This window comes from Ruminococcus sp. J1101004sp1_RTP21198st1_B9_RTP21198_201120, assembly GCF_040924245.1.
Classification (GTDB): Bacteria; Bacillota; Clostridia; order Lachnospirales; family Lachnospiraceae; genus Blautia_A; species Blautia_A faecis.
The window spans coordinates 115,344-173,014 of the sequence record NZ_JBCOMI010000002.1 but is presented as its reverse complement, the minus strand read 5'-3'; the positions used below and the strand labels follow the sequence as shown (position 1 = coordinate 173,014).

Sequence of the window (57,671 nt, the reverse complement as noted above, 5' to 3'; positions counted from 1 at the left end):
GAGGAGTATAATGTAAGTACGTGTTATGTATTGGAAAAACTTGAATTTAGCAGAAAGAAGGATTGTTATGAAATTTATCAATACTAGAAAATTCACATGGATAATTTGTATAATAGGATTTTTGCTTGCTCTTGTAAGTATATTTTTCTTACCGAGTATTATTCCAGTACATTTTGCAAATGGGATTGCGGATGATTATGGAAGAAAAATACAAATATTTTTATTTCCTATATTACAAGTGCTTATCACTTTTTTGACTGGACGAGAAAAAGTAAAATATTGCCTGACACATTCAAAAACTTTCTTAACGGACATTCAGTTTAATTGGATGATAGATGGTGTACTTTTATTGGTAATGTTTGCAGAAATATGGGTTATCTATGCTTCATTTGCATAGAAATACTTGCATAACAATTTACATTTGATTGAGCAGATAAAAATGATTTGAGGTGGTAGCAATGAAAAAGCGATTGGGAATCATAGCCGGAATTTTAGGAATTGTATTGGCAGTCATTGGCATTGTACTGAAGCAGAAAGAAAACACAGCCGTTTCTGTTATTGGTGGTGCGGATGGCCCGACTTCTATTTTCATAGCAGGGAAGTTAAATGGTGATAATTTTATTTTTATGATTGTAGTTGGAATTATTTTATTGATTTTGGCAGGAGTTATTTTTTACAAACGTAAGCATTAAGTTACAGTTTTTTAGACTGTGTATGGCGGAAGAACCGGGAAAGTGTAGATATATCATGGGGATTTTGGAAAAAAATAAAAAAAGTAAGGGTACAGCGTTTGTCTATGATGAGAATAATGATTACTATAAGATGGAAATAAACGGGATTGAATTTGTCTGTGACAGTATACATTCCGATTATGAGAAGCATGCAGTTGAACTGGCACAGGCGTATGAGAAAAGGCTGCCGGATATCGTGGATTATCTTATGCCGGATATAAAGGAGATGTTTGGAATTACAAATCCAGATGTAATAGCAAACTCACTAGGAAAGCCGAGTATAGATTTGGATAGAGGAACACTGACTTATCTGGAGCACACAATGGACAGCCTACATATTATTGAAATGGAATTTGACGGTATCTTCACGGCATTCTATAACTCCTGTATTGATGGATAGGACTTTAGTAACATAGAGCTGCAGTTGTCTACAGCTTTTATCCAGACTTCGGATGTTACAGAGAAGCAATCAGAAATGGATTGATCGATTTCTGAAGCAGTATCCGGTGAAATCCTTGAACATATGAAGGAAAAGTATGTATGTTAATTTTATTTTTATTGTAGACAAAAGATAGGACTGATATGATAAAAGAACAGGTTATTACAAATAGAGGTGGAGTATTTGATGCAGAAAATATTATTACTGGAGGATGACTTGAATCTAAATCGGGGAATTGCCCTGTTACTTTCACGGGAAGGGTATGAGGTTCGTCAGGTTTATACAATAAAGGAAGCAAAAGAAGCATTTCAAAAAGGAGATTATGCTCTTGTTATCAGCGATATTACATTGCCGGATGGTACAGGACTGGATTTTGGAAGGATGGTACGTGCAGGTGGAGATACATATCTTATCTATCTTACGGCTTTGGATCAGGAAATAGATATTGTAAATGGTTATGATACAGGGGCAGATGATTATATTACCAAACCATTTTCACTGATGGCTTTGGTGTCGAAGGTGAACGCATTGATGAGACGGCTTTCTAAGGTACAGGCACAGATTATGTCTTCCGGAGAGATTACGGTGCATATGAAAACGATGCAGGTGTATAAAGGGGATGAACCAGTTACTTTAAGTAAGAAAGAATTCTCTCTGTTGCTGTATCTCTGGGAGAATGCAGGACAGATTGTTTCAAAAGAAAGTATCCTGGAGCATGTATGGGATATAGACGGTCAATTTGTCGATGATAATACGGTTACTGTCAATATAAGCAGACTGAAGAATAAACTTGGAACAGAAGAGATAGCGAATGTGAGAGGACTGGGATATATATGGACCGGAAAGGTAAACAAAAATTAAAACGGTATTTTATCGTATATGTAATCTTTGCAGTATTTTTTACAGTAGGAATGTATCTGATAACAAAGTATGAGGAAAATGCGAAAGCAACGCAGATAGCACTGCTCCTTGCAGAACATCCTGAACTGGAAGGGGAAATAGTTGCAATCTGGGAAAAGTCAGGAACAGTAGATTTTATAAGAGACCGGGACGATCAGAAGATAGAAAGAGTCGTACAGATGCTGGAAGAAACTTATGGTTATCACTCAGGGAGTGGATCTTCAGATGTGGTTATAAGGATTATCTGGGGAATTGGATTACTAGTGGGAGTCATAGTATGTAGCCTGTTCTTGTACCTGGACCGAAGAAAAAACTGGAGCAGATACGGTGATGAGGAACAATTACAGCAATTATATGAATGTCTGCAGGAATTCAGAAAAGGAAAATTCCAAACATATCCTGAAGAAACATCAGAATCGGAACAATGGTTAAAGGTGTGGGAATCTGTAAAGGAGCTGGGGCAATATTTCGAAGATTTGAAGGAACGTCTGGAGCAGGAAGAAAATGGTACGAAGAGTCTGATTACAGATATTTCCCATCAGTTGAAGACTCCGCTTGCATCACTCCGGATGAGTCATGAGCTGGTGGCAGAAAATCGGGTTACAGGAGAAGAACAGAGGGAGTTTCTGGAGCAGGAATCACAGGAACTTACCAAACTGGAACAGCTCTTGAATGAACTGGTAAATCTTTCAAGGCTGGAAACACATATGATCCAGATACATTCGCTTCATGAAAGCCTGAAGAAAACGCTAACAGAGGCTGTCAGTCAGATTTATATGAAGGCAAGAGGAAAAGATATTTCCATTCAGGTGGAGATGGATGATGATATAGTTGTGAACCATGATTCAAAATGGACGGTAGAAGCATTAACGAATATCCTTGAGAATGCAGTCAAATATTCACCGGAACATACAACGATTACAGTGAGGACGCAGGAGCTAGCAAGCAATGTGCTTATTGAAGTAGAAGATGAAGGAATGGGCATTCCTGCGGAGGAACTGCATAAGATCTATCAGAGATTTTACCGGGGAAGGAAAGCAAAGGAACAGGTAAAAGACGGAGCGGGTGTCGGTCTGTATCTTGCCAGAAAGATCATAGAAGAACAGGGGGGGACAATAGCAGCCAAAAGAAAGGCTGAGAAAGGTATGATATTTAAAGTGACACTGCCGCTCATAATAGGAGAATAGTCGGAACCCTTACAAAACTGTTATGGTTGTTGTAAGGGTTTTGTAATGCAGGAATGTTATAGTAGGGGTATGAAATGGAAAGGGGACTTGAAGATATGAGTAGTATTTTAAAAGTAGAAGATCTAGTAAAGTATTATGGAGAAGGCGAGAATCAGGTGAGAGCCGTGGATCATACAAGTTTACAGATAGAGAGAGGCAAGTTTACAGCTATCGTAGGACGTTCCGGCTCCGGAAAATCTACACTTCTGCATCTGATTGGAGGGCTTGACAGACCGGATTCCGGCAAAGTATGGATTGATGGAACCGATATCTATTCTCGAAAAGATGATAAACTGGCACAGTTTCGAAGAAAGAAGATAGGATTTATCTTTCAGGATTTTAATCTGATTCCATCGCTGAATGTGTGGGAGAATATCGTTCTTCCGCTGGGACTTGATAATCGCAAGGTAAAGCCGCGGGAAGTGGAAGATATTCTCAAAAAAATCGGACTGCAGGATAAGAAAGATGCGATGCCGTCTGCTTTGTCTTGTGGACAGAAACAGAGAACTGCGATAGCCAGGGCATTGGTGACAAGACCGGCGATAATTTTGGCGGATGAGCCGACGGGAAACCTTGATTCCCAGACTGAGCTAGAGGTTATGAGCCTATTGAAAAGCTGCGTGTCGGATTTCGGGCAGACGCTTATCATGATTACCCATGATGAAACGATTGCCCAGATGGCGGATGAAATGATTATCATTGAAGATGGCAAGGCGGTGAGAAGATAATGAAGATGACGACCAGAGTTGCATATTGCAATATGCGGCATTATAAGAGCAAAAACATACTGATTGGAATTGCCATTATCCTGACAACATTACTGCTGTTCGTAATCCCATCAATCGGAAAAGATATGGTGGAAGTGAACTTTGCGGTAATCAATAAGATTTATCCAACATGGCATGCCCTTTATCGGAACGTGGACGAGAGTACAGTTATGAAACTGGCGGCACATCATGATGTGAAAACTTACGGACTCCGCAGTGATGCGGGGTACATGAATCTGGAAGATGCGACGGTTTCCATGATGTATATGGACAGAACAGGGATGGAACTTTATAAAGTGAAGCTGAAAGAGGGGCAACTTCCGCAGAAAGAAAATGATATTGTGGTTTCAAAAGGAATACTGGAAGCATTAGGACAGAATGGGAAAATCGGTGACACTATCACAGTACCTTATCAGATTCTGAAAGATGACGGACTGGATTATACGAAGGAGAAAGACTTTCGAATCTGTGGTTTTTTAGCAGATAATGAGAGCAGCAAAGAACAAAAACAATATACATCATTGGTTTCAGAGGCCTTTCTGAAAGCGGAGATACCGGTAGAACAGGTGAAATATCGGTTTTTACTTCAGGTGAATGGACAGAAAGGAAATACGACTGCAGATTATACAGAGACGATACAGAATATTGCCAGACAGTTCGGGATTTCCGAGGATGACATGAATATTAATAAAGAGTATCTTGCAGCAAATTATGTGGATCCGGCTACAATTCCGGTGATTGTAGGAATCATGCTTATTGTTGTATTGGCGGGCATTATCACAATTTATAGTGTTTATTATGTATCTATGAACCAGAGGGTTCGGGAATTTGGAAAGTTAAAGGCAATCGGGGCTACGAAACGGCAGCTTAGACAAATCGTACTAAGAGAGGGAATGGGAGTGGCGTTGTTTGCCATTCCGATAGGACTTTTGATCGGAACAGTTGCTGTGAAAGTTGTACTTCTCCAGTTTGTAGAACATGCAAAGGATTCAAACGTACTTATAACAGAGGCATACAAGGTTGTAGCTAAAGGAGAAGTCCAACTTTATTATTGGTGGATTTATCTGTTGGCAATTGCAGTGACTCTGTGTACAGTGTATCTGTCACTGATGAAGCCTATGCGTATGGCGGCGAAGGTATCAGAAATAGAAGCTATGCGTTACCAGGGAGGCAGTAAGCGACAGAAAAGCAGCAGGAAGGGATATCAATTTCTGAATATCGGACGACTGACCAAGAGAAATCTTGCAGAGAATAAAAAGAAGAGTACTATCACGATTGTATCTATGGCCGTTACCGGAATATTTGTCATGATGGTAGCAACGGTGCTGTCTTGTGCAAATCCGATGGAAAGTGCAAAGAGTTCGATTGTGGGGCAATATGAGATTTCTCCAATTGTGGAATCCGGGAATAAAGAGCATCCTGAATATGAATGGGCGGAGGTTCAAAAGAATAATCCATTAAATGAAGGACTAAAGCAGCAGATAGAGGAGCTTGACGGTGTTGAGCGGGTAGATGTGTTTACCGCGTTGAAGGTATCAGGAGGACCTTTTGAAGAAAAAATTGGAACCGAATTTATCAATGGAGTGCCGGAAGAATACGCAGAAGAGCTGAAAAAAGGAATCACTGAAGGCAATGTCACATACGAGGAATTGAAATCCGGGGATAAAGTGATTCTGGACCGCGCGCTACTTCACTGGTATCCAGATATTAAAGTGGGAGATAAGCTGAAACTCAATATTCATGATGGAGATAATACCTTTCAAAAAGAGATTGAAGTGGCAGCAATTGGTGAATATGGAACAGGTCTGACAAACTATAACTGTCTTATCATGGCAAAAGAAGGGGCAGAGAAACTTACCATAAATAATTCTTCCAGCTATTTTCAGGTGATTGCAGATAAGGATTATGATGAGGCACTGGAAGCATCTCTACAGGCTATTGTGGATGGATCAGGCAGACTGCAGATGCGTACCTGGAAGAATGAGTACGATACATGGGAAAATGCCATACAGATGACTAGAGGTGCATGTTATGCATTTATCATCATTCTGGCAGCAATCAGCATTATGAACTTGATTAACACAATGATCAATAGTGTCCATGTGCGAAAAAAGGAGCTTGGCATGATGCAGGCAATCGGAATGTCGGACCGTCAGTTGATGAAGATGCTCCAGTTGGAAGGTATATTCTATACAGTAGGCACTCTTATTATCAGTATCGGAGTGGGAAGTCTTGCAGGATATCCGTTGTTTTTATATGCAAAGCGTACAGGAATGTTTGATATCAGCACATACCATTATCCGGTAACAGCAGCTATTATTATAATTTTAACATTGTTTGTGATACAGATGTTATTGGCAATATTCATTGCAAAGTCAGTAAGGAAAGATTCATTGATAGAGAGAATTCGTTTCAGTGAGTAAGAATATAAATTTCTGATGTTTAATGCAGATACTAATCAATGTCATAATAAAAAGGGGGACTTGATTTCTCAAATCCCCCAGTGTATAATGAACTCAAGAAAGGTATTCAGATGCAAAATCTGATGCCCTCAGTTAAATTTTATATTCTATGTATAAGTCATAGCATCCAAAACTTTCCTAGGGTCGTGGATGCTATTTCTTATTATGTCGATCTATATAAGTCAAAGCCGCAAAAATTACCAATAGTAAAGTCAATACTTCCATTGTATTCATGGGCATCACCCTCCTTGGATACTAGAGGGCAAAATCGAAATGCATCCGTCTTTCCGGTTCAGTAATACCGAATCAGTATAACACGTTACCGTTTTCAGTACAATAAGGTAATGGTCTGAAAAATACTTTATTCTGTCACCTTATGTAGCTGTATCGTGAGTATTTGCTGGACTAATTGGTGCTGTATATGAAAAAAAGCTATTTAAAAATAAGGTGGAAGCCTTATATGGTCTGCTTGATGATGCGGGTGATGATGCCGAGGGCAACATTACGCTCTTCATCAATATGCGTCACCACAAAGGATACCTGATCCTTTTTCCCGACTGTCCGGCTGTCATAGCAGGAGTGGGCAATGGCATTGACACCGATGGAGAGCCGGACAAAGACGGTGCCTTTATGGATGTCTTCCACAGTTCCGGCGTATTTTCCCTGAATCTTACATTTTTTCATGTTTTCCTTGCTGGTGTTGCCTTCCACACTTTTGACATCTGCGTGGACAATGACCTGCTCCGGTGAGTCTGCCCGCACATCCAGGATGCGTACCAGGATGTGATCGCCTACCTGGAAGCGTTCTCTGGCATCACCCATCCAGTCGAAGGACAGGTCTCTGGCAAGAATGGAGGTTTCCACACCGAAAATTTCTGCCCGGACTACCTTTTCCGCAACAGCAATGACTCTTGCCTGCACGATACGGTCTTCATAAACTTTCGGCATTCCGGAAGCATCTTTATCCAGATAGAAGATCTGGCGTTTCTTCAGCATCGCTTCTTTCCGGCTGGCGACAATGCTGCGTGTCTTCGGATCTAATCCCTTAATCAGAAAATCAATCTCACATCCAAGCATATTGTTGAGGATTTTGTTCTGCCGCAGAGCAAGCTCCCCATAATCGTGTGCTTCATCCTGCATGAGATGGATCATCATCTCAGTTACTGGGATGACAGTACGGAAATCCTTGTAGTAAACCACGGCAATGAGGCTGCCGTTTTCTGTTTTCTCGATACCGCCAAGCATTCCGGTTAAGATCCGGCGGGTACGGTAGGCATTCTGGATCTCATGCCAGGTAAGGTCTGAAATGGACTGGGCTGTTTCCAGCTTCGCATCGGAATCCAGAGTTAAAATAGGTGTGTTGGTTGTTTCGTTTGGCATCATAGTGTCTCCTTTCAAATTATGACATGATAGAATCTTTATCTAAAGGAACCATGTCTGTGTGATCCGAATAGTTATCTGCTGAGAAGTCATCCGGGAAATCGTGATAGCCAGGTTCCTGATAAACGCTTTGCTGGTCAAAGTGCGGTTCAGCTTTTTTCTTTTTCTGCTTTCCATAAGAAGCGGTTTTTTTCGGGTGGGAAGCAGGAATAGTTGGAGTGTACGTATATTCTTCACTACATGCTCCTTTTCTCCATTCCGGAATATGTTCGGAAGCCTTCCGGGGAATGAGTTTTTGGGCATCCGGGTGCAGGGTGTAATCGTATTTTTCTACCTGCAGTACCTTCTGACCACGCAGGATAATCAGTGCAGTATCCAGCGGGAGCCGCAGGATCTCATCCGGAGTTAAGAGCTTTCGTTTCCCGATGGATCTGGTCTGGCGGTATTCCGGTGTATAATCGGATACCCTCCAGCTATTTAATTGTTTGGCTTCGCTGCTGACACCAACGGTCACATCACCGGAGCGGTTAGAGATAAATGTAGCAGTTACCTCATCCGTACAGCCTAAAAATAGCTGAGTGTCGCAGTTCCCGATGATTTCCTGCCATTGGTTTAAGGGATACCGGTTCTGCATCTGAGGCAGGTTTTGGAAAATGCAGGAAATACTGAGGTTTCGACTTCGGATCACGGAAATCTTTTTGTTGAGCGATAGGATTGCTCCCGTATTCGCCAGCTCATCAGCCAGGATATGTACCGGAACCGGCAGTTTTCCATCTTCCCCATAGGTGTCTGCATAACGGACCAGTTTGATAAATACGAAGGTCATAAACAGGGAAGAAAGAAAATCAAAAGTGCTGTCTTGATCCGAAGTGATGCAGAAGTATGCACATTTTTCTTTTCCCGGCAGCGTCAGGTTGATCTCATCATAGGAAGTGATCTGGCGGATCAGCTTGTTCTGGAATACCTGAAGTCTGGAACCGAGTCCGATGATGACGCCGGAACGTACCGTGTCACTTGCCTGCTTATAGATGCAGTAGGGGACTTTTGCCGGATGGGAGACCGGAAGCAGGTCAAAGAGGCTGTTCAGTTCTTTTTCCGAACTCATGGTCAGGAGTTTGTATACCTGTCCGATATTCTTTGCCTCCGGTGGGAATCCCTGATCCACATAGAGAATCAGAGCTTTTAATAAGTTCATCTCGGCATTGTCCCAGAAGTGATCGCCTTTGGCAGAACCGGTATTCTGGATGATGACATCAGCAAATACCTGTGCCATGGTTTCCTGTCCGCCAATTTCACCCAGACAATTCCAACTATCCGAGTTTTCCGGGTTTACAAGATTAAAGGATTTCACGATATATCCGGCATTCTCAAGGTAAGTGGCTGTACTTTCGTACAATTCCGATTTTGGATCGGTGATGATGAGGCTTTCCCCGCGGGCAACACACTGGAAGATCATGTTGCGTGCAAAGACCCGGCTTTTCATGGAACCGCTGGCACCGTAAACGGCAATATTCCGGTTCATGCGGGTATCCTTCGGGAGACAAACGGCTTTTCCGTTCAGTTTTCCAAGAATGGTTCCCTTGTGTTTCTTGACATCATTCGTAAGCTCCAGTACCTGATGCATTTCCTCCAAAGTCATAAAACCGGAAGTCCCATAGGTTCCCTTTGTGGAATAATTCAGGTTCCGGCCCCGGTCTGTTATTTCCCCGTTTCGGTCAAATCCCATACGCATGAGAAGGAAGGTCAGGAGTCCAAAAGCTGCCAGACATAGAAAAATCCCATACAGATTGTACGGGAAAGCAGTCAGGGCATCCAGACAGGCGAGCGGGTGCGGGGAGGGGATCTGCGGGGCAGTTCCGTTTCCGGCAAAATTGCCGGCAGATTCCCAGGTCTGATAGTTGCGGATAAATTGAGCAACATAGCCTCCTGCATAGAGGGTGCAGAAGGTGATCGGAAGCATATAAATGAGCTTCCACCATTTACGGTTCATGTAAAAACCCCCTTTTGAATTTGCAAAGGTCAATACTGGAGAAATGGATTGTGGCAGTTAAGTATTTTTTCAGGACCGGAATCTGAAAATCGAAACAGATCAGGTTCCCGGATCTGCCGTATACATTTAAGCCGGTATTGAACCGGTTGATTCGCTGCATGTCAAAATCATAAGCAAGAAGGATGGGGTTCCCGGAAGCATCCGTGGCATCATGTTCCAGTGGAATTGAATCGCTGCGGCAGCCCAGATCGGACAGCAGGAGGTTGTCCAGCTTTTCCATGATCTCAGGGTGAACCAGCAGTTTTAAAAGCACTTCCCCTTCCGGAGTATTGGGAAGGTAATGGAAATGCTCGAAGGAGGTGTCCAGCATAAACAGGCTCTTTTTGTAGCCTCCGGTACTGGTAAACAGCCGGAAAGCCATTTCCATGTCGGTTCCGGTCATGATTGCCCGGATCTGTGGATGTCCGTTGTAAGGGTAGCCTTGCAGGTAATGCTGCAGGAAGGCGTTTAAGCGGACTTCCGTTCGATATTCCCATTTCAGGACTCCGTTTCCCGTGTTATAAAGGACATAGACACATTGCGGTGCCATCAGGATGCCCATGCTGCGGGAGTTCCTAATCTTCGTGGTCTCCGGGCCCAATTCCTTAATTTCTCTGGAAGCGTAAAAAAGAGGAAGGCTTCGCATACCGATGGAACCAGCTTCGCGGTGATTACAGAAGATGTCAGGTTTTACATCCGGATAAAAGGGAATCCCGGCATGAAGGAGTGTCAGATACGTTTCGGCTTTCTGATGTAAGCGGATACGTCGGGATACTTCACTTCGGATGAGGTTCGTCTCGGTATTGCCGGTCAGATAGCACTGGAAGCGTAGCGGCGAGACAGATAACAGCATCTCTTTCGCAGCTTTTGTAAGACGGTAGCCTCTGAGAGCATCCCGGTAGTGGGTACGGATGAGGTGTTCCGCCTTCAAATCCGTAATGAGTTTTTCCGCATAGGAGGCACTTGGGATGAGTCTGTTTAGCTGGTCTGCGGGAAATTCCCCGCACATCCCTATCATTTCCAGTAAGCGGTATTTCGTAGTGTCAGGTCTTATCAAATAAGCATCACCTCAATTCAGTTCTTACCCATGCAAGCCTATACTTGGGTAAATCTCCGGTGGTTTGGAGATAAAAAAAGCAAGAAAACAAAGTTCCCTGCGGTGGTTCTTACCGATGTCGGATTTCTGCCTGAGAAGTCAGGAGATTTTCCGACATGCTTTCGTGATGATTTTTCTGGTTCTGCAGCCATTTCGGAAAGTCAGCTTTTTCCATAACCGATACCAGTGTACAGTCCTTTAAGCCAAGCTGTGTCGTGTAGTAGGAATCACAGAAAAAGCCGCTGTCATCTGTCAGAACATAAGTACAAAGTGTATCCAGAATCTGTTTAAACTCCAGATTGTCATAATCCCGGATACGTCTTTGAGGAAGTTCCCTGTCATATATTTGACTGAAACATATCACGCAGTCACGATAGAGGGGCAGGGCATTTTGTTTTACATACTCCCGAAGCATATAATTAAGCGGTTCATGGAGAAATGCAGTGTTTGTGTGGACTCTTCGTTTCGGAAGCAGTCCGGGAAGCGTAATGGTGAGAATCCCCTGCTGTTCTGCAATCCGCATTCCCTGTGCATCTGCCGCTTTGGGAAGATAAGCTGCTTGATTTGGGGAGAGAGCCGGACAGACAAGGTTACGCATCTGGCAGGCAATCCGCTCCGCCCGAAGAGCAGCACTGACGCTCAGTTCCTCAAAATTTTTATCATAATTCTGGATATCAGTGACCTTCAGAGCGTAAACGGTATTCGTCAGTTTTTGCAGCTCCCCTTCCAGTTTTTCAAGCCGCTGGTAAATGGTTGGTGTATTTTGCGTCATAATAACCTACTTTCTCATGTAGTAACTGACAGCACCGGATTCATTTACAAGGCAGTAAGCGGCTACATCATCAATGGTGATTTTGGCAGCCTGGCTTTCGGATTCTAAGACAATCAGGCGTTTGGAACCATGTGATGGGATACTTTCCATCACATGATTGATCAGAGCCTCCTGTTCTTCACCGATATAGATGATTTCGTATTGTTCATCTTGCGAAAAGAAATTGAGCTTGATTGGAAATTCGCCACTGGTGTGGTATACAACACCTTTCTTAAAATCCAGCAGTACCCAGAAGCATGTAATTATAGCATAGTCAGGATTCTCAGCAGACTGCTGGCTGTCACAAAGAAGGTCATGCTCTTTATCGTAAATGATGCGCCCTTGTTTGATGAGGCTGGTAATCAATGACTTGATAGACTGCTCATGTCGGGAGAAAAGTTGTAAAACCTGGTCATACCTCAGAGTATGGTAAGTGGTAATGAACCGTAAGAGCTTGGCTCCCTCTCCTTGATAGATTTCGTTCCTTGTTTTCATGATTGACTCCCTTCTATATATAATAGGAAACTTTATACATATGGCTGTACGTACAGGATACGTTTGGTATTGTAAGTATAGTGTACGTACAAAGTACATAGAACCTGCTGTCAGCGATTGAATTTACAGGTACAAAAAAAGCACCATCTATGGGTGCTGGAAATAAGGAAAACTATAAGCAATACCTATTGTAGCATGGGTAATTTTACGCTTCAATCGCAGAAGCAGGTCATTTCTGTGCCATTTTCACTGGTTGGCATAAAAAAAGCAGGAAACCATTTTGATTCCCTGCATGGTGTATTGTTGTGCTTTTGTGTAGTTCTAATGATTACTTGTCTTTATAAAATGCTTCGAAAGCTTGTGCGAAGAATTCGGCTGTACCATTGCCGTATTTTTCATCTATCATAGGTTTGATTTTTTCATTACGGTAATATTGAGCCTGTGCAACCATCAGACCGTGTTCTTTCTTTATCTGTGAAAGTTGTTTCATAAGAAAACCGTATTCGGAAACAAGTTCTCTTACTTCAGAAGAATCTGGTGAACATACTTTTTTAGCTGCTAATTTGTATAAAAGATTGTCAAATTGTTGGTTGTAACTTTCTGCAGCCTCTTTGCTAATAGGATTGTTGGCAACAGACAGGAATTGCTCTTTTCCTCCATACCACTCAACAACTTTAGCATAGCCTTTCTGCATTTCTTCTGATGAAACTGTCTTAATATAATGCTTTTTCCATTCTTCAATGCTTCCAAACTCTTTTACAGCAAGTTCTTTCATATTGTCAGGCATATGTTCAAACATAGTTTGGAACATTTCTTCAACTTCCGTTTTACTAAAAATCGCAAAATCCATTTTATTCTCTCCTTTCAGGATATCATCAATGCTGGCAATCAGATGTTCCATACGTTCTTTCTTTGCTACCAACATTTTTCTCTGCATTTGCAAGATCTGGTTCCTTTCAAGAGCAGGATTCTCCAGAACAGCTTTGATTTCTTTCAAAGGAATGTCAAACTCACGGAAAAACAGAATCTGCTGTAATATTTCCAATGCCCTATCGTCATAAAGCCGGTATCCCGCATCACTTTTTTGTGTTGGTTTTAAAAGCCCGATTTCATCGTAATAGTGAAGCGTGCGAACGCTGATACCTGTAAGTTCTGATATTTCTTTGACTGTCCTCATAGTTGCTGACCTCCTGTTCCTGATAAGATAACTGTACGCTATGACGTTCCGTGAGAGTCAATATATATTTTGCATTTTTTAGTATAACATTTTTATGATATTACGAAAAGCCGAGGAGATAGGCGATATGTATTACTCTGGAAAGAACTTGTTGAGCGTATCCAATGTCTCTTTTGCAGTAAATCCCCAAAGGATGGTACTGAGTGCTTCAATCGCAGCCCTGCGTTTCCGGTAATAGGTGCGGTAGGAAATATTGGTGATGTGGTGAGCCAGCTTATCCAATATCTCATCTGTATTTTTCATTTCCTGTGGAGAGAGAAAAGCGTAGTAGAGAATCCAGTAATACTGTTCCCCATGCTTGTGATTGTTCCGGAGGAGATCGATGGATGATTCCAAAAGCTTCAGCATCTGGTTGCTTCTGGCAATACTTTTTGCCCGTTGTTCGATGTCGCTTCCGGTAAGATCAGCCCCGGCAGCATAGATGGAGTCCAGAAATTTGTCGATGTCATTGTCGTATTGGAGCTTAAACTGGTGCTCCATCTGGTGTACGACTACCTTCAGGCTGTAGGTTGCATCCCGGTATCTGCGTAAAAACTGATAGGTGTCGTGAAAACGTGGATTTTCTTCGGGTGAAGGAAATCCCTGTGTATTGCGGTTTGCCATGTCTATTCCCCCCCTTTCAGTGCAGAAGGCTCTGCCACGGCAGGCATCTTTTGGGCAGACTCATCCCCTGGACTTACGGACAACTCAAACCGATAAGCGGCATTTCCGTAGGGACAGATAATATTTAGAGTAAATGTATTAAATATATCTTTGCAGGCTGATAATGGAGATAATATATAGCGGGTTTTGGAGCAGTGGCAACATGGAATCCCTTGTGAATCCAATAGTTCTGCGACTTTTTGCACGATAAATTTCATGTGTGAATCTGGAACGCAGGAATCATTTTTTGTAACGGTGATTTGTGAGTCTGTGACAGTTTCTGAAACGCTAACAGAAGCAGAATCCTCAATAGTGATTTCTTCAGGTACATGGATTGGTAATTGCATCTTCATAGCGATCTCCTCCTTGTCAATCATAACGTCGCTGATATTAAACATCACGGACAGGTAATTGTTGAGATAAATTACGCTTCCGTGTTTTCCTGTAAATGAGATAAGTGTAATGTATTCTTTTTCCTCCAGTTTCTTCAAGAGTCGTGATACCGATGCCTTTGACAGACTCCACCTTTCACCCAGTTCATTAAAGCTGGTAAGGGGATTTCCGGTATTATCCCGGTAATAGACAATGGGACCGGAATCAGATCCCAGGACAGAGGAATCGTTGTAAACTGCATGAATCCACAGATCCAGAATAACATCCATTTCCGAGCATTTTCCAATGCCAATTAGTTCGTGAACTTTGGCAATCGGGAAAAAGAAAAACCCTGTATCTTTTTTACAGGGATAGTTGTATTCCAATACGGTATTGTCTTTGGGCCAGTCTGATATTTTGAATTTGACCAGGCGGTTTTTGCCGAGAAGAGAGTAGGTAATGTAATTCTGCTCTTCAAAAAATCGAAGGATGGACAACGCTTGATGTTGGAAACGGCAGCGAAACCATTCCTGAAGATCTGTGACTGTGCAGATCCACTCTCCTGGACCAATGGTATAGGTAATGTGTTCCATCCGGCGGTAGGATGTGCGGTAATTTGCATAGGAGCATAATACCAGATAATAAAAAAGAAAAGAGCCCCCGGTAGTTCGGATGCTCTTGGTAGTGATTAAAGTTTGTATGAAGTCACGGTAAATGCGACAGCGTGGAAATTCCACGATTTGTTTGAGTTCTAATTTGTAATTCATGGTGATCTTCCTTTCAAAGTATATTTAATTGTAATCGGACTTTTCATAGTGTTGGTATCAAGAAGAAGCCGATGGAAGTATAGCAAGTAGTCGTTTCACTCATTGCATTTTTATTGCATTTTTAAAATTTAGATTATGTGGCTATGTTGCTCTTAACTGGTTAAAAAGCCTTTAAAATCGTCTATATGCGTTAATACTCCGTACTGTCTGTCTGGAGTTTGAATAATCCACACAATCACGAGAAACCAGTATTCATGCGAGTTACAAACAAATTTGTTTAGTGATTGGCAACAAAATGGCAACATTTTGTGATTATTCAAGAGATAAAAATTTTATTTCATAACGTATATAAAGAAACCTTACTGATTTTCAGAAGTAAAAAACTGAATATCGGTAAGGTTTTTCTTTTCTCTTATTTTTCTTTTTTAGTCAATTCTTTTACGAGGTAATCACTTAGTTCCTGAGATGGTACCTTGGCACGTTTCTGGTAAGTATCCAGTTCCGGGTACTTATATCTCCATTCATCATATTCTTCCTTGCTGATTTCACCGTTTTCCAATTTGTCAGCCTGTTCCATCCATGAACGAAGCATTTCATCAACAGATGAGCCGGGAGCAGATATGGAAGAGTCAAGGCAGATATGAGGCTGCCCATCTACATTTCTTACTTTCAGACCATACATATCTTCCAGTGCAAATAGTGTATGCATCAGACCTATGTGAGTATCAATATCTGGAACTGTTAAAGCATGAGTATTGACATCGAAGATCTGAGACATTTGTTTTACAAGATCGATTTTAGGAACTCTGGCTTCAGATTCATACTGAGCCATGCGGACATCTGAGGTTTTTCCTTTGAATCCCAGTTGCTCTCCGAGTTGCTTTTGTGTCATGCCTTTGCGGTTGCGAAAAAATTTGATACGTTGTCCGATTGCCATTTTTGTTTGCCTCCTTATAGTGGTCATTCGTGTTGCCATAATTAATTGTGAAGAAAATAAAACAATTCTGTTTAGGTTCAGTATAGCATGAGCAATTTTAGATAGCAAGAAGAACTTAAACAAAAAAATTTAATATTCTTATAAAACTGCTTGACTTAAATTAAAATGTTTAGTATCATGCAAATGTAACGACTTAAACAAATTGCGTTAAGATAGAGAGGGGAGATGCGATGTGACGAACAGAACTTTTATGACAGTAGAAGAAGTTGCAGCGGAACTGGGAGTTTCCAAGTCTTATGCTTATAAGATTGTCAAACAATTAAATGATGAATTACAGAAGCTGGGTTATCTTACGGTAGCTGGCAGAGTAAACACCAATTATTTCCGCAAAAAAGTATGTTACAGCGAAGTGTAAGAGAGAGGAGAATTTGTATGAGTATTTACAAAGATAATGTCACTGGGAAGTGGCGAGTGGTTTATCGGTATACCGACTGGACAGGGAAAACGAAACAGACTTCAAAACGAGGATTTCCTACGAAGCGAGAAGCGCAGATGTGGGAACACGAACAAATGTTAAAGCATGATGCAAAACTGGATATGACTTTCGCAAGTTTTTATGAAATCTATGTAGAAGATAAAAAGGAACGAATCCGGGATAACACATGGGGAACTAAGAATAATATTGCCAGAACAAAAATTCTTCCATACTTTGGGGAGAGAAAGATTGCAGAAATTGAACCAAAAGATGTGATTGCATGGCAGAATCATTTGCTTGCATTTAAGAGAGCGAATGGAAAAGGGTATTCTGCTTCATATCTGCGGAAAATCCACAGCCAGTTAAGTGCCATTTTCAATCATGCAGTTGATTTTTATCATTTGCCTTCTAATCCGGCACAGAAAGCTGGAAATATAGCAATAGAGGAATATAAGGAAATGTTGTTCTGGACGAAAGAAGAGTATTTGAAATTTGCAGATGTGATGATGGATAAACCAGTTTCTTACTACGCTTTTGAAATGCTTTACTGGTGTGGTATCCGTGAAGGAGAGTTGTTTGCCCTGACACCAGCGGATTTTGACTTTACAACGCATACACTGCGAATTAACAAATCATATCAAAGATTAAACCGGGAAGATGTGATTACCCCACCAAAGACATTTAAAAGTAACAGATTTATCAAGATGCCACAATTTATATGTGATGAGATGCAGGATTATATGGAAATGCTTTACGGTCTGAAGGAAGATGAAAGAATTTTCACAATTTCCAAATCTTATCTGCATCATGAAATGAACAGAGGATCAAAAGTGTCTGGGGTGAAGCGAATCCGTGTGCATGATTTGAGACATTCCCATGTATCGTTATTGATCAATATGGGATTTACGGTATTGGCAATCGCAGACCGAATGGGACATGAGAGCATTGATATCACTTACCGATATGCGCATCTGTTTCCAAGTGAGCAGACACAGATGGCAGAACAGTTGGATATTGAAAGGATGGAAAAATTAAATGGAGAAAAATCTGGACAGTAAAGGAAGATGGAGAAACAAAATCGTAGCATTCCGGGTATCACCGGAAGAAGCAGAGCAGATTGATGCATGTGTCCGATTGTCAGGACTTAGCAAGCAGGACTATATCACAAAACGATTAACTGATCGGGAAATTGTGGTACAGGGAAATCCAAGAGTGTATAAAGCATTGCGAAATCAGATGGCAGAGATTTATGAAGAATTGAAACATCTGGAAAAATGCAGTGAGGAAAACGAAGAGTTGCTGAGTACCCTGAGATTGGTCGCAGAGACATTGTATGGATTGAAAGGGGAAAATGAATGACAGCAAAAGAAAAAATGACTGCTCCGATTGCATCTGTTGGCGCAGATGTGGAACAGTCATCAAGTAATAAATTAACCAACCAAAGTATAGCAGATTTGCCCGGTAAGGGCAATCTGCAAGCCACAAATAATGCGGAAAATACAGCAAAATCAGCAAATAAAAAGAATCTAGATGATCTGGAAACAGTTTCTATGATGGAATTATACGATACTGCATATCCACCAAAATTGCCGATTGTAGATGGACTTCTGTATAACGGAACTTATCTGTTTGTTGGTTCGCCGAAAATTGGAAAATCATTCTTTATGGCACAGATCGGGTATCACATCAGTAAAGGACTTCCATTGTGGGGCTTTTCAGTCAGACAGGGAACGGTTCTGTATCTGGCATTGGAAGATGATTATGCAAGGTTGCAAAAGCGGTTATCACAGATGTTTGGAATGGAAGGCAGTGAGAATTTTTATTTCGCTACAAAATCAAAATCGCTCAATGACGGACTGGAAAAACAGCTTGTAACGTTTGTAACAGAGCATAAAGACGCAAGATTGATTATCATTGATACTCTTCAGAAGGTTCGAGAGGTCGGTGGAGATAAATTCAGTTATGCCAGCGATTACGAAATTGTAACGAAGCTGAAAGCATTCAGCGATAAATATGGTATCTGTTTTCTGGTTGTGCATCATACAAGGAAAATGGAATCTTCAGATAGTTTTGATATGATTTCTGGCACAAATGGATTGCTTGGAGCTGCGGATGGAGCGTTCGTCATGCAGAAAGAAAAACGGACAGATAATAAGGCAGTTCTGGAAGTGGCAGGACGTGACCAGCAGGATCAGAAACTATGGTTGAACTTTAACCGGGAGAGATGTGTCTGGGAACTTATCAAGACAGAGACAGAACTTTGGAAAGAACCAGAAGATCCAGTGTTGGAAAAAATCAAAGAGCTTGTAACAGAAACTACGCCAGAGTGGGCAGGAACAGCAACAGAGCTTGTGGAAGTATTGCAGGTGGAAATGCAGCCGAACGCATTATCACGAAAATTAAATGTCAGCCTTGAACGATTGATTCTGGAATATGGAATCCAGTATAAAGCGGAACGAGGACATGATGGAAGAAAGATCAGATTAGCCTTTGTTGGAAAACAAGTGTGACGATATGTGACGGTTGTGACGGTATTTTATATAGCGTGTCAGTAGTGAAAATATCGTCACTATCGTCACGACCGTCACGGAAAGGAGAAACATGGAAAGAAAATTACAGGTGCAGATACCAAAAGATTTATTACTGGCATTGTTCCAGTATCATCTTGCCGGGAATGAGGAATATCAACCGGAGATAGAAAAAGCATTGATGGAAAAATTAGACAGTATGGTAAGACGTCAGTTATATACAACATTCAAAACAGCACCAACCGAGGAAGAACGGGAAAAGGCAAGACAAGAGTATTTGGATAAGTGTGGAATGCATGAGAACTTTCGTTGGTAAAGATTCTGCTTGATGACCTTATGACAGGAGCGTGCCACGCACCTGTAAATAGCAGACAAAGAGAAGGTTTGTAAGGTGTAGCCGGTAGTTGATTGGCGAAGAAAAAACTTTTCAAAAGGGGGCCCTGATTCAGGGCGTCCCTGCGGAAATGATAAATGAAGGGAGAATGACACCATGAGAGAAGGAAGATTAGGTTACAACAGTTATAACAAAAGATATGGATTATTGTCCTCAGACTTATGGATTGATCCAGGATTTCACTGCGGAGAATGTCTGGAAGTTCTAGTTGATAATCAGTGGGTAAAGACACGAATGGAAATGAATCTGGCGAGAGAATGGTATTTGGTTGGAACACCATATTGTGGAGATCTGGAGTATGTACGGGCAAGGATACAGGAATAAAGCAGACAGAAAGAGAAATAGCCGCTTGGTTGTTAGTGATAAAAAATAAGCCCGGATACGGGCAGAAAAAAGAGGGCGGATACGCCCAAAATGAAAGGAAAAAGCCAAGTTGTGGTAGATGTAAGAAGCATCTCACAAAGCCCTCGGCGTTTGAGAGCGAAATACACCCATCGCACAAACTTCGTTTATGCTCTGTGTATTTCGCCCTGCCGGGAGCTAATATAGCCGGAAACGGCAGTTAGTTCGTAAACGGATGTCGATTCATCCACTCACAAATGAAATGGCGGAATTTATTTTGCCGAAGACAAGGAGGGAGTGCCTATCGGAAGAAATTCATTTATTCAAATGACAAAACTAAGCAATGTAAAAGGCAGAATCACTTATATATCCAGTCATGCAAAACAGGAAAATCTCTATGCAGTTTATGAAACTACAGAACGGAAATTCTGGCGGGAACTTGCAAAATGTAATCAGGAAGAATTTGTAAAAAGCGGGACAGAAGGAAAATGCATTGAGGCAAGAGAATTGATTATTGCTTTGCCAGAGAGTTTCGCAGAATATCAGCCGGATAGATTGCTACAGCTTTTTACAAATCATTTTAAACAGAATTATGGAACAGAGTGTATTGCTGCTTTGCACCACAATAAAAGAAAGACCAATTATCACATTCATTTGATATTTGCAGAACGGAAACTACTGGATGAACCAATCATTAAGACTGCCAACAGAAATATGTTTTATGATGAAAATGGAAAACATGTCCGAACCAAGAAAGAGATATTAGGAGAAGATGGCGAGATCCGAGAAGGCTGCAGTATTGTGAAGAAAGGAGAAGTCTATGAGAAGAAGCTGTTTACTGCGAAAGATGAACGCTTCAAGTGCAATTCATTTCTGGATGAGGTAAAGCATTCTTATACAGATTTAATCAATATTTATGTGCAGGACGAGAAACAGAAACTACAGGTATTTGAGCGTGGCAGTGTTTATCTTGCAACAAAGAAAATCGGAAAAAATAATCCGAAGGCACAGGAAATAGAAGCGGATAATCAAAAACGCCGGGAATGGAACAGAGCTGTTGATATGGCATTGATTAGTGGAGTGCCGGAACCGAAGATAATGGAAGTGAAGCGGAAAGAAATCACGGAGCCAATCAGGGAATCAATTGCCCGGCGTGGAAACAGACCACGATTATTTTCCAGAGTTGTAACAGTGGCTGTTGAGGCATTGGAGTTTTTGATAGCAAGTGTGCTTTTTAAGAAACCCAGGGAAGTGCCAAAACAGACAGAGCAAACGGAAGCAGAACACCCAGAGCATGTTGCTGAAAATAGCACGGCAGCAGTCAAGACAACAAAAGAAGAAAAGGCAGAACCGGAACAACCTAAAATGACGAGGCTTGCATCAAAGTATCCGAAACTATTTAAAGTGAATAAAGAACTGGAAGATCAAAACGGTGCAATTCAACAGAAACAAAAACAGCTTTCTGCAAAGAAGAAAGAACTGTCAGAAGTCACGGGATGGTTTAAAGGAAGAAAGAAAAAAGAATTGCAGAAAGAAATTGATGAACTGAAAAGCCAGATTAGAGATATGAAAGATTATCTTCCAAGGATTGTGCAGAAAATCGGATATAGAAGTGTACAGGAATTTTTAAAGGATTTTAAGGCTTCTCAAACTGAGTATAGTCAGTATCGAACTGCAATAGAAAAATGGAAGAAAGAAACAGGAAAAGAGCCAGTAGCGCATGGTATTAGGGCGAAGCTGGCAGAAAAGAAACAAGAAATACAGAATGAACAGAAAAATAAACAGCATACCCATAGTCAGAATAAAGACCGGGGAGCAAGATAGGAGGACAATCATGGAGAAACACATTATGGGAGAAAATGGAATCAGTTATACTTTAGGAGAGGACGGTCTGTATTATCCAGACCTGTACCTCCCAGAAGAGACAGAGTATCCGATTGGAAAGTATGGAATGTTGAGAAAGATATATTTGCAGGAGCATCGGAAAGGATTATATCTGGAGTTGGTACTTGCCGGGAAGTTAAATGAGCATCTGCATCAGATTGACAAGGAATGTAATCAGATGATGGACAGATTAGTGGAGCAGATGAAAGAAAGGCAAGGCGTGACGGAAGAACTGAAGATGCAGGATCAGATGGCATGGGTCGGAAAAATGAATAATATCCGGGCATGTGCTGAGGAGATTGTGGAAAAAGAGATTGTTTATGCGTAGAGTGTAGGGCGGCTTTTTAGCTGCCCTTTATGGTTTTAATTTACAGAAAAAAACAGAACGTACGTTTGCAAAAGAGCGTTGAAAAAGGTAGTAAGTTATTGTATAATAATAAGAAATAGAAGGCTTGTAGGTAGGTAGAATATGCTAGAAAAAATTATAGAACTTACAAACGAATATATAGAGAATATGCCGAAAAAAGAACGTAAAAAATACGGACAGTTCTTTACCAGTATGGAAACTGCCCGTTTTATGGCGGGATTATATAAGTTGGATGAGAAAACAGGCAGAGTAAGTGTGCTTGATGCAGGGGCTGGTTCAGGTATATTATCATGTGCTTTTATTGAGCGAATGGAAACAATAGATTCTATTCAGGAGATTGAGCTTACCTGCTATGAGAACGATGAAAATGTATTGCCATTGTTGAAACGTAATCTGGAATATTGTAAAGAAGAGACAAGAAAAAAACTTACAGTTAATATCGTTGAAGATAATTATATTTTGAGCCAGTATTTGGATTTTAATCATATGTTGGGAGGAAATGCGGAGCCTAAGAAATATGATTTTGTGATTGGAAATCCGCCGTATATGAAAATTCCGAAAGATGCGCCAGAAGCTACAGCAATGCCAGAGGTATGTTATGGTGCACCGAATTTATATTTCATTTTTGCGTCTATGGGATTATTTAATTTATGTGAAAATGGAGAGATGGTTTACATCATTCCAAGATCATGGACATCAGGGGCGTATTTTAAACGTTTCCGGGAATATTTTCTGACAGAAGGGAAATTGGAACATATTCATCTTTTTGTCAGCAGAAATAAGGTTTTTGACAAAGAAAGTGTGTTGCAGGAAACAATTATTATTAAAGTAAAAAAGACAAGTGAAAAGCCAGAAACCGTTACGATTACATCATCGAAATCAAATAGTGATTTTGGGGAGCTGACATCATTAACAGTTCCGTATGATCTGGTTGTAGCAGGATCAGATTATTATGTTTATCTTGTGACAGATGAAAATGAAGTGGAAGTATTAAAGAAATTGCATAAATTTGATAAGACACTTCCGGCAATAGGAGTAAAAATGAAAACAGGATTGACCGTAGATTTCCGTAATCGTGATATTTTGAGGGATGAAGCGGAAGAGGGGGCAATACCTTTATTTTATTCACAGCATATAAAGCAAGGAAAGGTAGAATTTCCAATCCAGAAAGAACATGAATATGTGGTGACAGAACAAAAGGGATTAATGCAAGATAACAAGAACTATCTATTTGTAAAGCGATTTACAGCAAAGGAAGAACCACGAAGATTACAGTGTGGAGTATATTTAGCTAAAAGATTTCCGCAGTACCAAAAGATAAGTACACAGAATAAAATTAATTTTGTGGACGGTGTATTAACGGAAATGTCAGAATGTCTGGTGTATGGGTTGTATGTATTATTTAATTCTACACTTTATGATGAATATTATCGTATTTTAAATGGGTCTACACAGGTTAATTCAACAGAGATAAATGCAATGCCTGTGCCAGAGTTAGAGGATATTCAGGAAATGGGCAGAAAAGTGCTTAAAAGTAAGGATTATTCGGAGGCAAATTGTAATTTGATATTGGAGGGATACTGTGGATAAGAAAATAGAGGAAACAAGAGAATTTCTGCAAACAATAGGTATGCCTAAAGCACAGCAGGCAGATATATGCTGCTATGTGATACTGGCTATGGCAGGAATAAAGCCGGATATGTCATGGAGTGAAGCAACAAATGAGTGGATTCGTATTCATGATATTATTCAGTTTGTTAACACATTTTATGGTATGAGCTATGCAGAAAACAGCAGAGAAACGTTTAGAAAGCAGGCTCTGCACAGATTCAGGACAGCTGCTTTGATAGAGGATAATGGAAAAGCAACCAACAGTCCGAACTATCGCTACAGATTGACGGAAGAAACAATTAAAATACTGAGAACGATGGAAACACCAGCATGGAAAGAATCTATAAAGCGGTTTCTTTGTTATCATGAAAAGTTAATTGATTTGTACGCTTCTAAAAAGAAGATGACAATGATGCCAGTAAATATAAATGGTGAAAGCTTTAAATTTTCAGCAGGTAAGCATAATGAGCTGCAAAAAGCCATTATCGAGGAATTTGCACCGAGATTTGCACCAAATTCTGAATGTTTGTACGTTGGCGATACAATAGAAAAAGATCTGGTAAAGAATGTAGAAAAATTAAAAGAACTGGGATTTGAAATTACATTGCATGATAAGATGCCTGATGTAGTGTTATATCGTGAGGACAAGAACTGGATCTATTTTGTAGAATCGGTAACATCGGTCGGTCCGATGGATCCAAAACGTATATTGGAAATTACAGAAATGACGAAAGATGTAACAGCAGGAAAAATATTTGTAACAGCATTTCTGGATTTCAAGACATATAAGAAATTTGCGGAAGAACTTGCATGGGAGACAGAGGTTTGGATTGCTGAAATGCCGGAGCATATGATACATCTGAATGGCGATAGGTTTATGGGACCGAGATGATAGTGAGAAAAGTGTAAATGAATTGGGTGGTGAACAATATGGCGACAACAGTAAATAATGCATTTGCAGAATTTATGAAAGAAAAAGTTAATCTTGACCAAGAAAAAACCAAAATAGCTCGTTCAAGTAGGGATAATTTAATTGATAATATAAAGGGATTTAGTGGTGATTCGGATTTCTTTGTGGTATATACAGATAAAATTTTACGCTTTGGTTCGTTTGAACGTGGTACGAAAATAAGACCGATTGATGACATAGATTTGATGTTATGCTTGTCTGGGGAAGGAACACGAACATATATACAATCAGGAGAAGTATTTTATATAAATGGAAGCGATGCTGATTCTAAAAATGGATTAATGACTGACAACACAAATTATCTGAATTCAACAAAAGTGATTAATCGCTTTATCTCTAAATTATCAGATTTGCAAGATTACAGTAAAGCGGAAATGCATAAGAATCATGAAGCGGCGACACTTCAATTAAAATCATATACATGGAACTTTGATATTGTTCCTTGCTTTTATACAGATACCGGTTTCTATTTGATACCGGATGGTTCGGGAAATTGGAAAAAGACTGATCCAAGGATAGATAATGAACGCATTACAGATATAAATCAAAAACATAATGGGAAATTACTCGAATTGATCAGACTTGCTAAATATTGGAATAATAGAAAAGTTACTATTAGAATTGGTTCCTATTTGTTGGAATGCATGATTCTTCAGAAATATGAAAACAAAGAAGCATCTGAAAACTGGTGGATAGATTTAGAGTTCAGAGATTTGTTAAATTATTTATCTTCAGCTATATTATCAGATGTAGATGATCCTAAAGGAATACAAGGAAATTTGAATTCCTTTTGTTGGGATGATAGATGCAAAATAAGTGATGCTTTAACAAATGCATATAATAAGGCTGTAGAAGCTTCAAATATGGAACTCAATGATAAAAATCAAAAAGGTGCTATTACGAAATGGGGAGAAGTGTTGGGAAGTGATTTCCCAGAATATACAGGAGAGTAAGGCACATGAACAAAGGGGAAGAGTAAAAAATGTCAATTAATAGATATTTGGAAGAAACAGCTTCGAAATTGATAATTAAAGGCAATGAAAAAGAATCTATAGATGTGTCTTTAAATACGTTTAAAGATAGGATGAGAGATTATTTTAGCAAGAATGAATCTGTTAATCTGAAAGAAATAAAGGTATTTGGTTCGTATCAACGGGATACGAACCTTCCACAATCAGTTGATTATGGGACAGATGTGGATATTATGCTTGTAATGGATAATGATGGTTCAACTCCTCAAACATATTTGGATAGAGTAAGAAGAGGTGTGGAAGCAAAATATTCAACTTCACAGATACGGCAATCATCGCCTACAGTTGTGCTCCAAATGTTGCATATTAAATTTGAAATTACTCCAGCAATTATGGATAGCGGACTGTATAGAATAAAAAATAATCGCAATGAATGGATATATACATTTTGTGCTACAGATTTTAGCAATCTTACCATAGCAAATAAAAACAACCATTATATGATAAAACCATTACTTAGATTATTAAAGTATTGGAATGTTTCTAAAAACTATAAGGCTTTTAGTTCATATGAATTAGAAAAAATAATGGTTAATTATTATCAGCCAAGTCAATATCAAGGATATGATCTAAAAAAGTATTTATTAACGGGTATGAATGAATTATACAAATTGTCTACATGCAATTATCAGAAAGAAAGATTGGACAAGGCAATATATAACATAAAGGAAGCTATAAAAGATGAAGAAAAATATCCTTCATGTGCAATGAGTGAGATTAAAGAAGTAATAGGAGAATTGTGATGTCTAATGGAATTGCGACGAGACAAAATGAAGATAATTCAATTGCTATGTTAGCTGCACAAAGACAATTGTATAGAGATGCAAAGAAATTTAATACTGTTTTAGTGGCATTATCGGTATGGATACCATTCACATTATCGGTAATTATTTTGCTTATTCCAGAAAACAAAGAGTGGAAATGTATATCATACATATTATCTATAGTTAGTATGATTTTTTCTTTTGTTATTGATAGATACATTGAAGAAAAGAAACAACTAGCAGCGTTTATTCAGCAGAAATTTGATGTATATGTATATACAATGCCTTGGGATAAAAGAATTTTCGGAAAGGATAAAAATATTGATCATGAGATTGCAACTTATTCAAAGAAAATTTTGAAGAATCCGCAGGAAAAGAACAAATTGAAAGATTGGTATACTCCTGGAGTTGATGAAAAAGATATCTTAGATGGAATTTTGGCGTGCCAGAGAGAAAACTTTTGGTGGGATGTTGGTCTTAGAAAAAGGTTCAAATATGCGAGCATAACGTTGATTTCAATTCTATTTGTTGCAATTTTGGCAATGGGATTATGGAAAAATGAAGAAATTACAGAGTTATTATGTAGGCTGGCGTTTGTTATTCCGATGATAAAGTGGTTGCTATTAGATACAGTAAAAAAGTTGAATAAAGATATAAGTATATTACAAGAACTTGATGGTGATATTAATAACAATGAAATGAAGACAATGGAGGACTTGCAAGATATTCAGAAAGTGATTTTTCAGCATAGAAAAGGTTGCTACGCTATTCCAGAGATTATATATAATATATTTAAAGATAATGATGAGGATAGAGCTTATAGGGAAGCAAGAATGTAAAACAATACTTGTCAAATATTTTTTGACAGATTATAATGAAATGGCAACAAATTGGCAACAGAAAATCAGCGAGCCAAAATAATATATGCAACAGAAATAAAATAACGGCAAAAAAGATATAAAACTTAAACAAATATATTTAAGAACATCTTTGGATTTGCCGAGTTTGAATAATTAAAAATTTCTGGAAAGCCTTATAAACAGGGTGTTTCCGGGCAGATAAAGTTCTATTTGATAACAAAATGATAACACTGGATATTTTGGCATTATTTATCAGGTATCCTGTGGTTATCGAGTAATATGTGTGAAACCGACAAAAAAGGTCTTACTGAATTGAGTGAAATCAATTTGGTAAGGCCTTTTTTCGTCGGCTTTTATTTTGCGTTTTTTGGATAGTTGTAACGCCACTGATCATATTCTTCCTGAGTGATCTCGCCGGATTTGAGTTTTTCTGCCTGTTCCTGCCATTCATGGAACATATCGAACATGGAAAGGTAGGTGGTTCCCTTGGATTTGTCCAGCCGGAGACAAAGTTCTCCGTCAATCTCATCAATGTGAAGTCCGTAAAGGTCTTCTAAGGTAAATAAGGTATGCATCAGTCCAACGTAACTGTCAATATCCGGGACAGCCAGAGCATGAGGGGATACTTCAAAAATATCAGCCAGTGCGTTTAGGTATTTCTCCTTTGGACTGCGTGCCCCTTTTTCATACTGTGCAATGCGGACATCAGCCTGTGAATCACTGAATCCCAGCTGTTGCCCCAAATATTTCTGCGTGAAACCACGCAGAAGTCTGAAATGGTGGATTCTTTCGCCTATTGCCATATGCTATATCTCCTGTCTTTTTCTTGATAGGTTGAGTATAGCATATCCAAATGGTAGAGACAAGAAAATCCATACAAAAAAGTATGGGTAAATGTATTGAAAGTACTTGACCCATACAGAATAGTATAGTATAATTCAACCAATACAAAATAGTATAGTGAAAAGAAAGGAGAAATTTTCTATGAGTAAAATGTTTATGAATGTGAAAGAGGTCATGGAAGTCCTGGAAGTATCGGAATCCTACGCATACAAGCTGATGAAAAGGCTAAACAGGGAATTGCAGGCAATGGGATGCCAGACAATCGCAGGAAAAGTTGAACGGAAGTATTTTTATGAGCAGTTCTATGGAACAAGATCGAATGATGGGAGGAATTAGGGATGGCAATTTACAAGAATGACAATGGCACCTGGTATGTAATGATTCGTTATCAGGACTGGACAGGTGCAAGAAAACAGAAATGCAAACGAGGATTTTCTACAAGAAAAGAAGCTGCGGACTGGGAATTACAATTCAAATTACAGAAGAAAGCAAGCGTGGATATGACAATGGAAAGCTTTTGCACTATGTATGAAGAAGATGTCAGACCTTCTTTGAAGCAGAGTACCTGGCTTACAAAAGAAAATATTATTCAGAAAAAGATTCTTCCGTATCTTGGAAAACGTAAAGTATCGGAAATTACAGCTAAAGATGTGATGGACTGGCATAACCAAATGAGAAAACTCAAAACGAAGACAGGAAAACCTCTTTCGCCAACGTATCTGAAAACGATACATGGACAATTAAGCACCATTTTTAATCATGCAGTGAAATATTACGACCTTAGCACTAATCCGGCGAGAAAAGCTGGGGCACTGGGAGAAGAAGAAGGCAAGGAAATGTTGTTCTGGACAAAAGAAGAATATAAGCGGTTTGCAGAAGAAATGATGGACAAACCTCTTTCCTACTATGCTTTTCAACTGCTTTACTGGTGCGGGATTCGTTCCGGTGATGATGATAAAATAAGACTAAATCAACGGAAACCCAGTAAATACAAGGGGTTGAGGCGATTTGGTCCTGAAAAAAACTTGCAACGAATCAACAAATTTATGAAGGAAAGGCCTATCTTTTATAAAAACCTTATTCAGATGAAAGAAAATATTCGCTTTTATCTGAGATGCTTTTACTGTATCACGAAAGTGATGATATTACAATTTAATAGCGAAAACAGGACCGAATTAGCTCGTAATGGATGAAAATCTGTTTAGCTGATTCGGTCATTTTTATTGATTGAAAGGTGATGAAAAAATGGCTAGAATTATTTCTATTGTAAAGGCTATGAACTGCGGTATGCACATTTAAGCAGCCGGAGTGTATCTGCAGGTGCATCCGTCACGAAAGGTGATGAGATCGGTCTTGTAGGAAATACCGGAAATTCTACAGGAAGCCATCTTCACATTGAACTTTTGAAAAATGGAGAGCGGTTAAACCCGATCTTTTATCTGGAAACAGGAGAAGGGACAGGCTTTGGTGGTAATGAATATACCAGTGAAGCAGCGCAACGTTTACTGGAAGAGGCTGCAAAATATCTTGGAACACCGTATGTGTGGGGCGGATATTCCCCAAGTGGATTCGATTGTTCCGGATTTGTCAGCTACTGTCTGGTTCATTCCGGGGTAAGAAATACGGGAAGGCTGACTGCACAGGGACTGTACAACATTTGTACGCCAGTATCCCAGTCAGAAGCACAGCCAGGAGATCTGATCTTCTTTACCGGAACCTACGATGCAGGAGAACCAGTAACGTATATTGGAATCTATGTGGGCAATGGTCAGATGATCCATTGTGGGCATCCGGTTCAGTACACGTCCATCAACTCTCCATACTGGCAGAGCCATTTCTATGGATTCGGGCGATGGTAAGGAAAAGGGCGGTATAACAGCCGCCCGGAAAGGAGAAGAGATGAAAAGTCTTGAAAAAGCAACGGCAGATTATGAGAAAGCCAAGGAAAAAATGGAAGCATCTAAAGCCAGATATGAAGCAGATTTAAAGCGGTTCAAGGCTGCGGAGATTGCAAAAACAGAAGCAGAAAATCTGGAAATTGTAAGAATTATCCGTGCAATGGATATGAGTATTCCGGAATTGGAAGCTTTTAAAAAGAAAATGAAAAATGAGTTGCCCGGCAGGGTAGAAATACAGAAGGAGGAAATAAAAGCCGATGATGAATCTGGAAAAAATGAAACAGAAGAAGAGAACAAATACTAAAAGCAGGGTAAAAAAGAGTCTGCTTGCAGCAACGACATTTCTTTGCCTGACAACACCTTTGCTCCAGACACAGACTGCTTATGCAGCTGAGAATACCACGCCTGCAATCACGATTGAGAAACCGGATGGATGGAAACAGGGAGAAACAACCATTGCTGTTACGGTAGATGCCAGCCATATGCCGGAAGGTTTCTCAATAGCAAAGATTGAAGCAAAAGCAGGAAAAGATGGAAGCTGGCAGGATGTAACTGGAAGCGGAAGTATCACGATCACAGGAAATCAGACAGTGTATGTGCGTGTGACAGATGGTGATGGAAAGGTGTATGAGCAGAATCGTTCTATTAAGTGTTATGACACGGAAAAGCCGACACTCTCTGCTTCCCTGACAGATGGTGTGCTGACGATTCAGGGGAATGATACAGTATCCGGGATTACTGCAGTAACAGTTAATGGCACCACTTATACAGATCTGAAGGATGGAATGCTGAGAGTGCAACTGACACAGAAAGATTTTACTACAAAACAGATTGAGATTACGGTAACAGACGGTGCCGGAAATACTTCTGAAAAGTATGTGTTGCAGAATCCTTATTATGAATGGGCAAAGAAGCAGGCAGAGAAACAGAAAACCTCCAGTGACAGCAATGGTGCAATGGCAACTACGACCAGTGCAGATGCAACGGGAACTGAAAAAACAACGACTTCTCCGCTTCCGCAGGATGCACAAGCTTCTGAGCCAACAGATGCAAAAGGAACTGTGGATGATCGGACAGTGACAGGTATTGAGGAACAGCTTAATAAAGAAGGCGAGACAGCAGATTCTGTTACTAAAACAGCTACGGAAGGCACAAAAGAGTTTTATACCATTTCAACTAAGAGTGGTAAGATTTTTTATCTGATCATCGACAATTCAAAATCTCAGGATAATGTGTATTTCCTTACAGAAGTCAGCGAGAAAGATCTGATGAACTTCACACTTTCTGATTCCGTGACACTTCCGGAAGTAGATACTGTTTATGCAGAACCAGAGAAACAGGCTGAAGAAGAAAAGCCGGAAACAACTGAGACAGCTGAGAAAGATAAGGTAGAGGATGAAATCCAGATGCCAGAAGATAAAAGTCCATTTGGAACGTATCTTCTGATTGCACTGGTTGCAGTAGGAGCTGCGGCAGGAGGATATTACTTCAAAGTCTATAAACCAAAGCATGAATATGATGACGAGGATGAGATGGAAGAGGATGAAGATGAATCCGAAGATTCAGAATCTGAAAAGCGGGAAGTAGACGATGCAGATGAGCAGGAAGAAAGTATAGAACCAGAAATCCTGAGAGACGAGGATTTTGATGATGCTGTGCTGGAAGATGAAGAAGAGGAGCAGGAGTAAATGAAATTAGTGATTGCAGAAAAGCCATCGGTTGCGATGGCACTGGCTTCCGTGATTGGAGCCAGAACAAGAAAAGATGGCTACGTGGAAGGAAACGGTTATCTCGTTTCCTGGTGCGTAGGACATCTGGTTGGATTATGTGATGCATCAGAATACGATGAAAAATATAAAAAATGGAGATATGAAGATCTGCCGATTGTGCCGGAATGTTGGAAACACAGGGTATTGGAAGGCACGAAAAAGCAGTTTGGAATCTTGAAAAAACTGATGCGAGATTCCAAAGTAGATGAAGTAATCTGTGCTACAGATGCCGGGCGGGAAGGAGAACTAATCTTCCGTCTGGTGTATGAGCAGGCAGGATGCAAAAAGCCGATGAAGCGGCTCTGGATCTCTTCCATGGAGGAACAGGCAATTAAAGATGGATTTGCGTCATTAAAAGACGGTTCGTGTTATGACAGTCTCTATCAGTCAGCACTTTGCAGGGCAAAGGCAGACTGGCTGGTGGGAATCAATGCGAGCCGTCTTTTTTCCGTTCTGTATAACCAGAATCTGAAAGTTGGAAGAGTACAGACACCAACACTTGCCATGATCGTGGATCGAAATCAGAAGATCAAGGAATTTACCAAAGAAAAATATTATATGGCTCATATCAAGTTTGACGAGATGGATGCGGTCACAGAGCATTTTCAGAAAAAAGAAGATGCAGATAGAGTGGCTGCGGACTGTATGGAGCGTATGTGCGAAGTGGAAAAGGATGATGTGAAAGAAAAAACGGTCCGTCCTCCGAAGCTCTATGATTTGACCACTCTGCAGAGGGAAGCAAACAGAATGTTTGGTTATACCGCACAGCAGACATTGGATGCCGTGCAGGAGATGTATGAGCAGAAGCTGGTCACTTATCCGAGAACAGACAGCCAGTATCTGACAGATGAGATGGGAGAAAGCACTGAAACACTGATTCAGATGTTACTTGGGAAAATGCCTTATGCTGAAGGTCTGGAATATCACCCAGACGTGAGTAAGGTATTAAATTCAAAGAAAGTATCCGATCACCATGCGATTATCCCAACCATGGAAGTAGCCAAAGCAGATATTGGTGAACTGAAAGAACGAAACCGCAAGATTTTGTATCTGATGAATCCAAGATGTCAGAAGCTGTCTGAGCTGGATGCAAAAACAGCAGAAATGGATAAAGAATGGTATGCAAAACGTGATCCGAAGACAGAGGAACCTACAAAAATTGCAAAGATATATGTGACTGTATATTATGAGGAAAAAGGTGAACAGATGCTGCATCATTTTAAGAAGTCAATGGATATTGGAAATGGACATGGCGGTATTGTGAGTCAGTTGAAGTATGATAATGAAATGAAGCTTACAGATGAGTATTGGATCAATTACCAGAAAGGCAAAGGAAGTGAAGAGTTCCAAAAGTATATGGAAGATCTGACAGACATGCAGAATCATGTGCTTCCGTATCTGCAGAGTTTTTGCAATCTGGAGGAAAAAGGTGTGAAGGAGAGACGAGAACAGCAGATAGCAGAAAGATATGAAGGAAGAGCAGATGAGAGGGTAACAAGTACCGAAGCGAATGAAGTTGTTAAGGATGTAGGAAAAACAGATAGAAAACCGGCACAGCAGAAGCAGGCGGTAGATGGAAAAGATAAGAAATTATCCATTCATGAACGGCTTGAGATCAATAAGAGGATTATTCAAGAAAAGCAGGGAAAAGATAAAACGGAGAGAGGAGTTGATTTGGGTGTAAGGACAGTGTAGAATAAGCAGAACGAGTCGGAGGTCATGGATGATAACGTGGCTTCCGGCTTTATTGCGTATTGTCGGAAGAATTATAAATGGTATAATGAATGTAAATGCGATAAAAGAATGTCGCCTGTTATGCGACTTCCAAATGAGAAAAGTGTGTTATTCTGAGATCAAACAAGAGGCTAATAGAGTCAGGAGGATGACATTATGAGTAAAAAAGGATATAGCAGACCAGGATTCTTTGGATCCATAAACCATTATGATGCAAACGGAAAAAAGTAGGCGAGAGCAGACCAGGATTCTTTGGTGGTATGAACGACTATGATGCAAATGGAAAGAAAATCGGACATAGTTCGCCTTCCTTTTTTGGTGGTATGAATCATTATGACAATAACGGGCATAAAGTAGGTGAGAGTCGACCAGGATTCTTTGGCGGTTTAAACCATTATGATGACAAGGGGCATAAGCGGGGGCATAGCAATCCAGGATTTTTAGGTGGATTCAATCATTACGGTTAAAACTGCACAGAGAGCAGCACAAGCGGCAAGGGCTGCGGCAAAAGCCGCCGTGGTTACGGTAAAGGCGATTGCCAAAGCGACCGCACTTGCCATTAAAGCGATTATTGCCGGAACGAAAGCCTTGATTGCCGCTATCGCCGCAGGCGGCTGGGTGGCGGTTTTGGTTATTATCGTGATTTGCCTGATTGGTATGATCCTCGGCTCAGTATTTGGCATTTTCTTCTCAGACGAAGATTCCGGCACTGGAATGAGTATGCAGACCGTTGTGCAGGAAATCAATACCGAATACGATACCAAGCTGCAAGAGGAAAAGAACTCGGTATCCTATGATGTTCTTGAAATGAGTGGCAGCAGAGCCGTTTGGAAAGAGGTGCTTGCCGTTTACTCTGTAAAAACGAATACGGATCAAGATAACCCCCAAGAGGTTGCCACAATGGACGATGGCAAAAAGCAACTCTTAAAAGACATCTTTTGGGAGATGAATCAAATATCTTCCCGAACAGAGAGCAAGACCGAAACAGTTATTACCGAAACCGATGACGGACACGGTAATATCGTGGAAACTGAAAGCACGGTCACACAAACCTATCTGTATATTACCGTCAGCCACAAGACTGCCGAGGAAATGGCGGCGCAATATGGTTTTAACGAAGAACAGAAAGGCTACCTCGCTGAACTGCTTGCAGATGAAAACAATTACCTTTGGTCACAGGTGCTTTACGGCATTACAGGCGGCGACGGACAGATCGTGACCGTTGCACTCTCTCTGGTTGGCAATGTGGGCGGTCAGCCGTATTGGTCGTGGTACGGTTTTAACTCCCGTGTAGAATGGTGTGCTTGCTTTGTATCTTGGTGTGCCAACGAGTGCGGCTATATCGACGCTGGAGTTATCCCAAAATATGCAGGCTGTGTCAACGGAGTACAATGGTTTAAGGATCGTGGACAATGGCTGGATGGCAGCGCCGAGCCTGCCCCCGGAATGATTATTTTCTTCGATTGGGCAGACGAAAGTGGTCAGGATGGATTATCCGACCATACGGGTATTGTTCAAAAGGTCGAAAACGGCAAGGTTTATACGGTCGAGGGCAACTCCGGCGACAGTTGCCGAGTCAATGAGTATTCTATCGGTTATTACGAGATTCTTGGCTACGGCGCACCTGCCTATTAAAATACACAAGCCGCCTGCATTTTGCAGGCGGTTGGATTACATATCAGAAAGATATTGTGCCGGTTTGAAAACTAAAAGTCTCAAAATACAGACTTAATAATTGCGATTTCACTCTCAAAGTGCTATAATACAAACTATATTTGGGTGGAGGTGCGGAAATGAAAGTACGGTACAACAAACTTTGGAAACTTCTGATTGACAAGGGAATGAAAAAGAGTCAATTACGAGAAGCGGTCGGGGCAAGCAAAAGTACATTTGCGAAACTCGGAAAAAATGAAAATGTTACCCTTCCCGTGCTGTTGAATATATGCGAATACTTAGAGTGTGATTTTGGCGACATAATGGAAGCCGTACCCGAAAATGAGGTGTAGGATCAATGAACAAGAAGATTTTAATTGTGGATGACGAAAAAGAAATCGTTGATCTGCTTGAAGTGTATTTGAGTAACGATGGTTATTCAGTATATAAATGTTATAATGGGTTAGAGGCGATGAAATGTATCAAACAGTCGCAGATTGATTTAGCGATACTTGATATTATGCTGCCGGATATTGATGGTTTTCGACTTTGCCAAAAAATTCGGGAAAAGTTTTACTTCCCTATTATTATGCTTACCGCCAAAATTGAGGATAGCGACAAGATTATGGGGCTTACGATTGGTGCGGATGATTATATAACGAAACCGTTTAATCCTTTAGAGGTTGTGGCAAGAGTAAAGACGCAATTAAGGCGTTATCAGAGCTATAACAGTCCTAATTTGAGCCAATCCGAAGAAAAAGACGAGTATGACATCAGAGGTCTACTGATAAACAGAGTCAGCCACAAGTGCTACTTGTATGGCAAAGAAATAGCCTTGACTCCGTTGGAGTTTTCTATTCTGTGGTATCTGTGCGAACATCAGGGTAAAGTTGTCGCCTCGGAGGAATTATTTGAAGCCGTGTGGAAAGAAAAGTATCTTCGCAACAGTAACAATACGGTAATGGCGCACATTGGGCGGCTTCGGGAAAAATTGAATGAACCTTCAAAAAATCCGAAGTTCATTAAAACTGTTTGGGGGGTAGGGTATGAAATTGAATAAAAAAGAAAAAAACTATCTGCTCTCTACCTTGTTCAAAGGGTATGTAATTCAATGTGCGATTTGCTCTGTGCTTATTTTTGGCGGTACTTTTCTTTTAGGAATTATGGCAGAGGAAATTCTCCGCAAGTATGTTTTGTATTATTACTTGTATTACAGAACAGTATATCTTTATATAGTGGCTGTAATCGTGTGGGGTGGCTGTATTATATACATGACATACCTACTTTTGAAAAAAGTAGTCGCCTATGTGTACGAGGTACAGGCTGCGACAGGAAAAATGTTCGATCAGAATGTCAGTTACATTGAAATGTCCCCGGAGTTGAGTGAAATCGCCGCTAACATCAATCAGTTAAAACAAGAGGCTGAAAGTAATGCAAGGCTTGCAAAAGAAAATGAGCAGCGAAAAAATGACCTGATTATGTATCTTGCACACGATTTGAAAACACCGCTTTCTTCTGTAATCGGGTATCTTACTTTACTGCGTGATGAGTCGCAAATCTCAAAGGAACTTCGAGAAAAGTACCTTTCAATCACTCTTGGTAAGGCAGAACGGTTAGAGGATCTGATTAACGAGTTTTTCGAGATAACACGATTCAATATATACGATATTACATTACAATACACGAAAATCAATTTAACTCGCCTGCTGGAGCAACTTGTATATGAATTTAAGCCTATGCTCAAATCAAAGAATTTGCAATGTAATCTTTGTGTTGATGATGATATAATGCTTCGATGTGACGCAGACAAAATTCAGCGTGTTTTTGATAACCTTTTGAGAAATGCGGTTATCTACAGTTTTGAAAATACGGATATCGCGATCAGCGCACAATGTCAGGAAGATACGGTCAGCATTATTTTTTGTAACCACGGCGATACTCTGCCGGAAGAAAAGTTAAACAGGATTTTCGAGCAGTTTTATCGGCTTGACGCAGCGAGAAGTACAAGCAGTGGAGGAGCTGGATTAGGTTTGGCGATTGCAAAGCAGATTGTTGAACTACACAATGGTACAATCGTTGCAGAGAGCCAAGAGGATCAAAACAAGTTTTCAATTACTTTGCCGTTGGCGTAGGAAAATTGTAAGAATTTGCATAGAAAAAAAGAGGAATATCTTACGAGCAATCAAGAAAATACGGGCTTCTGTTTTGGTACAATAAAAGTATCAAGATAGAGGCTCGTATTTTTTGTGATACAGCATAAGGAGGAATGATGAAGTTGCTAAGAAAACAAATGCTGCTATGTTCTATTTTGTTTCTTGTATTTACGCTATCTGCCTGCTCTGCAATTGGGCAGACAGACGAAAACAATCTTACAGATAGCGCAACATCCGCAGAAAAAACGGTATCAGTTGTACGAGGGACAATTACTCCAACCGTTTCAACGCAAACGACTATTGTTCCGGCAGTACCGTTTATTATTTTCTCACCCGAAAATGGCATATTTAATACAGCGGTAGAATTAGAAGAAAAAATCACTGCCGGGCAAATTATTGGAACTGTGAACGGCAAAGAATTGAAATCTCCGGTGGATGGTACAATTACCTCTATTGCCCCATCCAATGAAAGCGTACCGAGTAATTATCCCGTAGCGATAGTGCATTATACAGGATTTGCCCTCAATGTAGAGGCAGATAATTTTTTGAGTACCTTACCGGAGTATGCAGAGTTGAAAGCAAAATTTCAAGTATATGATGGTGTAGGACCAACCGATATGATTGCCGTGGTGTCGCCTGCCGCAGATGAAAATGCGTTTACGGGAATCGTGCCGCAAGAGGGCATTCTGCAATGCTTGATCAGTCAAACAGTCGATGTGAAATCGGGGCAAAGTGCAACGGTAGTCATAACGGCGACAACGAGAAATGATGTCCTTATATTGCCGCTGTCGGTAATAGCGGGTAGACAAGGGACGGGATTGGTTACTGTAATTACTCCGAATGGAGAAAGAGTGGAAACAAAAGTGACATTGGGTGTGACAGACGGAGCCAATATAGAAATACTGTCCGGCTTAGAGGAGGGCGATGTAGTTTCTGCTACTCCGCCAAACCTTGATCCGAGGGGGATTTGATAAAATGAAAGGAATTTCCGAAAAGACTTTAATCAAAATAAAGGATTTGAAAGCAAGCGTCAAATTGAATAATGGCGATATGCTGACAACAGTAACCAACGCTAATATGGAATTGCAACGAGGGCGCAGTTATGCCATTGTCGGAAAGTCCGGCTCAGGCAAAACAAGCCTTATATCCATTATTGGCTTGTTAAATCGGGAATATGAGGGCGAGTACCTTTATGATGGTATATCTATTTCTGCTTTGAAAGACCGTGATCTGTCTATACTGCGAGCCAATAATATCGGATTTGTATTTCAGAACTACTCTCTGATTAAGCACTTGCGGGTATGGGAAAATATCGAATTACCCCTACTCTATGCCAAAAAGTCGTTTACCGCCAAACAGCGTCACGAGATAATTACAGGCTTGCTAAAAAGTGTCGGCTTAGAAAGCAAGGAAAATGATTACCCAATCAATTTGTCCGGCGGTGAACAACAAAGAGTTGCAATCGCAAGGGCGCTTGCAGTATCTCCGGAAGCCATTTTATGTGATGAGCCTACGGGAGCGTTGGATAAAAAGACGGGAACGCAGATTATGGAACTGTTGCACAGCGTCGTAAAAGAAAATGGAATTATGCTGCTGTTGGTTACGCACGATCCTGATATTGCAGATACCTGTGATACGATTTTTGAAATGGATGGAGGGAGGATAACTTGTGCTAAAAATGATACTTAAAGACCTTCGTCTGTCTCCACTTAGAAGTATTCTGACAAGTGTTTCAATGCTTGTAGGCATTATCGCAATGCTTGGATCGGTATTAGTTGGTACGCTTGGACGGGAGTATTTGATTTCCGTAAACGCACAGGTATATGGCTGGTCACCTACTTACTCATTCGTGATAACGGAATCCGATTTTCACGATAGAAATAAAATGGAACAATTATTCCAGAGATTTGAAGCCATTGATGATGTAGCCGCTGTTACTTTTTCTATGGGAGAAGATATTCGATTTGCACCAATGAAAGATTTAACGCCAATACCGCCGAATGATGTTTACCAAAACCTGATGGCTTTTGATTTAGTTTGCACCACGGAGGCATATAGTCAAGTCTATAATCTTCCAATGACATCCGGTAGATGGTTAGAGCCTTCGAGTGAGGGCGGCTCGCTTGAAGTGGTCATAAACAAAGAAGCTAAAAACTATTTTAATGATTCGCCCTATGCTGCAGGAAATGTAAAAAGCACACTTTCGTTAACCCCATTCAATATTGTCGGAGTAGTAAACGATGGCAGGGATTTTCCGACTATCTATGCGGATTCTGCGGCGATCCTCAATTTCGCACCAGCAATGTGGCAAGTACAAAATGCAAATGTGTATTGGCATCCCACAACAGGACTGACAATCGAACAGATACATTCTGCCCTTGGCGACATTTTGACTGATACCATTGGCGGTTACTGGGAAAGTGCTGGGCGGAGTGATATTGGAGATACCTATGATTCGGTATTGTCCATACTGCAATTAGGGCTTTTGGTTACTTCGCTTTTGTTGCTGTTTGTTTCCGTATTAGGGCAGATCAATATCGGACTATCTTCATTGGAACAGCGCACACATGAGTTGCTGATCCGCAGAGCGATAGGTGCTTCACGAACAAATATTGTGGCATTGGTTTTAGGCTCACAGTTGATTTTATCAATATTCGTTTGCCTTGCAGCTATTTTGATTTCGCTGATTTTGGTGCATTGTATTGGAGCGTTGCTCCCTGTGGATTCCCCGGTGGGAACACCGAGTTATCCAATCAGCGTTGCTGTTGTTGCAGTTGCTGTGTCTGTGCTTACAGCATTATTGGGCGGATTATTACCAGCATTGAAAGCAGCAAAATTAGAGCCTGCATTGGCTCTTAGATAATAAAACTCAATTCAAGGAGGAAACAAAATGAAACGAACAATCTCAAAATCCGAAAGACCGTACAGACTGTTATTGTGTGTTATGATTTCTTTGCTGGTGATTATGCTGGCAGGCTGCTCCACTTCTTCGGACTCCGACACAAACACAAGAGGTTTCACGGACTTTGCTACCATTGAAGAAGAATACCTAACGACCATTGAGAGTTTGAATTGGCCGGAGGGCTTTACGCCGCCTGATGCTTTGGAAGGCGAAGATACGGGAGCGTCTTTTCAGATAGGATATGGCGATACAAGAGCATCTAACCTTTGGGAATATTCTTGGATGCAGGAATGGCTTGATACTTACAATACGGATTCGGAAAGGGCGGCAAAAGCCTTAGCTGAACTCGAAAAAGCCTTTGATATGCCTTATATGGGAACAGATCGCTGTGATGACGCCACACGCAAATATCTTCGTGATAATATTGATAAAGCTAAGTTGGGAGATCCGTCTGGATTTACAGAGTGTATTCAGGCAAATTATGCCGATTAAAAATGGCACATAGGAGTTTTGGTGTTGGGAGGTGAGCACATATATGCAGAGAAAACGCCGTAAGAAAAAACGATTTGGAGTATTTTTGTTTTTGCTTGTAGTTTGTATCGGCATAGGTATAATGTTTGTGCCGTGGGCAATGCAGCCGGAAAATTTCAGAGAGGTAAAGAATAAAATAAATGGTTTTCTCTACAAAGAAGATTTTCCTGACTCTTATAATGCAAAATCGCTGATTTTGGTGGATTGTTCTGATGATGAAATATTTGTTTCAAAAAACGAGAACGAGCCACAAATTCCTGCAAGTTTAGCCAAGCTGTTTGTTATTGAGTATGCGTCAACTTTAGCAGACCTTGATAGTATCGTTGTTGCAGACTATGGTGCTATTTCACTCACGAAACCTGGCTCGTCTGTTGCTCAAATCAAGGAAAAAGAATACTTTTTACACAATCTATTTGCGGCAATGTTAGTACCGTCAGGGAATGACGCAGCTTATGTGGTTGCTGATTATTGTGGAGGATTACTTTCGCCGCAAGCAGAAAGCTGTCAAGAGCGTGTGAGGATTTTCATGGAGAACTTAAACCTGCATTTGCAACAGCAGGGGTACTTAGACACAGTTTTATATGATCCGAGTGGTTTTGATATGGAGGCACTTACCACCACTTTAGATTTGAAAGAAGTAGTATATCGGTTGTTGGAATACTCGTGGTTTAGAGAAATTGTATCTCAAAACACTTATACGGCAACACTGCCTGATGGCAGTACACAAATATGGCAGAATACAAACGCCTTCCTTGATCCGACATCCGAATATTACAACGAAAATGTATGCGGAATTAAGACTGGCTCTCTGTCTGACGACTATAACTTGATTGTGCTTTATCAGCAGCACGGAAAAGAGTTTTTGATATGCAGTTTAGGCTCTCAGTCCGATTCCTCTCGTTATGACGATGTGAATTTTATTCTGAAAACGATTGATGAATCGTATTATCTCACGCAATAAATCTTATGTTGTCCAAGACAAAAAAACTAACCAAGGGGGGTGATAATATCGGACGAATCGTAATAATGGAGTTCAAAGCACAAGACTCAACAGCCTTTGACGATATGCTGGCTTTTGTAAAACAGCACCCTGATTTTGAAAAATTAGAGATTTCATATGAGCCGACATTATCCCTTTCCGGCTTAGAAATCAATTTGAGCCGGCGCAGAGTTATCAATAACGGTCAGGAAATTGAACTGACCGTCAAAGAGTACGATATACTCTGCTTGCTCGCAGCCAATAAAGGTCGTGTTCTTACATACGAGCAGATTTATGATAAGGTGTGGGGCGAAATATCAGCAGGCAATGAAAAGGATACCGTAGGCTTTCACATTCGGAATCTTCGTAAAAAACTTTGTGATACAAACTCTCACTTTTCCATAGATAGTGTTCGTGAGATCGGCTACCGCTTTAACAGTCAGTAAGCAGTCCCTCGTAGTTCATAATGAATTGCGAGGGATTATTCATTTTCTAAGACGGTATGTCGGAATTTGATAAATCCCTGCAAATGTTGATTTTATACGACTGTTAAGAGCAATATCGTGTCTAAACTTGCGACTGGACTTTGCATTTTCTACGAGTTATCTTCGTAATATCTCGGCATTATACTACTGGAATGTTTATCATAAACAGGGCATGATTTATGGCAGAATGGGCAGTCGTTCTCGTGCCATTTATTAGGTCTTGCTTGGATACGAATATGTTTAACTCCATTCTTATCAGAGTAAAGATTACAATTTTTTATAACTGTGTTCTTGACATTAAGGACACTTTTGCATAATGTATTAACTGAAGCCACTTGTGAATACTCCTTTTGTGTTTTTCTTCGCAGTTAATACATTAAAGGACACAAGTGTTTTTTCAATATGGTGTTGTTAATTTATGGTGTTAGGCTTCCACCATTATGCCAGAAGCCTCATATAAATTTATTGGGAAGAGTTACCGATCAAGTTTTCTCAGAATCCGAAGAATGGGATATTGATACGGTGTCAGAAACTATTGCATCGGAATATGAAAGAGCAACGAATCTTTCGATAAATAAAGAGAAGCAGAATTTGCCAATAGAAGAAAAACGAACGATAGATGTTAAAGAAATACGAGAATGGCTGAACTTTATTATTACGATTATATCAGTTGTTTTGGGAGTTACGAATTCTTCAGCAACAACGATAAATAATTACAATTATACACAACAAGTCAATAATTATTACATCGTTGGAATGGGATATGATGCGAAGGAGCTAAATACGACTAAATATAGAATCGTTAATAGAGAATCTATTGTACGACTGAAGCATGACTGCCATTCGATTGTAATTGAAAAGCTTGAGGAAGGGAAAGTTGTTAGAATTATAGATAAATATAAAAAGTGGCGACAGATAATTTGGGAGAATGAAGATGGTGAAGAATGTATGGGGTGGATTCAAAATTATAAATTAACTGAGTTTAAAGTGCCTAGAAATAAATGATGTATATTTGATGAAATAGAATCTATAAGTGAAGGAAGTATTATGTGTGGTAGATATTATATTGATTCTGATATGGCAGATGAAATCGAAAAAGTAGTGCATGATATAGACCAACGGATCCGGCAGGAACATTTTGCAGGAGATATCTTTCCAACCAATGTAGCACCGATCATTGAAAAATCAGAACATGGATTGAAACTGGATGTTTGCAAGTGGGGATATCCATTGTCACAAGGAAAGAATCTGGTTATAAATGCAAGAGCAGAATCTGTTATGGATAAACCTTCTTTTCGAAATGGAATCCTCTATCACCGCATTTTGATACCGGCAAGTGGGTTCTATGAATGGAATCGGTTAAAAGAGAAAAATACATTTTCCAGATATGATGCACCAGTATTGTATATGGCTGGCTTCTGTGATTGGTTTGAGAATGAACGACGATTTGTGATTATGACTACAGCAGCCAATGAATCTATGATAAAAGTACATGATCGTATGCCGCTGATATTGGAAAAAGGACAGCTGAAAGATTGGTTCGATGACAGGAAAATGGAGCAAATTCTGCATCAGGTACCGGTTCAGCTAAAACGAGAGGCAGAATACGAACAGCAGAGCTTATTCTTATAATGGTTCAGAGGAGAAATAGAAAGATGCAAATATTTGTTGATGCAGATGCCTGCCCAGTGGTTGCGATCATTGAAAAGATTGCAAAAGATAATAGTGTTCCGGTAATGTTGTTGTGTGATACAAACCATGTTCTGTCATCGACTTATAGTAAAGTTGTTGTTGTCGGTGCAGGAGCAGATGCAGTAGATTATAAACTGATTAGTATCTGCCATAAAGGAGATATTGTCGTATCACAGGACTATGGTGTGGCTGCAATGGCATTGGGAAAAGGTGCTTATGCTATTCATCAATCAGGTAAATGGTACACGGATGATAATATTGATCAGATGCTAATGGAACGTCACCTGAGTAAAAAAGCCAGAAGAAGTTCCCGTAAATGTCATGTCAAGGGACCGAAGAAGCGGACGGAGGAAGATGATGAAAGATTCGCTCAGTCTTTTGAAAAAATGCTTTTGATGGCACGGGAGAAAGAAGGCAGATGAGGAATTGTAGATGCAGAGGAACGACAGAAGCTATAAAGACTTAAAACAAAAACAGAAGAGTGCAATAGCAGATAAAACATACAAAATGCACTTGAAGTTTTATCTTGAGAATCAGCGAATGCCGGATGCTACTGAAATGAATGATATATGCAAAAGTTTGTTTACGGCAGTTCAATCGCTTGCTCCTAAAACGGAATATGAAGAATTTTATAAAATTGTTGAAAAGCGTGAAAAGAGTTATGAAGAACGTATCCTGAGAGACATTCAGAATGGAATTATAATAGAAACACTTATGGCAAAAAAACATAAGAAAACGCCGGAAGAAAAAGCAGCTGTTGCGAAACAAAAGAAGCAGCAGAGGCGAGCAAGACGGAAACAAGAAACAAGAGATAATCTGGCTAAAGAAGAAATCTTGCAAGATGACAGATTTTTCGTTATTGCCGGTTATACCTCCGGAGGTGCACCGTATGGTGTCACCTGGGAGGAAATGGGTCTGAAACCTTGGGAAGATTTGGAAGAGAATAATTGAGTTGTCAGTGCAATCTTATTTATCTCTTGTGACAGAAACAGGTTCCCGTTTTGCCGGAAGTAAGTCTGAATTGATTTCAGGAGCATCGAGCAGCACAGAGAAATTTTGCTGAATGATATCCAGTGTTTTCTGCTTTTTCTGTAATTTCTGTTTTTCCCGGACGGTAGCAGCTTGTTCAGATTCAAGATTTTCAATCCGCTTCTGGATTTTTTCAGAGCTAGGGATTTTAGTAACACCGAGATCCTGAAGCTCTTTTTTTAGTGAATCGTGGAGTTGGTATTCTGCCAGATGCTTGGAACGGTATTCTTTTGGATTTTTTGCAGATTTGCAATCTTCTATCACTTTACGGCAGAGCCGGTAAGAATCACAGTGTTTCTGAATGACTTTCTGCGTGCTTAGCTCACTGGTGATGTGTGCTATTCTCTGATCAGCCGCTTTAACAGAAGCATCAACATCAGAAACATGCTGCCTGAAATCCTCATAATTCAGTAGGTTATTTTCTGAAAGATAGTTGAAGGTGCGGGCTGCCTCTTTTAGATTATTGAGTTTTGCCCAATGTTCAAATCCTTCTCGATTGCCAGTCGTTACATACGTGGAGATATTGATATACAGGCGAGCTTCTCTGGACAGATGTTTTGGAGTTTTCACTTTGCTACGATTTTTAGCTAAGTGGATGCGGACGTTTTCTTCCGTATAATAACTTCCCAGAGATTTCATATAAGTGAAATTTTTTTGTTCCGGTGCACGGAAAGAAAGATGCTTTCCCTGCCGGACTTCATATCCAGCTAACTGCATTTTTTGTAGAAATTCCTCATAGTTGATGGAAGTCCAGATTGCTTTATCAACTGCAACACGTAGCTTGGCTTTCCAACTGGTGCCACGATGATATTCCATGTTCTCTTTATAGCTTTTTCCTTTTTCTCCGGTTGGCATACTGGTGGCAAGTCCATTTTCCAGGCAGATACGATTACTGATTCTGCAGAGTTTATGGTAGCTCCGCTTATTGGAAACATACTTGTGATGATCAACAAAGCTTGCAGCGTTGAAGATGATATGGTTATGAATGTGCTTTTTATCAACATGGGTACTGATCACGTATTCATATTTTCCTTTCAGTACTTCGGCTGCAAATTGCTGTCCTAAGCGATGGGCAGTTTCGGCATCAACTTCTCCAGGTTTAAATGACTGGATCAGATGAAATGCCAGGTTATCACCTTTGTCCATTCCATTCTTTTTTGCCATTTCTCTAGTCATGGAAAATTCGAGATCAGCAGTTTCCGGGGAACAGCCAAAACTGGAAACCAGCAGTTTTTCATCAGTCTTGTCTGGATTCGTGATATAGTCCAGAGCTTTCTTGTCTGTTACTTTAATGGGGAAGATCTTAATATATAAAATAATTGCTTTGGGTGAAAAGGGCGGTAACGCAGGTGGATATTTAGTTGACGTCAATGCATTTTTAAAAAAACAACGAGATATAAAAAAATACGTTCCAGTTGTTGCAAAAAAACAAATTAGAATATTGTTAAATAGTTCTATATATAAATATAAAGGGGTTGATTTGGCAGTAGCAGAAAATTGTATGAATTTGATTACTGGATATTCAGGTGTTGGTAAATCTACTTTGTTAAGGGAATATTTCCCGCAGTATTTCAATAGTTATTTATATATAAATCAGAAACCGCTTCTCGGAAATAAGAATTCTTGTGTGGCTACTGTGTTAGATTTATCAAATAAAATCTCAGAATTGTACGCAAAGAAGCACAAAAAGGACAAGAAGTTCTTTTCAAACTTGACTGGAAATGATGGTATGTGTCCTGTGTGTTTAGGGGCGGGATATATTGAATATGGTGGTGATTATCATCAGAGTATGCGAGTTGAATGTAGAGAGTGTGAAGGTACAGGATTTAACAAAAATCTTAAAAAATATAAAATTAAGGGCAAATCAATTTTTGATGTTTGGAAGATGACATTAGATGAGGCAATAGATTTTTTTGAGGATATCGACAAGTCGATTACAAAAGTGTGTATAACTGCGTCTGAAATTATGTTAGGTCATTTACAGATTGGACAAGCAACTGCTACATTGTCTGGAGGAGAAAATATTCGAATAAAAATTATGAAAGCATCAAAATCAACCGCAAAAGTTATTGGTGTTGACGAGCCCTTCAAAGGCTTAAGCAATATAGAAATTGATGCAGTCGCAAACTATTTAAATAGAATAAGAGAAAAAGGCAAGACGCTTATTGTGATTGATCATTCAACAGGTGTAGAAGATTATTTTTCTCAATGGATTCAAATAGAAAATATCGATAATAGATTAATTGGAAAACAGTTTAAGTAATGCAAGTAGATACATTTTAAGTGAATTGGTTAATCTGCGATATATTACCATAATAAAAATATTCGGAATGAGAACACTTTTAAGCTGTAAAAATTTACGTTGAATTTTACAGCTTTTTGTGTATAATAGAAGTAGCAGAAACAATTTAAATCAAAGGAAGGAGCTGAAAGAATATGGCAAATATTTTACCAGTATCTGATTTGAGAAATTATAATGAAGTCCTGAAAAACTGTCATAAAGGAGAACCGGTATATCTGACTAAGAATGGCAGAGGACGTTTCGTTGTCATGGATATTGAAGATTATGAGCGTGACCGTGCAGAGAAAAAGCTTCTCTTGAAGCTGCAGGAAGCTGAAGAAGCAGTGAAAGATGGCGAAGGTTGGTTAGATCTGGATGAACTGAAAGCACTTGTGGGGGAATAAGATGTTAAAACTGCGGATCAATCCGATTGTTGCAAAGGATTTGAAAAACATCCGGGATTATATTGCTGAAGATAACGAAGAATATGCAGCAAAGACCATAAAGGAAATTTACGGTAAATTTGAAAACCTTCAGATGTTTCCTGGAATGGGGTCAGATCTCTCCAAACGGGTCAGCTTTCGGACAGATTATAAATATGCGATATGGGAAGATTATGTGATTATCTACAAGGTCGGTAACGAATATGTAGAGATTTATCGTGTAGTTAACCGATATCAGGATATCACGAGAATCTTTGATTGATAACAGAGATGTGATAACAAATTGATAACACCGTTCAGTACAGTCTGGGAACTTTGGACAGTGGAACACATATAAAACCAGATAGAACCATAATTCCTATACAAAAGTGTATAGTGACAAGATTTTATTTGCGAGTTTGAATAAAAAAGTGAAATAAACAAAAAAGCGAAATTGGCTGTAGGATAGAATTCCTGCAGCCTCTTTTCGTGCAAAAAAATAGTAGCTTTTACAGATTAGGACTGGTCGACTGGACAACGTCTTGGTACAATGTAATCAGTGAAACAATCCGCAGGTATGGTAGTCTGGGACTTTTGCCCCCGACATTATATATAAGTAACCCCATGTATGAAAAGAAGGAGAGGCCTCATGCAGGTATCAGATAAATTAATCAAACCACTAACAGAAGCGAAATATTTAAATGCAGATAATGTAAGCAGATATCGCTGTATTATGCGTATTTTTTTTGAGCATTACGAGAAACTGAAATACTGGCTGTATCAGGAAGAGGTTTACGAAGAAATGATGAAGGATCCTTTTTTTGCAGATTACAGACCAGAGCAGTGTCAGCAGGATCTCACAATGTTGACAGAATGGAAGAATCTGAATACGATCCAGGATACGAAAAAGGTGGCATCCATTGAAGAATTTAAGAACAAAAAGTACCGCTATCAGATGACAGAATATAGTGTAGAGATAGAACGTCTGGTGCTTAGACTTGAGAACCTGTTTATTGAAGGTGCATCCCTAGAACCCACATTATTGGAGCGGATACGAAGAGGTATAGAACGGTTTCCGGAGATGGTGGAAAGAGATAAAAATGAAGTATATACCTGGTGGACAGATCTGAATAATGATTTTGTACGCCTGAATCAGAATTATCAGGACTATATCAGAGATTTGAACAGTGTGCGGGCAGAAGAAATGATGCATACGAAACAGTTTCTGGTGTTTAAAGACCGGTTGATCGAATATCTGCGCAGCTTTATTAAGGGATTACAGAGAAATGTAGGTGTGATAGAAGAAAGCTTATGCATGCAGAAGGAAGAGATGAAAAATCAGGTATTTGAAAAAGTAGTTGATTATGAATTGTCGATACCGCGAATGGATGTAGAAGTATCGAAGGAAATGATCTGGCAGAAAGTTAAGGGCCGTTATCAAAGTATCTATGACTGGTTCGTAGGAAATGAAGGCCAGGAGAATGAAGCGGGAAAGCTTTTTGATGCGACAAATGACATTATTCGCAGGATCACAAGATATGCAGCGCAGTTAAGTGAAAAGAATGCATTGGGGGCTAACAGAAAAGAAGAATACCGCAAGGTGGCAGAATTATTTTTGAAATGCCAGGATATGGAAGAAGCTCACAAAATGTCTGCAATGGTATTTGGCATGGAGTGCCCGCAGCATATTGCCGGAGATCTGGTACGTGAAACGGATAGCATGAATATCGGAGTATACGAAGAACAACCCATGGAAATCAGTTTAAAGCCAAGGATACGTACATACAGGGAGAAATCCAGAAGAAGTGCGATCCGCGAATCAGCAGAGCAAAAGCAGGAAACAAGACGTAAAATGCTGGAAAAACAGAGAGAAGAAATGGAAAAATTGCAGGCGTTGGAAGTAAATGGAAGGATTCATTTTGGAGAATTACCGGTGCTGGAACCAAGAATCAGAGAGATCCTTTTGAAATGGCTGTCGGATGCCATGGAATCTGCGGATTTTTCTGCAAGAACGGATGATGGAAGAAGATACATATTAGACAGAAGCCGGGCAGATGAGACCTGTGTTGTGCATTGTCTGGATGGTAATTTTACTATGCCTGATTTGTCAATTGTATTTCAGGAGGAAACGTGATGAAGGAACTGGAGATCCTGTTAAATAAAAGATGGGTATTAAAATCCAGAGATAAGGAAACCTATTATAAATTAAGAGATGCCCTTGGAGAACTGCGTAAATTTACTACAGAGAAAATGGGCTGCCAGATCATTGACAATTCACTTCTGATAAAGATGGAGAAGATTCCGGTGATACCGGAAAGCTTTATGGGGATCCAGAAATTTTCCTCAAAAGAAGAATATGCATATCTCTGTATTCTGCTGATGTTTCTGGAAGACAGAGATGCACAGGAGCAGTTTATCATATCACAGCTGACGGAATATATTACAGCAAATCTGCCTGGGGAAATCTCTGACTGGACATTGTATACGAACAGAAGAAAGCTGATTCGTGTAATGAGATTTGCAGCAGATCAGGGGCTTATTGGAGTTACAGATGGAAAAGACGAGGCATTCATGGACGATGAAGGAGGAGAAGTGCTTTATGAAAATACAGGGGCATCCAGGTATTTTATGAAGAGCTTTTCAAAAGACATTATGGAATACACGAAACCGGAAGATTTTCAGGAAAGTGACTGGTTTGAAGTGGATGAAGACCGAGGCTTTGCAAGAAGACACAGGGTTTATAAAAGACTGATTTTTGCACCTGGTATGTACAAAGCGGATGGCTCATCGGAGGATTTTGAATATCTGAAATATTACGGACGCAGATTAAGCGAAGAACTGGAGCAGATATTTGACTGTCATGTGCACATTCATAAAGGAAGTGCATATCTGCTATCCGGAGACGACTGCAGGATGGGAACGGTATTTCCCGGCAATAATTCCATATCCGATATTTTGCTTTTGTGTTTTCGTGAAATACGCAAGAAAATTGAGAAGGGTCAATGGAAGACCGGATTGGATGAAACCTGTCTTATAGATCAGATTGAATTTGAAAATATGATAAAAGAAATGAAACAGGAATATGGAAGTGGATTTTCGAAAAATTATCGCGAGATGCCGGAAGGGGAATTTGTAAAAAGTGTGTTGGATGAGATGGAGTTGTGGATGTTCATAAGAAAAGAAGAACTCGCTCATCATATAAAAATATGTCCGCTCACCGGAAAAATACAGGGAAGCTATCCGGAGGATTATATGGGAGGAAGAAATGATGAATAGCAGATGGCAGGCAAATAAGATCGGACTGATTAATTTCTGGTATTATGACGAACAGGAATTCCCGTTTGTGAAGGGCAGAATGCTCCTTCGAGGTTCAAATGGATCGGGAAAATCAGTAACCATGCAGAGTGTGGTGCCTCTTCTTCTGGATGGAAATATGAGTCCGGAACGACTGGATCCCTTCGGTTCCAGGGACCGTAAGATGAGCAGCTATCTTCTGGAAGAAGATGACGGACGTGAAGAACGCACTGGCTATTTGTATCTGGAGCTTAAAAGACAAAACAGTGACACATATTTAACGATTGGAATGGGTATCCGCGCAAGAAGAGGAAAGAATCTGGACAAATGGTATTTTAGCCTGACCGATGGAAGACGTATCGGTAAGGATTTCTTTTTATACAAGGATTCAGGAGAAAAGGTTACACTTTCCAAAAAAGAGCTGGAAAACAGGATTGGGGATGGCGGCCGCGTTATTGACAGACAGGTTGATTATATGGAATATGTGAACCGCCAGATTTTTGGATTTGAGACAACAGAAGAATATAAGGAAATGATAGATCTTTTGATTCAGCTGCGTACACCGAAGCTTTCCAAGGATTTTAAGCCATCTGTAATCAATGATATTTTAAGTGATTCCCTTCAGCCCCTGTCTGATGATGACCTACGTCCTATGTCGGAAGCCATTGAAAATATGGATACCATGACCATGAATCTGAAAAACAGGAAAGAAGCCAGACAGGCAGCAGAAAAGATTCAGGCAGTATTTTCAAAATATAATCAGAAATTATTATATGAAAAAGCAGAACGCTGCGAACAGGCTGGGCTAAAATTGGAAAATGCAAGGACACAGCAAAAAGAACAGGAGAAAAAGCTGTGTGAATGCAAAAAGAAGATTGAAGCTCTGAAAATAGAACATCAGGAGTTGGATGCGAAACGTGAATCCATGGAGAAAGAAAAAGAATCTCTGAATAAAAGTGACGCTGTAGCATTGAAGCGAAGAGAAGCGGAGCTGATTACGGAATTAAACGGACAACAAAAAAATCTAATGGAAAAACAGAGATTCCTGGAGCAGAAACAGACTCAATATCAGGATGCACAGAATCAGATCAAAACAGAAGAAGACAGGAAATATGAGAAAGAAAAAGAACTGGAAGAGCTTATAGAAGAGATGCAGGATGAGGCTGATACCATGGCCTTTGAAGAGCATGCATTTATGAAGGAAGAGCTGGAAAAACATCCGGAAGAACCATACAAATTCAATTTACACCAGCAGCAATTTGATAACACAAAAGAAAAAATTAATGAGGGAACAGAGATACTGGCAGAGACAGATCACCTGGAAAGACAGAAAGATGATCTGATAAAAGAAAGAGAAAGACGGATTCGTGAACTGGATACTCTTCAGAGAAAAGTGTCAGAACTGGAATCTGTATTTGTGCAGACACAGAATGAATGGAAAGAAGCATTGTATCAGTGGAACGGTGCAAACCAGGAGCTGGCATTAGAAAAAGAATTATTAAGAGAATTAAGTATATTTGCAGATGCGTATAAGGAATCTTCTGATTTTGCTGAAGTTCGTCAGAGGATTGCAGATGTATGGATCAAGAAAAATGGGGAAATCGAAGCTGAACTTTCGGTAAATGATACAGAGAGCCAGAATACAAAAAAGGAATTGGAAGAAGTAAGGGCTGATCTGGCTGAATGGGAGAATCAGAAAGAACCACAGCCGGAACGCTCAGAGGCAGTTATACGTAACCGTAAGAGACTGGATGCTCTTGGAATTCCATATCAGGAATTTTACAAGGTCATAGAATTTGGAGATAATCTGGAAGAAGAAGCCTGTAACCGTTTGGAAGAAGCTTTATTAAAGATGGGAATTCTGGATGCACTGGTAATAGATGAGCAATACAAAGAGCAGGTTCTGAAAACAGAAAAAGGATGTGAAGATCACTATCTGTTTGTCTGCAAGAACAGTCAGAAGAATTTGCAGCCAGACAGAAGTCTGTTAGATGTATTGGAACTGAATGAAGAAGTGAACGACATATTTTCCAATCAGCGTCTGACCGGAATTCTCGGAAGTATTGCATATGATAGTGAGAGCTTGTTTACGGTTGCAGAAGATGGAACTTACGGAATGGGAGTGCTTGCCGGAACTGTAACAGGAGAATATGAGGCAGGATTCCTTGGAACAAAGGCCCGTGAAAAACACAGACAGGCAAAGATAGAAGAGTGCAGACAGAGAATCACAGAGTTGGAAACCGCATTACAGCAGCTGGAGGAACTGCATAGAAAGCTGTCTGACAGAAAAGTTATTCTCAGAAAAGAATACGAGAATCTTCCGAAAGACACAGATATGAGAGAAGCACTTCGGATGCTGCAGGCCGAGGAACGAGAGTGCGAACAGCTGAAGCGAGAGAGTGATAAACTGGAATATCAGATCCGTGAACTGGCCGAGATACTGAAAGAAAAGAAAAAGAAAGCACTGGAAATTGCAGAAGCACTATATCTGACCTGTTCTTATGATATATTTAAAGAAGCAAAAAAAGCAGCAGAGGAATATGGAAAGCATTTGATCAGCCTGATTGCCGCACACGAAATGTATCTTAGAAGTCTGATGTATCTGAGAGAGCGAAAAGAACATCTGGAAGATCTGGATGCAGATATGGAACAGATACGGTATGATCTGCAGGAGCTTCAAAAAGAAATCAGGAGAAAAACAGAAGAACAGACTTCCATCCAGGAACAATTACGTCTGACGGATTACGAAGAAATTAAAGAACGGCTTGATGCATGTATTAACTGGCTGCAGGAGTATCCGGAGCAATTACGTGTATGCGTAAGCAGACAGACACATGAAGAAGATGAAGTGGGACAACTGACACTGCGCTTAGACGAAAACCAGAAGAAAATTGAAGAATATGAAAAGAAAACGAAATACTTTTCAGAATGCTATGATATGGAAAAGGCTTTGCATTATGTGGAAATACCCAAAGAGATACCGGAAGATGCCGGACATATCAGAAGTTATCTGGAATCAGATGTAAAAGCGCTGGATAAAGACAGTGTGATCCGCGATCTGAATAAGGTATATTTTGAAAACAGAGGCTTTCTTACAGACTATCATTTAATGCAGAATGAGTTGTTTACGGAAGAAGAACAAACGGAATTTCCTGCAAAACGACTGGATATTTCGGCCAGATATCAAGGCGTAAAGATATCATTTGCCAGTCTTCTTTTGCATCTTGAAGAAGACATTACAGAACTTGAGAATCTGATCAAAGATGGAGACCGGGAGTTGTTTGAAGACATTCTTGCCAATACGGTAAGCAGAAAAATCCGTGGAAAGATTAACGGGTCTAATACATGGGTACAGAAGATGAATTCCCTGATGAACGGTATGAATACATCCAGCGGATTAAAGCTTAGCCTTAGATGGCGAAGTAAGACTGCAGAACAGGAAGACCAGCTGGATACGAAAGAACTGGTAGAATTACTGAAGAAAGATTATCGGCTGATGAGTGAAGATGAGGCAGCCAGATTGTCTGCCCATTTCCGTTCCAAAGTGGCAGAGGCACGAAGAAATGCGAAAGACAGTGCGGGAATGGTATCCTTCTATCAGATCATGAAGGATACGCTGGATTACCGTAAATGGTTTGAATTTCAGCTGTTTTCCCAGAAAAACGGAGAACGTCAGAAGGAGCTGACAAATAGTGTATTTGGAACCTTCAGTGGCGGGGAAAAAGCAATGTCCATGTATGTACCGCTGTTTTCTGCAGTTGTGGCCAAGTATCAGGGAGGAAGAGAAGATGCACCGAGATTGATATCTCTGGACGAGGCATTTGCCGGAGTTGATAATAAGAATATTCGTGATATGTTCCGTCTGATGACAGAATTCCAGTTTGATTTTATTATTAACTCACAGGTTCTGTGGGGAGATTGCGATACGTTGGATGCATTGGCAATTTATCAGTTAATCCGTCCGGGAAATGCGAAATTCGTAACTGTTATGCCCTATTTATGGAATGGCTGCAGGAAAGAATTGTTAGAACACGAGGAAGAAGTAGAACAGAGAGGAATAGAGCTTGGACAGGCAGCAGGAGTATAAATCTGAGAATAAAATGAAAGACTGTCTGGCTTATTTTCGCCTGAGCCCGGTCTGGGAGAAGGTTCTGAAAGGCTTCCGGGAGAAATATATTTCTTACGGAAGGTTTGGTGGGAAAGTAATTCTGAAGAATCTGAAACCAACAGATATTGAAGAGCTGGAAGGATTTTTCGGAAAATCTTTTCACAGTCAGAAAAGTGTAACGGTGTCAGCAGAAAAATTCAGACAGGCGCTGGAAACAAGCAGATATAAAGAGATAACGCCGGAATGCCTGTTAGAGAATTTCTTCGAAGAGCCATTGCTTGGAAGACAGGAGCAAAAATCCTTGCGGGAACAGGAGAAAGAGCGTATATGGGAGATTTTTCAGAGAGACTATGAAGAAACTCCTGCAGAGGCAGCCTTAGAATCGTTGCGAAGCATTGTGAAAGACAATGGGAATCAGGAGTTGGCCAAATGGGACAGGACGCTGCGGTTTGGAGCAGAAATCTATAACAATCTGCCATATCGCAACACAAAGATGTATCTTGCCGTATTTGCAGCTATGCTGACAGGTAATCCACATGCGTTTGATATTGGAACAGCCGATGGGAATTTTTTATACCAGATCATACAGATGGATCTGGAAATAAGAGGAATTACAGTAGAGACATCTGCAATATTTCCTGCGTATAAACGTCAGAAAAGTTATCTGCTGGCAGGGATTATGCTGGATGATGTTTCCAATTATGCGATGATGTATCAGGTGCAGGCTGTGAAAAAAGATGGAACTTATCATAAAGGTATGGCAGGCTTTTTAGAAGAACAGCACATTGTACAGGTTCCTCTTGCAGTGCTTACAGAATGGGAGTCACTTCATTGTCCCCGAAACGAAATATATATTGTGGAAAATCCTTCGATTTTTGCAATGCTTTGTGGAAAAGAAGAAACAGATCAAAAAGGAAAAGCCTATATGTGTATGAACGGTCAGCCAAGACTGGCGGGGTTGATAGCATTGGATTTATTTGCAAAATCCGAAACCCGAGTTTATTATGCAGGAGATCTGGATCCGGAAGGTGTGTTGATCGCACAGAAACTTTCGCAGTATTATAAGGGCGAATTTTATTACTGGCATATGGAAGCTGCTGACTATGAAAGGTGCAGGTCTGAAGAGGTTATATCACCGAAGCGGCTGAAGATACTGGAACGGGTAACGGATGAAAGGTTAAAGCCCGTGGCAGCGCTGATTAGAAAATTCAGGACAGCCGGATATCAGGAGATGCTGGCAGAAGAAATGCTGTAGAAATCAGAAGAAAATTTTTTGAACAAAAAGGAGAAATTATGAAGACACGGAGACGAATTTTGTCAATTGTATTAACAATTGCAATACTGCTTCTGCTTGTACTGGATATTCCTGTGACAGCAGCCGGGACGAAAAAGGTAGACGTTTTGTTTACCCATGATATACATTCCCATCTGGACAGCTTTTCAACAATTGTGGATGGACAGCAAAAAGAAGTTGGCGGTTTTGCGAAAATAAAAACCCTGATAGATGAAAAGAAGAAAGACAATCCAGATACCCTGGTATTGGATGGCGGAGATTTTTCCATGGGTACATTGATCCAGACCGTATATGATACGGAGGCAGCGGAGCTTCGAATGCTGGGATATCTGGGGTATGATGTGACTACTTTTGGAAATCATGAATACGACTACCGGTCAAAGGGACTGGCAAATATGCTGAAGGCAGCCATAAATTCCAGTGAGACAGTGCCGGAGATCGCAGTGTGCAATGTGGACTGGGACGCTATGGAGAAAGATGGCTTAAATGATGGGCAGAAGCAGATCAAAGAAGCATTTGAAGCATACGGTGTGAAGGATTATGTGGTAATTCAGAAGGGCGATACAAGGATTGCTGTGGTTGGCGTGTTTGGAAAAGATGCCCTGGAATGTGCGCCTACATGTGAACTTCTGTTTAAAGATCCGGTAGAGGCAGTAAAGCAGACGGTAACTGAGATTAAGAAAAACGAGAATGTGGATATGATCGCATGTGTGTCCCATGGAGGAACCTGGGAGGACGAGGACAAGTCAGAGGATGAAATTCTTGCAAAAAAGGTGTCGGATCTGGATCTGATCATCAGTGGACATTCCCATACAGAGCTGAATGAAGCCATTAAGCATGGGAATACATATATTGTATCCTGCGGTGAGTATGGAAGAAATCTTGGATCACTTTCGATGACACAGAAGGAGGACGGACGTTGGGAAATGACCTCCTACGAGCTGATTCCTGTGTCTGATGAGATCAAGCCGGATCAGGAAACACAGAAACGCATTGATAAATTAATGGATACAGTAGACACTAATTATCTTGCAGATTTTGGGTACACCAGGGATGAGGTTCTGGCTCAGAACGATGTTGAATTCAA

58 protein-coding genes and 2 pseudogenes (1 of these 60 only partly in view) are annotated in these 57,671 nt (G+C 40.3%); 49 read left to right on the top strand and 11 right to left on the bottom strand.

From position 1 onward, the window contains the following. The first annotated feature begins 67 nt into the window (after window positions 1–67). From AB5618_RS02055 to AB5618_RS02025, 7 genes are all read left to right on the top strand, one after another. Window positions 68–397: a DUF1648 domain-containing protein gene (locus AB5618_RS02055; protein ID WP_022415592.1), complete on the top strand. Its 330-nt coding sequence runs from the start codon at window positions 68–70 to the stop codon at window positions 395–397. Between the two features lie 61 nt (window positions 398–458). Further along, a complete protein-coding gene (locus AB5618_RS02050) occupies window positions 459–692 on the top strand; it encodes an LPXTG cell wall anchor domain-containing protein (protein ID WP_005333531.1) in 234 nt (77 codons plus the stop codon). A 55-nt stretch (window positions 693–747) separates the two neighbouring features. Next, the gene (locus AB5618_RS02045) at window positions 748–1,131 is read left to right on the top strand and encodes a hypothetical protein (RefSeq protein WP_226850873.1); all 384 of its coding nucleotides are present in this window, start codon (window positions 748–750) and stop codon (window positions 1,129–1,131) included. Between the two features lie 225 nt (window positions 1,132–1,356). Further along, window positions 1,357–2,031, top strand: a complete 675-nt coding sequence (locus AB5618_RS02040) for a response regulator transcription factor (protein WP_005333533.1) — start codon at window positions 1,357–1,359, stop codon at window positions 2,029–2,031. Continuing rightward, window positions 2,004–3,257 carry a sensor histidine kinase KdpD gene (locus tag AB5618_RS02035; RefSeq protein ID WP_005333534.1) on the top strand — a complete coding sequence of 418 codons (1,254 nt, stop codon included), beginning with the start codon at window positions 2,004–2,006 and terminating at the stop codon, window positions 3,255–3,257. Before AB5618_RS02040 ends, AB5618_RS02035 begins: the two co-directional genes overlap by 28 nt. 95 nt (window positions 3,258–3,352) lie before the next feature. Beyond that, a complete protein-coding gene (locus AB5618_RS02030) occupies window positions 3,353–4,024 on the top strand; it encodes an ABC transporter ATP-binding protein (RefSeq protein WP_368366446.1) in 672 nt (223 codons plus the stop codon). A 5-nt stretch (window positions 4,025–4,029) separates the two neighbouring features. Beyond that, window positions 4,030–6,486: an ABC transporter permease gene (locus tag AB5618_RS02025; RefSeq protein WP_227338367.1), complete on the top strand. Its 2,457-nt coding sequence runs from the start codon at window positions 4,030–4,032 to the stop codon at window positions 6,484–6,486. 495 nt (window positions 6,487–6,981) lie between these two features. Here AB5618_RS02025 and AB5618_RS02020 read toward each other — a convergent pair whose 3' ends face one another. From AB5618_RS02020 to AB5618_RS01980, 9 genes are all read right to left on the bottom strand, one after another. Then, the gene (locus tag AB5618_RS02020) at window positions 6,982–7,908 is read right to left on the bottom strand and encodes a S1 RNA-binding domain-containing protein (protein ID WP_005333538.1); all 927 of its coding nucleotides are present in this window, start codon (window positions 7,906–7,908) and stop codon (window positions 6,982–6,984) included. Window positions 7,909–7,924: 16 nt separating this feature from the next. After that, on the bottom strand, window positions 7,925–9,895 hold the full coding sequence (locus AB5618_RS02015) for a VirD4-like conjugal transfer protein, CD1115 family (protein ID WP_368366445.1): 1,971 nt from the start codon (window positions 9,893–9,895) through the stop codon (window positions 7,925–7,927). Beyond that, window positions 9,885–10,991 (bottom strand): hypothetical protein, encoded by a 1,107-nt coding sequence (locus AB5618_RS02010; protein WP_022415648.1) that lies wholly within the window; start codon window positions 10,989–10,991, stop codon window positions 9,885–9,887. The genes AB5618_RS02015 and AB5618_RS02010 overlap by 11 nt, the downstream gene beginning before the upstream one ends. Before the next feature lie 109 nt (window positions 10,992–11,100). Continuing rightward, the gene (locus AB5618_RS02005; protein ID WP_005333541.1) at window positions 11,101–11,802 is read right to left on the bottom strand and encodes a DUF6100 family protein; all 702 of its coding nucleotides are present in this window, start codon (window positions 11,800–11,802) and stop codon (window positions 11,101–11,103) included. Between the two features lie 6 nt (window positions 11,803–11,808). Further along, a complete protein-coding gene (locus tag AB5618_RS02000; RefSeq protein ID WP_005333543.1) occupies window positions 11,809–12,336 on the bottom strand; it encodes a DUF5697 family protein in 528 nt (175 codons plus the stop codon). A 328-nt stretch (window positions 12,337–12,664) separates the two neighbouring features. Beyond that, entirely contained in the window at window positions 12,665–13,513 is an 849-nt protein-coding gene (locus AB5618_RS01995) for a MerR family transcriptional regulator (protein WP_005333545.1), read from the bottom strand. Between the two features lie 132 nt (window positions 13,514–13,645). Next, window positions 13,646–14,176, bottom strand: coding sequence for a hypothetical protein (locus AB5618_RS01990; RefSeq protein ID WP_368366444.1), 531 nt, complete (start codon window positions 14,174–14,176; stop codon window positions 13,646–13,648). Between the two features lie 2 nt (window positions 14,177–14,178). Then, on the bottom strand, window positions 14,179–15,354 hold the full coding sequence (locus tag AB5618_RS01985) for a helix-turn-helix domain-containing protein (protein ID WP_023921589.1): 1,176 nt from the start codon (window positions 15,352–15,354) through the stop codon (window positions 14,179–14,181). A 412-nt stretch (window positions 15,355–15,766) separates the two neighbouring features. Then, window positions 15,767–16,291, bottom strand: a complete 525-nt coding sequence (locus AB5618_RS01980; protein ID WP_118576621.1) for a helix-turn-helix domain-containing protein — start codon at window positions 16,289–16,291, stop codon at window positions 15,767–15,769. A gap of 232 nt (window positions 16,292–16,523) precedes the next feature. Between AB5618_RS01980 and AB5618_RS01975 the strand changes: the two genes are divergently transcribed. From AB5618_RS01975 to AB5618_RS01915, 13 genes are all read left to right on the top strand, one after another. Beyond that, window positions 16,524–16,706 carry a transcriptional regulator gene (locus tag AB5618_RS01975; protein WP_026650251.1) on the top strand — a complete coding sequence of 61 codons (183 nt, stop codon included), beginning with the start codon at window positions 16,524–16,526 and terminating at the stop codon, window positions 16,704–16,706. Window positions 16,707–16,723: 17 nt separating this feature from the next. Next, the gene (locus tag AB5618_RS01970) at window positions 16,724–17,824 is read left to right on the top strand and encodes a tyrosine-type recombinase/integrase (protein WP_368366443.1); all 1,101 of its coding nucleotides are present in this window, start codon (window positions 16,724–16,726) and stop codon (window positions 17,822–17,824) included. Further along, the gene (locus AB5618_RS01965) at window positions 17,802–18,125 is read left to right on the top strand and encodes a hypothetical protein (protein ID WP_022250154.1); all 324 of its coding nucleotides are present in this window, start codon (window positions 17,802–17,804) and stop codon (window positions 18,123–18,125) included. Before AB5618_RS01970 ends, AB5618_RS01965 begins: the two co-directional genes overlap by 23 nt. Beyond that, entirely contained in the window at window positions 18,122–19,276 is a 1,155-nt protein-coding gene (locus AB5618_RS01960; RefSeq protein WP_215707364.1) for an AAA family ATPase, read from the top strand. Before AB5618_RS01965 ends, AB5618_RS01960 begins: the two co-directional genes overlap by 4 nt. A 91-nt stretch (window positions 19,277–19,367) precedes the next feature. Beyond that, window positions 19,368–19,610, top strand: coding sequence for a hypothetical protein (locus tag AB5618_RS01955; protein ID WP_055155751.1), 243 nt, complete (start codon window positions 19,368–19,370; stop codon window positions 19,608–19,610). Window positions 19,611–19,784: 174 nt separating this feature from the next. Next, window positions 19,785–20,012 (top strand): DUF5348 domain-containing protein, encoded by a 228-nt coding sequence (locus tag AB5618_RS01950; protein WP_129900153.1) that lies wholly within the window; start codon window positions 19,785–19,787, stop codon window positions 20,010–20,012. A gap of 315 nt (window positions 20,013–20,327) precedes the next feature. After that, entirely contained in the window at window positions 20,328–21,854 is a 1,527-nt protein-coding gene (locus tag AB5618_RS01945; RefSeq protein WP_368366442.1) for a coiled-coil domain-containing protein, read from the top strand. Window positions 21,855–21,864: 10 nt separating this feature from the next. Continuing rightward, a complete protein-coding gene (locus tag AB5618_RS01940) occupies window positions 21,865–22,242 on the top strand; it encodes a TnpV protein (RefSeq protein WP_055055854.1) in 378 nt (125 codons plus the stop codon). Window positions 22,243–22,383: 141 nt separating this feature from the next. Then, window positions 22,384–23,871 (top strand): Eco57I restriction-modification methylase domain-containing protein, encoded by a 1,488-nt coding sequence (locus tag AB5618_RS01935; protein WP_055055855.1) that lies wholly within the window; start codon window positions 22,384–22,386, stop codon window positions 23,869–23,871. Next, the gene (locus AB5618_RS01930) at window positions 23,864–24,784 is read left to right on the top strand and encodes a BsuBI/PstI family type II restriction endonuclease (RefSeq protein ID WP_081019407.1); all 921 of its coding nucleotides are present in this window, start codon (window positions 23,864–23,866) and stop codon (window positions 24,782–24,784) included. The genes AB5618_RS01935 and AB5618_RS01930 overlap by 8 nt, the downstream gene beginning before the upstream one ends. A gap of 38 nt (window positions 24,785–24,822) precedes the next feature. After that, complete coding sequence (locus tag AB5618_RS01925; protein WP_055055856.1) at window positions 24,823–25,815, top strand: hypothetical protein; 993 nt, start codon at window positions 24,823–24,825, stop codon at window positions 25,813–25,815. 29 nt (window positions 25,816–25,844) lie between these two features. Further along, a complete protein-coding gene (locus AB5618_RS01920) occupies window positions 25,845–26,636 on the top strand; it encodes a nucleotidyltransferase domain-containing protein (RefSeq protein WP_055055857.1) in 792 nt (263 codons plus the stop codon). Further along, entirely contained in the window at window positions 26,636–27,496 is an 861-nt protein-coding gene (locus AB5618_RS01915; RefSeq protein ID WP_055055858.1) for an S-4TM family putative pore-forming effector, read from the top strand. The genes AB5618_RS01920 and AB5618_RS01915 overlap by 1 nt, the downstream gene beginning before the upstream one ends. Before the next feature lie 374 nt (window positions 27,497–27,870). Here the strand turns inward: AB5618_RS01915 and AB5618_RS01910 are convergent, their stop codons facing one another. Next, on the bottom strand, window positions 27,871–28,320 hold the full coding sequence (locus tag AB5618_RS01910; protein WP_148462133.1) for a helix-turn-helix domain-containing protein: 450 nt from the start codon (window positions 28,318–28,320) through the stop codon (window positions 27,871–27,873). 181 nt (window positions 28,321–28,501) lie between these two features. On the opposite strand from AB5618_RS01910, the gene AB5618_RS01905 reads away from it, so the two are divergent. The 21 genes and pseudogenes from AB5618_RS01905 (at window position 28,502) to AB5618_RS01805 (ending at window position 45,107) form a co-directional block, all read left to right on the top strand. Continuing rightward, complete coding sequence (locus AB5618_RS01905; RefSeq protein WP_148462134.1) at window positions 28,502–28,696, top strand: cytidylate kinase-like family protein; 195 nt, start codon at window positions 28,502–28,504, stop codon at window positions 28,694–28,696. A 2-nt stretch (window positions 28,697–28,698) separates the two neighbouring features. Further along, window positions 28,699–29,310 (top strand): annotated as a pseudogene (locus tag AB5618_RS01900) (Arm DNA-binding domain-containing protein); the annotation flags it as partial. A 330-nt stretch (window positions 29,311–29,640) separates the two neighbouring features. Next, window positions 29,641–30,219 carry a C40 family peptidase gene (locus AB5618_RS01895; protein WP_368357326.1) on the top strand — a complete coding sequence of 193 codons (579 nt, stop codon included), beginning with the start codon at window positions 29,641–29,643 and terminating at the stop codon, window positions 30,217–30,219. Continuing rightward, window positions 30,200–30,562, top strand: a complete 363-nt coding sequence (locus AB5618_RS01890) for a DUF4315 family protein (protein WP_012744294.1) — start codon at window positions 30,200–30,202, stop codon at window positions 30,560–30,562. Before AB5618_RS01895 ends, AB5618_RS01890 begins: the two co-directional genes overlap by 20 nt. Further along, entirely contained in the window at window positions 30,516–31,946 is a 1,431-nt protein-coding gene (locus AB5618_RS01885; RefSeq protein ID WP_023922641.1) for a CD1107 family mobile element protein, read from the top strand. Before AB5618_RS01890 ends, AB5618_RS01885 begins: the two co-directional genes overlap by 47 nt. Beyond that, entirely contained in the window at window positions 31,947–33,722 is a 1,776-nt protein-coding gene (locus tag AB5618_RS01880) for a DNA topoisomerase (protein WP_368357322.1), read from the top strand. A 299-nt stretch (window positions 33,723–34,021) separates the two neighbouring features. Continuing rightward, entirely contained in the window at window positions 34,022–34,228 is a 207-nt protein-coding gene (locus AB5618_RS01875; RefSeq protein ID WP_012744284.1) for a hypothetical protein, read from the top strand. Continuing rightward, window positions 34,221–35,396: pseudogene (locus tag AB5618_RS01870) on the top strand (CHAP domain-containing protein); the annotation flags it as partial. The gene AB5618_RS01875 and the pseudogene AB5618_RS01870, both read left to right, overlap by 8 nt. A 158-nt stretch (window positions 35,397–35,554) precedes the next feature. Beyond that, window positions 35,555–35,767, top strand: coding sequence for a helix-turn-helix transcriptional regulator (locus AB5618_RS01865; protein ID WP_008703822.1), 213 nt, complete (start codon window positions 35,555–35,557; stop codon window positions 35,765–35,767). A 5-nt stretch (window positions 35,768–35,772) separates the two neighbouring features. Then, the gene (vanR, locus tag AB5618_RS01860) at window positions 35,773–36,474 is read left to right on the top strand and encodes a VanR-ABDEGLN family response regulator transcription factor (RefSeq protein WP_004853366.1); all 702 of its coding nucleotides are present in this window, start codon (window positions 35,773–35,775) and stop codon (window positions 36,472–36,474) included. After that, a complete protein-coding gene (locus AB5618_RS01855) occupies window positions 36,461–37,546 on the top strand; it encodes a HAMP domain-containing sensor histidine kinase (RefSeq protein ID WP_148462135.1) in 1,086 nt (361 codons plus the stop codon). The genes vanR and AB5618_RS01855 overlap by 14 nt, the downstream gene beginning before the upstream one ends. A gap of 134 nt (window positions 37,547–37,680) precedes the next feature. Further along, a complete protein-coding gene (locus tag AB5618_RS01850) occupies window positions 37,681–38,538 on the top strand; it encodes a hypothetical protein (protein ID WP_117449615.1) in 858 nt (285 codons plus the stop codon). Window positions 38,539–38,542: 4 nt separating this feature from the next. Beyond that, window positions 38,543–39,256 carry an ABC transporter ATP-binding protein gene (locus AB5618_RS01845; protein ID WP_004853372.1) on the top strand — a complete coding sequence of 238 codons (714 nt, stop codon included), beginning with the start codon at window positions 38,543–38,545 and terminating at the stop codon, window positions 39,254–39,256. Further along, window positions 39,246–40,430 carry an ABC transporter permease gene (locus tag AB5618_RS01840; RefSeq protein WP_012744282.1) on the top strand — a complete coding sequence of 395 codons (1,185 nt, stop codon included), beginning with the start codon at window positions 39,246–39,248 and terminating at the stop codon, window positions 40,428–40,430. Before AB5618_RS01845 ends, AB5618_RS01840 begins: the two co-directional genes overlap by 11 nt. 27 nt (window positions 40,431–40,457) lie before the next feature. Continuing rightward, window positions 40,458–40,961, top strand: coding sequence for a hypothetical protein (locus AB5618_RS01835; protein ID WP_015514509.1), 504 nt, complete (start codon window positions 40,458–40,460; stop codon window positions 40,959–40,961). A 43-nt stretch (window positions 40,962–41,004) separates the two neighbouring features. Continuing rightward, on the top strand, window positions 41,005–41,961 hold the full coding sequence (locus AB5618_RS01830) for a D-alanyl-D-alanine carboxypeptidase family protein (protein ID WP_012744280.1): 957 nt from the start codon (window positions 41,005–41,007) through the stop codon (window positions 41,959–41,961). A gap of 65 nt (window positions 41,962–42,026) precedes the next feature. Continuing rightward, window positions 42,027–42,425, top strand: coding sequence for a winged helix-turn-helix domain-containing protein (locus AB5618_RS01825; protein ID WP_015514508.1), 399 nt, complete (start codon window positions 42,027–42,029; stop codon window positions 42,423–42,425). A gap of 441 nt (window positions 42,426–42,866) precedes the next feature. Next, entirely contained in the window at window positions 42,867–43,469 is a 603-nt protein-coding gene (locus AB5618_RS01820; RefSeq protein WP_012744278.1) for a hypothetical protein, read from the top strand. A gap of 42 nt (window positions 43,470–43,511) precedes the next feature. Further along, window positions 43,512–44,096, top strand: a complete 585-nt coding sequence (locus AB5618_RS01815; protein WP_012744277.1) for an SOS response-associated peptidase — start codon at window positions 43,512–43,514, stop codon at window positions 44,094–44,096. A 23-nt stretch (window positions 44,097–44,119) separates the two neighbouring features. Continuing rightward, window positions 44,120–44,578, top strand: coding sequence for a YaiI/YqxD family protein (locus tag AB5618_RS01810; RefSeq protein WP_015514506.1), 459 nt, complete (start codon window positions 44,120–44,122; stop codon window positions 44,576–44,578). Between the two features lie 10 nt (window positions 44,579–44,588). After that, window positions 44,589–45,107, top strand: a complete 519-nt coding sequence (locus tag AB5618_RS01805; RefSeq protein WP_012744275.1) for a hypothetical protein — start codon at window positions 44,589–44,591, stop codon at window positions 45,105–45,107. A 15-nt stretch (window positions 45,108–45,122) separates the two neighbouring features. Here the strand turns inward: AB5618_RS01805 and AB5618_RS01800 are convergent, their stop codons facing one another. Beyond that, on the bottom strand, window positions 45,123–46,556 hold the full coding sequence (locus AB5618_RS01800; RefSeq protein WP_368366441.1) for a relaxase/mobilization nuclease domain-containing protein: 1,434 nt from the start codon (window positions 46,554–46,556) through the stop codon (window positions 45,123–45,125). Between AB5618_RS01800 and AB5618_RS01795 the strand changes: the two genes are divergently transcribed. From AB5618_RS01795 to AB5618_RS01760, 8 genes are all read left to right on the top strand, one after another. Next, window positions 46,462–47,448: an ATP-binding cassette domain-containing protein gene (locus AB5618_RS01795; RefSeq protein ID WP_243880016.1), complete on the top strand. Its 987-nt coding sequence runs from the start codon at window positions 46,462–46,464 to the stop codon at window positions 47,446–47,448. The two genes, AB5618_RS01800 and AB5618_RS01795, sit on opposite strands and share 95 nt — an antisense overlap. A gap of 173 nt (window positions 47,449–47,621) precedes the next feature. Beyond that, window positions 47,622–47,870, top strand: coding sequence for a type II toxin-antitoxin system prevent-host-death family antitoxin (locus AB5618_RS01790; protein ID WP_021905858.1), 249 nt, complete (start codon window positions 47,622–47,624; stop codon window positions 47,868–47,870). A gap of 1 nt (window position 47,871) precedes the next feature. Further along, window positions 47,872–48,171 (top strand): type II toxin-antitoxin system RelE/ParE family toxin, encoded by a 300-nt coding sequence (locus AB5618_RS01785; protein ID WP_019163197.1) that lies wholly within the window; start codon window positions 47,872–47,874, stop codon window positions 48,169–48,171. Between the two features lie 366 nt (window positions 48,172–48,537). Then, window positions 48,538–50,022, top strand: coding sequence for a TIGR02677 family protein (locus AB5618_RS01780; protein WP_173735012.1), 1,485 nt, complete (start codon window positions 48,538–48,540; stop codon window positions 50,020–50,022). After that, window positions 50,022–51,164 (top strand): TIGR02678 family protein, encoded by a 1,143-nt coding sequence (locus tag AB5618_RS01775; RefSeq protein WP_148462138.1) that lies wholly within the window; start codon window positions 50,022–50,024, stop codon window positions 51,162–51,164. Before AB5618_RS01780 ends, AB5618_RS01775 begins: the two co-directional genes overlap by 1 nt. Beyond that, window positions 51,154–55,269: a TIGR02680 family protein gene (locus AB5618_RS01770; protein WP_243271347.1), complete on the top strand. Its 4,116-nt coding sequence runs from the start codon at window positions 51,154–51,156 to the stop codon at window positions 55,267–55,269. Before AB5618_RS01775 ends, AB5618_RS01770 begins: the two co-directional genes overlap by 11 nt. Further along, complete coding sequence (locus AB5618_RS01765; protein WP_148462139.1) at window positions 55,247–56,545, top strand: TIGR02679 domain-containing protein; 1,299 nt, start codon at window positions 55,247–55,249, stop codon at window positions 56,543–56,545. The genes AB5618_RS01770 and AB5618_RS01765 overlap by 23 nt, the downstream gene beginning before the upstream one ends. A gap of 38 nt (window positions 56,546–56,583) precedes the next feature. Continuing rightward, on the top strand, window positions 56,584–57,671 hold the 5' portion of the coding sequence (locus tag AB5618_RS01760; protein ID WP_148462140.1) for a bifunctional UDP-sugar hydrolase/5'-nucleotidase. It continues 859 nt past the right edge of the window; only the first 1,088 of its 1,947 coding nucleotides appear in the window; its start codon is at window positions 56,584–56,586; its stop codon lies off the right edge, out of view.

Coding starts and splice junctions, on each gene's coding strand:
- AB5618_RS02050 (WP_005333531.1), top strand. CDS start 459: ATGAAAAAGCGATTGGGAATCATAGCCGGAATTTTAGGAATTGTATTG.
- vanR (WP_004853366.1), top strand. CDS start 35,773: ATGAACAAGAAGATTTTAATTGTGGATGACGAAAAAGAAATCGTTGAT.
- AB5618_RS01875 (WP_012744284.1), top strand. CDS start 34,022: ATGAACGACTATGATGCAAATGGAAAGAAAATCGGACATAGTTCGCCT.
- AB5618_RS02000 (WP_005333543.1), bottom strand. CDS start 12,336: ATGAAAACAAGGAACGAAATCTATCAAGGAGAGGGAGCCAAGCTCTTA.
- AB5618_RS01865 (WP_008703822.1), top strand. CDS start 35,555: ATGAAAGTACGGTACAACAAACTTTGGAAACTTCTGATTGACAAGGGA.
- AB5618_RS01775 (WP_148462138.1), top strand. CDS start 50,022: ATGAAGGAACTGGAGATCCTGTTAAATAAAAGATGGGTATTAAAATCC.
- AB5618_RS01780 (WP_173735012.1), top strand. CDS start 48,538: ATGCAGGTATCAGATAAATTAATCAAACCACTAACAGAAGCGAAATAT.
- AB5618_RS01885 (WP_023922641.1), top strand. CDS start 30,516: ATGATGAATCTGGAAAAAATGAAACAGAAGAAGAGAACAAATACTAAA.
- AB5618_RS01970 (WP_368366443.1), top strand. CDS start 16,724: ATGAGTATTTACAAAGATAATGTCACTGGGAAGTGGCGAGTGGTTTAT.
- AB5618_RS01825 (WP_015514508.1), top strand. CDS start 42,027: ATGGAGTTCAAAGCACAAGACTCAACAGCCTTTGACGATATGCTGGCT.
- AB5618_RS01810 (WP_015514506.1), top strand. CDS start 44,120: ATGCAAATATTTGTTGATGCAGATGCCTGCCCAGTGGTTGCGATCATT.
- AB5618_RS01840 (WP_012744282.1), top strand. CDS start 39,246: ATGATACTTAAAGACCTTCGTCTGTCTCCACTTAGAAGTATTCTGACA.
- AB5618_RS02015 (WP_368366445.1), bottom strand. CDS start 9,895: ATGAACCGTAAATGGTGGAAGCTCATTTATATGCTTCCGATCACCTTC.
- AB5618_RS02025 (WP_227338367.1), top strand. CDS start 4,030: ATGACGACCAGAGTTGCATATTGCAATATGCGGCATTATAAGAGCAAA.
- AB5618_RS02005 (WP_005333541.1), bottom strand. CDS start 11,802: ATGACGCAAAATACACCAACCATTTACCAGCGGCTTGAAAAACTGGAA.
- AB5618_RS01935 (WP_055055855.1), top strand. CDS start 22,384: ATGCTAGAAAAAATTATAGAACTTACAAACGAATATATAGAGAATATG.
- AB5618_RS01940 (WP_055055854.1), top strand. CDS start 21,865: ATGGAGAAACACATTATGGGAGAAAATGGAATCAGTTATACTTTAGGA.
- AB5618_RS02030 (WP_368366446.1), top strand. CDS start 3,353: ATGAGTAGTATTTTAAAAGTAGAAGATCTAGTAAAGTATTATGGAGAA.
- AB5618_RS01835 (WP_015514509.1), top strand. CDS start 40,458: ATGAAACGAACAATCTCAAAATCCGAAAGACCGTACAGACTGTTATTG.
- AB5618_RS01915 (WP_055055858.1), top strand. CDS start 26,636: ATGTCTAATGGAATTGCGACGAGACAAAATGAAGATAATTCAATTGCT.
- AB5618_RS01880 (WP_368357322.1), top strand. CDS start 31,947: ATGAAATTAGTGATTGCAGAAAAGCCATCGGTTGCGATGGCACTGGCT.
- AB5618_RS01845 (WP_004853372.1), top strand. CDS start 38,543: ATGAAAGGAATTTCCGAAAAGACTTTAATCAAAATAAAGGATTTGAAA.
- AB5618_RS01985 (WP_023921589.1), bottom strand. CDS start 15,354: ATGAATTACAAATTAGAACTCAAACAAATCGTGGAATTTCCACGCTGT.
- AB5618_RS02020 (WP_005333538.1), bottom strand. CDS start 7,908: ATGATGCCAAACGAAACAACCAACACACCTATTTTAACTCTGGATTCC.
- AB5618_RS01925 (WP_055055856.1), top strand. CDS start 24,823: ATGGCGACAACAGTAAATAATGCATTTGCAGAATTTATGAAAGAAAAA.
- AB5618_RS01955 (WP_055155751.1), top strand. CDS start 19,368: ATGGAAAGAAAATTACAGGTGCAGATACCAAAAGATTTATTACTGGCA.
- AB5618_RS02040 (WP_005333533.1), top strand. CDS start 1,357: ATGCAGAAAATATTATTACTGGAGGATGACTTGAATCTAAATCGGGGA.
- AB5618_RS01920 (WP_055055857.1), top strand. CDS start 25,845: ATGTCAATTAATAGATATTTGGAAGAAACAGCTTCGAAATTGATAATT.
- AB5618_RS01965 (WP_022250154.1), top strand. CDS start 17,802: ATGGAGAAAAATCTGGACAGTAAAGGAAGATGGAGAAACAAAATCGTA.
- AB5618_RS01805 (WP_012744275.1), top strand. CDS start 44,589: ATGCAGAGGAACGACAGAAGCTATAAAGACTTAAAACAAAAACAGAAG.
- AB5618_RS02045 (WP_226850873.1), top strand. CDS start 748: ATGGGGATTTTGGAAAAAAATAAAAAAAGTAAGGGTACAGCGTTTGTC.
- AB5618_RS01995 (WP_005333545.1), bottom strand. CDS start 13,513: ATGAGGACAGTCAAAGAAATATCAGAACTTACAGGTATCAGCGTTCGC.
- AB5618_RS01905 (WP_148462134.1), top strand. CDS start 28,502: ATGAGTAAAATGTTTATGAATGTGAAAGAGGTCATGGAAGTCCTGGAA.
- AB5618_RS02035 (WP_005333534.1), top strand. CDS start 2,004: ATGGACCGGAAAGGTAAACAAAAATTAAAACGGTATTTTATCGTATAT.
- AB5618_RS01770 (WP_243271347.1), top strand. CDS start 51,154: ATGATGAATAGCAGATGGCAGGCAAATAAGATCGGACTGATTAATTTC.
- AB5618_RS01980 (WP_118576621.1), bottom strand. CDS start 16,291: ATGGCAATCGGACAACGTATCAAATTTTTTCGCAACCGCAAAGGCATG.
- AB5618_RS01830 (WP_012744280.1), top strand. CDS start 41,005: ATGCAGAGAAAACGCCGTAAGAAAAAACGATTTGGAGTATTTTTGTTT.
- AB5618_RS01910 (WP_148462133.1), bottom strand. CDS start 28,320: ATGGCAATAGGCGAAAGAATCCACCATTTCAGACTTCTGCGTGGTTTC.
- AB5618_RS01820 (WP_012744278.1), top strand. CDS start 42,867: ATGGTGTTGTTAATTTATGGTGTTAGGCTTCCACCATTATGCCAGAAG.
- AB5618_RS01960 (WP_215707364.1), top strand. CDS start 18,122: ATGACAGCAAAAGAAAAAATGACTGCTCCGATTGCATCTGTTGGCGCA.
- AB5618_RS02055 (WP_022415592.1), top strand. CDS start 68: ATGAAATTTATCAATACTAGAAAATTCACATGGATAATTTGTATAATA.
- AB5618_RS01990 (WP_368366444.1), bottom strand. CDS start 14,176: ATGGCAAACCGCAATACACAGGGATTTCCTTCACCCGAAGAAAATCCA.
- AB5618_RS01950 (WP_129900153.1), top strand. CDS start 19,785: ATGAGAGAAGGAAGATTAGGTTACAACAGTTATAACAAAAGATATGGA.
- AB5618_RS01850 (WP_117449615.1), top strand. CDS start 37,681: ATGATGAAGTTGCTAAGAAAACAAATGCTGCTATGTTCTATTTTGTTT.
- AB5618_RS01855 (WP_148462135.1), top strand. CDS start 36,461: ATGAAATTGAATAAAAAAGAAAAAAACTATCTGCTCTCTACCTTGTTC.
- AB5618_RS01790 (WP_021905858.1), top strand. CDS start 47,622: ATGGCAAATATTTTACCAGTATCTGATTTGAGAAATTATAATGAAGTC.
- AB5618_RS01890 (WP_012744294.1), top strand. CDS start 30,200: ATGGATTCGGGCGATGGTAAGGAAAAGGGCGGTATAACAGCCGCCCGG.
- AB5618_RS01785 (WP_019163197.1), top strand. CDS start 47,872: ATGTTAAAACTGCGGATCAATCCGATTGTTGCAAAGGATTTGAAAAAC.
- AB5618_RS01815 (WP_012744277.1), top strand. CDS start 43,512: ATGTGTGGTAGATATTATATTGATTCTGATATGGCAGATGAAATCGAA.